The sequence below is a fragment of the Neobacillus sp. K501 genome (assembly GCF_053749995.1).
This window is the reverse complement of record NZ_JBSLYA010000005.1, coordinates 227907-285577: the sequence shown is the minus strand read 5'-3', so window position 1 is coordinate 285577 and position 57671 is coordinate 227907. Positions and strand designations below refer to the sequence as shown.

Below are 57671 nucleotides of genomic sequence, written 5' to 3'. Positions count from 1 at the left end.
ATCTTCCTAATGGGTGTATTCTTTGTTTTAACGGAAGAAATGACGGAAAAAGCATATAAAGGAATAAACGTAACTCATATAAAACGAAAAAATGGAGCGCCGATGTAGGCACTCCATTTTTTTCTTAATGCTTAGGAATTTATAAAAATATGGGTGTAGATAACTTTGTGTAGTTTTCTGAATCCAGCTCCAGCGCCTAGGGGCTCGGGTCATAAGGCAATCCGTCCAGAAGGTTAAAAAGCAACCTTCTCGCCGGCTCGTCTTATGCCTGTCGCCCCTGACCAAGGCGCTTCCGCTTTTTGTTTTTACATATCCCAAACCATTGCAAGTAATGTGCCAAAAACAGTGACCAGGGCAATGATTAAGCCGTAATAGACATTTGTATAAATGGCTCCTTTATCTTCTGTTTCACCAGCATGCATAAACACGACTAATTGAACTCCAGCTTGCACAAAAGCCGTTATCAGAAGAATCGTCATCCCCATTACAAATGACATGTCTAAGAAATACACCGCCAGCGCAATGGTTGTAAGGAGTAAAGAAAATACGAAGCCCAGGATTTGTTTCATTGGGAATAGTTCTTTCATATTTACATCATTCCTTTCAAGTAGATAAAGCTGAAGATGAAAATCCAGACTACATCTAGGAAATGCCAGTAAAGAGAGAAAATGAATGCTTTGTTGGCTGTTTGCGGAGTCAATCCACGTTTTTTCACTTGTAAGACAATGAAGATACCCCAAAAGATCCCGAGTGTTACGTGTGCTCCATGTGTTCCTAATGTCGTTAATAGAATCGATGTAAAGGCACTTATTTGAAGTCCAGCTCCAATGTGAACATAATGAACAAACTCAAATATTTCAAATCCTAAGAATCCCAAACCGAGAACTAAGGTAATCAAAAAGAATGACATCATTGCTTTTTTATTACCTATTCGCATGGCGTGAACACCTAGCCCGATGGTAAAGCTACTTGTTAATAGCAAGATGGTTTCCACTAATACAGGAGTAATTTCAAAAATCTCTGCTCCAGTTGGGCCATTCCCAGTTCGATTATATAAAGTGAAATAGGTTGCGAAAAGTGTGGCAAAAAGCATAATTTCCGCACCTAGGAAAATCCAAAAACCTAATATTTTTAAACGATTTTCTTCTGTACTATATTCAAGTGGCAGCGAGTGATCGATTTTCATTATTTAGCACCTCGCAAATTTGTTTCAGTTTCTTCAATTTCTTTAACAGAGATGTATCGGCCGTGATCTTGTTCAAAGGAACGAAGAGCCAAACAAGCAAATATTCCAATCGTTGTAACAATGACTGGAATCCACAGACTGAAAATAAACGAGAATCCCCATACAAAGAAGATACAACTCATAATGAATGGAACACCACTGTTATTAGGCATATGAATTTTTTCATATTCCCCTTTGAATAAAACATGACCTTTTTTCTTTGAATCCCAAAGCGCTTCACTGGATTTCACTTCTGGTAAAATAGCAAAGTTGTATTCTGGCACTGGAGTATGTGTTGCCCATTCTAGTGTACGTGCATCCCATGGATCCTCACCAATATCTCTAGAAGCATAGCGTGTGCTGTAGTAAATGTTGTACACGATTAAAACAAAGCCAATGGCCATGATGGCAGCTCCAATGAACGACACCATATTCAATGGTCCAAACCCTGTTGATTCAGAGTACGTATACATACGGCGAGCCTGACCATCTAAACCTGTCACATACATCGGCATGAAGGCTAAAAGGAAACCGATGGAAAGTAACCATGCCGTCCATTTTCCAATTCTTTCATTTAACATAAAACCAAACATTTTTGGCCAATAGTAAGTGAGACCAGCAAGCATCGCATAAACGACACCTGGAATAATTACGTTGTGGAAGTGAGCGACTAAGAACATCGTATTATGATATTGATAGTCTGCTGCAGACATCGCAAGCATGACTCCCGTTACACCGCCAAGTGTAAATAATGGAATGAACAGAATTGAATAAAGCATTGGCGTCGTAAATTCGATTTTCCCTTTTCTAAGCGTAAGCAGCCAGTTAAAGATCTTAACCCCTGTCGGGACAGCAATCGCCATGGTAGTTATGGAGAAAATACTGTTAGTTAGCGCCCCTTGACCCATTGTAAAGAAGTGGTGAGCCCATACTAAGAAGGACATAAGGGAAATAAGCACCATGGAACCAACCATAGATTTATAGCCATATAGATTTCGACGCGCAAAGGTTGAAATGATTTCACTGTAAATACCGAATGCTGGCAAAATCAAGATATAAACTTCAGGATGACCCCATACCCAGAAGATATTGGCCCAAAGCATATCCATTCCGCCATTATCCATCGTAAAGAAGTTGGTTCCAAATTGACGGTCCAATGTTCCCATCGCAAGTAATACTGCTAAAACTGGGAAAGCGAAAACGATAATAACGTTGGCAATGAAGGCAGACCAAGTGAACATTGGCATTTTCATTAGCGTCATGCCCGGTGCTCTCATTTTAAGAATAGTTGTGATAAAGTTAATCCCCGTCATTAACGTACCAATACCGGCAATTTGAATCGCAATCATATAATAATTGGTTCCTACAGATTCACTGAATTCATTACCCGCTAGTGGGAAATAAGAAGTCCAGCCTGCATCTGGTGACCCACCGACAACGAATGAAATATTAAATAACATCGCCCCCATGAAGAATAACCAGAAGCTCAATGCGTTTAAACGTGGGAAGGCAACATCCCGTGCACCAATCTGTAATGGTACGACAAAGTTCATGAAAAACATAATAAATGGCATGGCCATAAAGAGGATCATAACAATCCCATGTGTAGTGAAAATTTCATTATAATGCTGGGCATCTAACAGCGTATTATCTGGTGCTGCCAATTGAGCACGCATCATAATCGCATCAGCGCCACCTCTGAATAGCATCAATAAGGCAGATACTAAATACATAATACCAATTCGTTTATGGTCAACCGTCGTAATCCACTCACGCCAGAGATAACCCCATTTTTTAAAATAGGTCAAGCCAGCTATAATGGCGATCACTACTAGACCAATCGCAACCATCGAAGCATAAATAGCTGCACTTGGATGTGGTACGGCAAATCGTTCAAAGAACTCCATACTTTGTAACTCCTTTCGGTAAATACATTCAATTCAATTCAATTCAATTCAATTAAACTAGATAGCTCGTAATCTTAATGATGAGTATGATCGGAAGCTTCTTCAGTATCTGCTGCCTCATGATCATGTTCACTTTGTTTATCATCAGAACCTTGCTCATTTGTGTCAGATCCATGATCATGTCCTTCTGGTGCTGGTGAGAATGTCAAATGAGTTCCTGTATAGGTGGACTGTCCAAGATGACCTGGCTCCAATAACTCATCAAATTTCTTTTCGGTTAATGGTTTTGCTGTTTCTTTTACCTCTTTAACCCAATCATCAAAATCTTTTTGAGACATCGCGGTAACATTAAAGGTGTTTTCGGCAAAGCCTTTACCACTAAAGTTGGCGTTTCGTCCCATAAATTCTCCTGGCTCATCCGCTGCTAGGTGTAAGGTTGTAACCATGTCACCCATCGCATATTTTTGTCCACCAAGCTGTGGAATCCAGAAGCTCGTAATTGGACCGTATGAATACAGTTTAAATTCAAGCGGGCGGTCCGTCGGGATGTACAGGTAATTGACAGTTTCGATATTTTCTTCAGGGTAACTAAAATGCCATTTCCAGTTTGAGGAAGATGCGTAAACAACTAATGGCTCTTTATTTTCGTAACCCTTTGGTGCGGATTCAACGATATAATTACTTCGTACAGAAACAATCGATAGGAAAGCAACAATAATAACGGGAATCCCTACACAAATCGCTTCCACCCAAATATTCCCTTCAATGTGAGGTGGCTCGTAATCTGGTCGCTGTTTGGAAGCACGATATTTGATTAACATATAGACTAAAAGAGCAAAAACGACGATAACAATAACGGCCATTAATCCAATCGATAACATAATGTCATTCGCTTGCCTTTCAGCCTGTGGTCCTTTTGGGTCTAAAACTAATAAAGGTTCACATCCTGTAAGTAACGTGATAATAGTAAAAACCAGGGTTAATAATGCCCCTTTGAATTTCATAGTGGTACCCCTTTCTAATCTTCTATTTCGTCTTTTTTCAATAGGAGAAATTTATTAAGTGATATAAATCACATTCAGTTATTCTTATTTTATAATCATTTTTAATAAAATCCATTCAAATGTGAAATGTGTCACAAAACGTTCAAAATCAAAAATTGGAATTAATTTTTGGGTTCGAATCAATGGCATTTTAAGAGTAAATAGATTATGATAATTAGGTTACCCTCTAACAAAAACTAAAAATTAACATTTTTCTACAAAAATATATTAAAAAAGGAACTTTGCCAATATAATCGGCAAAGTTCCTTTTGGTTTCATTTCGGGGTTATTAGAAAAATAGAAAATGATAACCTATAAGATTGGAGACAGCAGCCTTGAAATCGATTCCTTCAAACGAATTTCCAGTGAGCGCTGCTCATATTCTTTTAATGTTAACAATCTAGATACCTTGATATCCTCTTTAAATATTTTTGTTAATTTTGTCGATATTTCATCATCATATAAAAAAGCATTTACCTCAAAATTCAGCTTGAAACTTCTGTAATCAATATTGGCTGTGCCCACCGAAGCGATTTCTTCATCTACGACCAGCGTTTTGGCATGGATAAAGCCATTATTGTAGATGTAGATCTTTGCCCCAATTTTCAATAATTCATGAACATGAGAAAGTGTCGCCCAATAAACAAACAGATGGTCTGGCTTATTGGGTATCATAATATTGACTTCTACTCCCGATAAACAGGCAATCCGCAGGGCGTCTAATAAGCTTTCATCCGGAATAAAGTAGGGCGTTTGGATAAAGATTGTTTTTTTGGCAGACATGATCATTTTAATGTAACCATTTTTAATTTGTTGAAATTCAGAATCAGGACCACTTGTTACAATTTGGATTCCGATATTCCCATGGGAAACATTTTCTGGATAAAGGTTTGGAACGTAATCAACATCATAATCATCAGAAGCCTGGTTCCAATCGAGAATAAATCGCGTTTGAAGCGCATATACGGCTGTACCTTTAATCCTTAAATGGGTATCTCGCCAATAACCAAATTTTTCGTTTAGTCCAAGATATTCATCCCCAACATTAAATCCACCAACATAACCGATTTTCCCATCAATAATCACAATCTTGCGGTGATTTCTGAAATTCATCCTTAAATTGATAAACCGAAATTTTGAAGGGAAAAAGACCTCAACTTGACCGCCAGCTGCACGAAATTCTTTAAAAATTCGCTTTGGCAGGCTACGTGAACCCAATTCATCGTATAAAACTCTTACTTTTACACCTTGATTCACTTTTTCCGTCAATGCTTGGATTAGTTTTTTCCCCAGATTATCATTTTTTATGATGTAATACTGCAGGTGAATATAGTTCTTTGCCTGTTTGATATCTTTCATTAACTGATCGAATTTATCCTTACCGTCTGTAAAAATCTCAACGGCATTATCCTCTGTTAAAATGGCTTTATTGTTGATCATGTGCATGTAAATTAAATCCCTGCTGTCACTTGTTGCTTTATTGCGAAAAAAGAATTGATCAGAACGGAATTTTGCTAATTGAGATTCAAGTTCTTCCTCAAGACCAGTCTTTTTCAAATCATCCCATTGAAAAAGTCGTTTCCGGCTTAAATTTTGTCCCAATAAAAGATACATGACGAAGCCCAAAATAGGAATAAAAAAGAGTACTAAAAGCCAAGCCCAAGTGGAACCGATGTCCCTTCTTTCTTGAAAGATAACAACCAGGGCCAACATGATATTTACCACTAGAACAATCCCGAGTAAAATGGAAGTAATATGCATGATAAAAACCCTCTCCAATTGTTTACTATTCATTTAGTATAGTACATTTATTCGAACTTCGCCTTTTTTATGTATGTTTATCCATTTAGAATGAAATATGGAGGGGTAGTCCCCCTCCATGTCGGCCTGTTTAATACGGATCCGATGCATGCCCCATTACTTCAGCCTGCTGCACTGCCTCTTCCATGTTTCCTTCGGTTGATTGACCAGCGTTTTTAATTCCTTCCGCAATTCTTTTCCCATAGTCTGGATCACATTGTGTTAACATGTCCACCATTCGATCTTGAATTTCCTTACGGCAGGAGGCAAGGGCCCCAGAAAGATTGGAAATCAACTCTGTCCGTTCCCATTCATTGAATCTTCGATACGTCTCGCCCGCCTGCCCGAAATTGTTATCACGAGGAATTCTTTCTCTTACAAGATTCCCTTCCACATGTGGCTGATGTTCTTTTCCAGGGTTGACCTCTTCTCTTAATCCTCCAATTAAGGAAGGCTCATAATTGACAGAAGGATTTTTCAATTTTCCGTAATCCTGCCTAAAATCCATTTGTCCCCCATCTTGATTGGTAGCCACATGTTTCTTCGGTCGATTAATCGGCAGTTGTAAGTAGTTGGTCCCTACTCGATACCGCTGCGTATCGGAGTAAGAATAGGTTCTACCTTGAAGTAGCTTATCATCAGAAAAATCTAGCCCATCAACAAGAACACCTGTACCAAAAGCCACTTGTTCGGTTTCGGCGAAAAAATTTTCTGGATTTTTGTTTAATACCATCCTGCCTACTTTATGCCAAGGAAAATCCTCTTTATACCATAGTTTCGTTGGATCTAGCGGGTCATAGTCCAATTCTGGATGTTCACCATCCTCCATGATTTGAACATATAATTCCCATTCCGGATAATCTCCACGTTCAATCGCTTCATATAAATCTTGTGTGGCATGGCTATAATTCTTGCTCTGGATTTCCGCAGCCTCTTTTTGTGAAAGATTTTTGATTCCTTGTTTCGGTTCCCAGTGATATTTTACAAGAACTCCCTTTCCCTCTTCATTTACCCATTTGTAGGCGTGAACACCTGAGCCTTGCATTTGACGATAGTTGGACGGAATGCCCCAAGGTGAAAAGACAAAGGTAATCATGTGCATCGATTCAGGGGTTTGACATAGAAAATCAAACATTCTCTCAGGATCTGAAATATTATTCACTGGATCTGGTCTGAATGAATGCACCATGTCAGGAAATTTCAAAGGGTCGCGAATAAAGAAGATTTTTAAATTATTTCCGACTAAATCCCAATTCCCATCTTCTGTATAAAATTTAACCGCAAAACCTCGCGGATCACGTTCAGTTTCAGGTGAATGTCCGCCATGGACGACTGTTGAAAAGCGGACAAATACAGGTGTTTGAACCTCAGTATTGGTAAAGACCTTGGCACGGGTATACTTTGAGATCGGTTCTCCATTAATCGTTCCATACGATTCAAAATACCCGTGTGCCCCAGCTCCACGGGCATGGACAACGCGCTCTGGAATTCTTTCGCGGTCAAAATGGCTTATTTTTTCTAAAAAGTCGTAGTTCTCTAGGGTCATCGGTCCTCGGTTTCCGACTGTTCGCACATTTTGGTTATCTGTAACGGGATGTCCCTGCCGGTTTGTTAAGACGTCTTCAGGATTATGGTTATCATGTTGTTTCTCATCCATTATTCAAACCTCCTTAATTTTACTCTAGTAAGTATTTCCTTTACCTATCAATGTATGTATTAAATAAGAAAAACTCCAAGGTGAACCCTTGGAGTTTGAGGTCTTCTATTAGTAAACCGCTTTCTTTATTTCTGTTAGTTCAGTTATTAATGCTTCCATTAGATCTTTAACAGATTGATTTTTAGCGAGAAAAGCATTTTGCCCCGCCCACAGTGACATATAATCAGGATTACTTTGCTGAGCGGATGCTTTTCGAATTGGATTTGTCAATGCATTTTGGAGTGGAAAAGGAGGCAATTCCTCTTCGAAAGCCTTCAACTCCTGGTAAAATTTATTGTTAATCCCTCTAGCCCATTTACCTGAATAGACACGAGTTAATACGGTCTGGTTATCTGTTAAATTGAAAATGGCTTGTTTGTGAGCTTTGTGCGCTCCACTTTCTAAACAGGTTAGGAAGGCCGTGCCCAATTGTGCCGCTTGAGCCCCTAAGCTAAGGACATCATATACACCTCGGCCGTTCATAATGCCGCCAGCGGCAATAATAGGGATGCTAACTTGTGCCCTTACTAGTGAAATAAGTGGAATTATACAAATCGGATGATCATCATCGCCGGCAAACGTACCACGGTGACCACCCGCTTCACTGCCTTGTAATACAACAGCATCCATTCCGATTTCCTGACAAAGTAATGCTTCGGCTGCGGTTGTTGCCGTTCCGATTAAGAAGATTCCATGATCTTTTAAATTCGTAATGGTTTCTTTAGGAGGAAGCCCGAAGGTAAAGGAACAGATCGGAACTTTTTCATCTATGATTACCTTTAGCTGCTCATAAAATGTTTCCCATTCCCTCTCTACCGTAGGGAGGGCTGAATTTTCCTTTTTAACATGTAGTTGTTCTTTTAACGGCTGGAGAAGTTCTGTAGCTCTATTAATTTCATTCTCTAAAACTTTGAAATCATTCGGAATAAATATGTTGATTCCAAATGGTTTCGTAGTTTCCCGTTTGATCTCTTTTATTTGATTTCGCATCTGCTCAGGAGTCATATAACCTGCTCCGATCATCCCTAATCCTCCAAATTTAGAAACCGAGGACACTAGATTCGTAGTTGTGACCCCGCCAGCCATCGGAGCTTGGATAATGGGATACTCGACACCCATAAGTTTGGTCAACTTGTTTTGCACACACTCTCCCCCTTATTCCACCATTCTTGTATTGACATAACCAAGTAAAATCACATATCCCACTATAATTATAGGAAAAATGATTTCTAAATTAACTCCTCTAATAAAGGATGCAAGAATCATGACAAAACCAACAAAGAGGTTATAGCCACCTGTCATTTTTGCTAATTTATCCTGATCACGTACCCGCTTCTGATTAAAGCCAGATAATAACCATGTTTGTTTTTTTACACCTATTAAATACGCTAAGACGATAAAGACAATACCTAATATAAATTTACTAGTATCCAAAATGGACACCTCCTTCATCAATTCTTTTTAACAATCGATGGAACAATAAAGAATGCTAGAAAATAAGTAATCGTTAAATATAAAATTAAATGATTAGCTTTGATATAGTGTTGGTTAAGAAGCAGCTCCGATATTAGCAAGTAGCAGAATAGCAATAAATTTGAATAAGAAAAGGTTTGCCAAGTCGACTTTTTAATATTACTAATCACCCGCTCATCGTATTCAATTTCATCATTGGACTCATGTTTTTTCACTCTAACCCATTTAGCCCCGCCAACTCCAACGACTAGTCCCGCTAAGATTCCCGATTGCCAATTCCCAGTCACCAAGCTAACCATCCCAAAGCTAATCATCGCTCCCACCAAAATTGAAAAATAATTCAACTGAACCATTTGCTTCACTCCCCTAATCCTCTATCCAAAATAATTCATCTAAGGGTCTTTCTAAATACTTACTAATTAATAGACACACTCTTATAGTAGGATTATATTTTTGCGCCTCGATGAGGTTCATGGTCTGACGAGTTACCCCCACCATTTTTGCCAAATCACCTTGGGTAAGATCCCCTTTTTCTATCCGGGCGATTTTCACTTTATTTTTCACTGTAATTTCATTCACGAATTTTCCCTCGCCTCGTTAATCCTTACATCTACATTGTAATATATATTTTACTTTTTATAAATATATATTACTTTTTCAAACAAAAAAACTGCATCTTAATAAGATGCAGTCTGAAATATTATTCTTTTTTCTCTGGAATAGCACAATTCCCATCCACGCAGCTTGCATCTTCCGCACTAACTGTTGATAGGTCTTGGAAAACAGGGGCTGGATTTTCTTCCTCCCATACCTTTTGAAGAGCGCTAGAAAAAGTTGATGTTGGTTGAGCGCCGGAAATTGCGTATTTTTGATTAATGATGAAAAATGGAACGCCCGTAATCTGATATTGCTGGGCAAGGGCTTCATCAATTCGGACATCATTTCCATAAGCATTTTTATCTTGAAGAACATTGATAGCTTCCTGACGATCGATACCGGAAACCTCAGCAATATCTGCTAATGTATCACGGTCACTGATCAGTTTTGATTCAGTAAAGTAAGCTTGTAGAAGGTTTTCTGTAACTTCCTTTTCTTTCCCCTTCGTAATCGCAAACTTTGCTAAGCGGTGAGCATCAAAGGTATTCGTTGGCTTCATCTCTTCGAAATTAAAGGTTAATCCAACCGTTGCCGCCTGCTGTCCAACACCTTGATTTGCTTGCTTTGCTTGCTCCATACTCATGCCATATTTCTTTGCTAATACTTCATGAATACTTTTCCCATTATAAATAGGAGTATTAGGATCTAATTCAAAGCTTTTGAACTCAACCTCCACTTGGTCTCTTTGTGGAAATTGGGCCAGTGCCTCCTCTAAGCGGCGCTTCCCTATATAACAAAATGGACATACAAAATCTGACCATACTTCAATTTTCACTCTAAACACCTCATTTTTCTACGATTACTCATAATAGTATCATAGGCGATGAAAAAAGATAAAAATCGTGCTCACTGAAATATGAGGTTCATTTTTTTAAATGGCGATAAGGATACAAAATCCTCTTCCCTATATTTTCCTGTTACGCAACTTATTCTTGATGATTAAAGGAGATCATATAATAATGTAGAATAGTTTAATTACCTCATAATTCCGAATTTTTTTACGAAGGGTGAACGAGTTGAAGCAATGGACAAAGGAAATAGAAATCAATGCTCCGATTGAGCATATTTGGGATTTGTTCGATGGTTCCCTTGAAAAAATGCAAAAAATTATGCCTCAGGTGATGGAGAATACTCCGGTGAAAGTAACGGAGAATGGGGTTGGAACCATTTATCGGCAAAAATACAAAGAAGGAAAACGAATAGAAGAATACGATGTTGAAACATTGGAATATTTAAATACTCCTGATCATAAAAAATTGAAAGTTGGATTTAATCTAGCCAATATTTTTGAGATAACCGCTTACTATGAAATGAAGAAAATTAATGACCATAAAACGCTATTTCGGTACACCGTAACGAACCGGCCGCTAAAAGCCATCTTTAAATTATTTCTTTTTTTCGCGAATGATAAAGTAGTTGTTCAATTTTTAAACCGAGTTAAGGAAGTCGCAGAGGCAGAACATGTTTTGACGAAATAGAAAGGGGATGGATATGGAAGATTTTCGCTATTCTCATCGATTAAAGGTAAGGTATTCGGAGATTGATGGCCAAAGGATTGTTTTTAATGCCCATTATTTAACGTATATTGATGTTGCCGTATCAGAGTATTTTCAAGAAGTCCTACCACAGGAAGAAGCCCAAGAATTTGATTTTGTCCTCGCGAAATCAACCTTAGAATACAAACGGTCTGCTTATTTGAATGACTGGCTGACGATCTGGTGTCGAATGGATATGATTGGGAACAAAAGCATGACGATGAAATTTATCATTACGAGAGAAGATGAAGTCGAACCGATTTTGCTTGCAGAAATTATCTATGTCAGTGTCGATCCAAAAACACATTTACCAACTCCCGTCCCCGATTTCGTACGCGAACGGATTGAACAATTTGAATTAGAGTACAATTAATTTTCATTTCCCCATCATAAGATGAGGGATTTTCTTTTTTTAATGATTCTTACATTTTTTAGCAAAATTAACATATTCACCAACATCTTGGAGATAATAACCTCGATTAACTATGAAAGGATGGGATGTAGGGATGTCATTAGAATGGTTTGACAGAGTATGTGGAGAACTGCAGGATCACCTTGAGTCCATTTGTGAAGAGTATGATCAGGTTGGTCAAATGTCGATTGAACGGGCTGCCAAGCATCCAAGAATCGAATTTTTCGTTGAGACAGAGGATATCAACACAGAAGAAGTGGACAGGGATTTTTTCTGTACCCTATTTTTCGATCCACAAAACGAAGAATTTTACATTGATACCTTTGATGTCGATAGCGGGCATACAGCTAAAATCATCCTTTCCGATATTGAAGAAATCATCGACGAGGTACATGCAAGTCTTCATGATTATATGAACGATGATGATTCATACACAGACGATGGAGTTTATCTCATAGCTGGTGAAGTGGATGATGATGAAGATTATGATGTCGAAGTGATTGATGATGATGAAGAGTATTATGAAGCAGAACCGCTTAATAATGACGACATTTTTGAGGAAATTGATGTGGAATGGTCTACTCCTGAAGTGACCGCCTACCAGCATGAAGACGAAGTGGAAGTAACCTATCAATTTGGCGTCGTCCAGGAAACAGGTGACGGAGTTCTAAAACGAATCAACCGAGTATGGACAACGGATGACGAGTTACTCAAAGATGAATCCCATTTTATTTTTAGTAAAGAAGAAGCGAGCACGATTATCGCCATGATTGCTAGCCATATGGATGAGTTAAGCGATTTCGATTTTGATCAAATACCATAAACGAAGGGAGTATACCAGTTTGGTATGCTCCCATTTTAAATTTATTCGACGGCATAATCAATTTCAATTAAATCCCATGCGGTAATGAACCCTAGTGGTGCTTCTTCACTTTTTCCATTTTCAGTAATCAAGACCCCTTCTAGTTTCTTCTTCTCTTTATGCGACTTTTCAAAGATATTCTCGACTTCAAAAATATTACTTTGTTTAGATACAAAATAGATCGGATGTTCTTTCTCGTATTTCATAATATCAAAAACATGAATATCCGCTAAATTCACGAAGCTGCTTTCCATATTTTGCGCCATCCACTTCACAATCGCCCCGGTCGTTAACAGTCCCACACAGTTTTTATTTTTGTAAACTGGAAACTTTGAATAATTGTACTTTTTTATCGCTTCTGTGACTTTTAAAATACTATCTTGATAATCAAAATAAACAACCTGCTTCGTAGCGATTGATAGCGCGTAATTAGGCCGGGTAAAGACGTTCGCAATCTTTTCAATATGCTCGACGACTCTCGCATTTGGCTCCGCAATATAATAACCAATCTCCATCTTTTCGTGGACAATTGCATTGCGCAGCTTGGCATATTGCTCTAAATCCTTTTTAAAGGTCTCGATCATTTGGTATTTTTTTGACCCAACTTTTACTAAAACTACGAATCTCTCATCATTTATATTAACTATATCCTTCATTGCATCGTGAACTTGATTAAAGGCAACTTCAAAACGTTCTGATAATAATGGCCCTTTGTTTTTTACTGTTTTCATAAGCTCCCCTGCCATTTTGCTTAATTTCTTGCTTTAATTATATAATCATTGTGATAATTGCACTATCCTATTTTTCTGCCAAAGGTCATAAAAATTGACCTTCTTAGAGAAAGTCTGTTTTTATATCTCTGGACAAATTTTATTAGTAGAATCTAAGTGAAGGTTATAATAACTTCGCCATACAATACTCATCATAAAATTCCCCTTGTACCATCAACGATTTCCTTTTAATTCCTTCTATTTCTAATCCTCTTCTCTTGTAAAGAGCTATTGCTGCTTCATTTTGAGTAACAACTGTAAGCTCTAATCTTGAAATATTAGTGTCTATTGCCCACTCTTCTAACCGTTGAAACAAACTTGTTCCCACGCCACGACCTCTGTACTCTTCTAAAATACCGATTGCAAGGTATGCAGAGTTCTGGGTTCTTCTTACGCTGCCGCCAATGGCAATCAAATAGCCAACCAACTTTCCTTGTTCTTGTTGCGCGACAAATATGGTTGAATTCCTTTGCTTTTCAATACGTTCTAATTGATTACGTTGTTGGTCGGAACTGGTTTTTCTTTCGCCAGCTTCCATCAACATAAAATTCGACTCAGACTCCACTTTTTTTATTAAACCTATTAAATTTTCAGCATCTTCAGGCTTTACCTCTCTGATTAACATTTATACACCCCATAATCAATTCATATCCATAAATCACTAATAATTTCTTCTTTTCAATTCCCCTATTATTTATTCCTTCTTCACCAAACATCTTTGTAAAACAATATTAATGTCCATACTCTTTAAATTCTTTCACACTACCATTAAATACATTTACATCAATGAATTTTTCTTCTCCTCTATATCCATCAAATTTTTCTCGTTCAGTGTATTGCCAAAATGTCCAGTTTTTCTTATCTGGCAATGAAGGTTCATTGAATACATCTCGGATCCATATATCGCATTGTTCAAAACTATCTTTGATATACAGATCATAAGCCTTTTTTGTGGTGTAAATAATGACACGTTTGCTATATTTCTCTTCAAGCATTTCTACCATCCTTTTAAGCTCTTTCTCAACTTGCTTCCGATCAGGAGGATTTTTTTCTTTATCACTATAAAATTCTACATCTATTACCGGTGGCAATGATTGTTTATGAATTGGCACGGTTTTCATGAAGTTCTGTGCTTGTGTAATACCTTTACTATCAAAGCTAAAAAAGTGATAAGCTCCTATCCTTAAGGTTGTTTTACCTGCATTTTCCCAGTTTTTTTCAAAGTGCCTATCGATAAAACTACTTCCCTCCGTTGCTTTTATAAATGCAAATTTTATGCCCTGTTCCTGAAGTTTTGTCCATTCTATCTCCCCCTGATAGGCTGAAACATCAACACCTTTAACAGGATAGTGTTTTGCACTGGAATTATTAGGAATATAGATACCTTGAAACCATAATAGAACTGACAAAGGTAATCCAATTATTAACAGAATCATCATAAAAAAAACTAATTTTGGTTTTCCCTTTTTTGTACTGTCATTTTTAAACTTCATGGTTCCACATCATTTCAATAGATTCTCCTTACCCTTCAACGATAGCAAGATAGTGCAAGATTTCTCCTTCAAATTCAACGATTAATATGTCTCCTCTTTCTTTTGCTGTGTAAATTTTTGTACCAACAGGAAGCTTATTCGCCATTTCATCTTTGAATTCTGTATTTATATCATTTTTGGTTTTTATTTCACCGATTTGAACGTCTTTTGTTAAAGATAATTCTTCTACCCAATTAATATTAGTCTTGTAGATTACACCCTCAAACTGAAAAATATCAGCATCAGGATCCAACGATAAAACTTCTTCAGCATTAATGCTGTCTATTGTTACTTTCGTTGTTTCTGAATCCATTGCGCAACCTGTAATTGTAATTAGAGATAATAAAATTAAAGTATAAATCGTCTTACGGATAACCATTGCCCCCCTAGTTTTATAGACTTTCATTCTCTCATTAAAGCTACTAAACAACCTAGTTATAACAAAATCCATGATTTTTTTCTAAATTCCTTTAAATAATGCATTAAGCACTAAAATAACAAACCTAATAAAGGCATAAACCCTTACTATAGTAGACTCCATTTTGCTTCTATTTTCACCTTCACGGTACTGTTTTTTTATTTTTCTGTATACTCCGAGCCTTATTTTGCTTTTGTTTTTTATCTTGCTCGTCTATGTACATCGATCTCTCTCATATTTTTTAATCATTGTGATATCGATCCATTTTTTCATTTCCATAAAAAATGCAATAATTCCTCTAATATAGCCATTATAAGCAGTTTTTTAATTACCATCAACTTCCAAGGAAGGGGATGTTAACCAAAATCCCTATTGAAATAGCACTTTCATATTAGCATAAAAAATGCTTTGCCCTTCATAAGGCAAAGCACCACTTAGCTTATTTATATAATTACAGATGTTTCCTTACAAGTATTTCAATCAATGATTCGATTTTTTTAATCACCAACCAGGATATTTTCTGTTCCATTCCTCTGTGTCTGCATATCTTTTATTTAAATCATTTGCTAGTTCAATTATTTCTTCGGATAGCTCAACTTCTTTAATCCATTTTTCAGGTATTGCTTTTATCCCTAGATAGGCTCCTAAAATGTTTCCGGTAATCGCGCCGGTGCTGTCACTATCGCCATTATGGTTCACCGCCACAATAACAGCTTTTTGGAAGTCATTTTGATATTTAATAGCACAATAAATCGAGATGGCCAGCGCTTCTTCGCCTACCCAGCCTTCTCCAATGCTTTCAATTGCCTGTAGGCTTGGAATGTTTGACTGTGCTAACTTCATTGCTTTTTCAATAATCTGGCTGCACTCCTCATGGGATGGATAGTTTCTGAGTTCATCCAATGCACATGTAACAGCAGCTTCCAACTCTACTCCTTCGATGAGTGATGCGATAATATAACTTAACATTCCGGCTGAAAGATACCCACTCGGATGTCCATGGGTAATTGCGGCACATTCACCGCCAATTTTAAAGGCACTAGTTTTTTCATAAAATAAACCGATCGGCGCAGTCCGCATCACACCGCCACAGCCTTTGCTATTATTAATATGTTTTGTCATCGTTCCCATTTTGCGAGATCCAAGGGCTTCCAAACAGGTATTTCCTGGAGCCCTTCTTGTATGTAAACCTTCTATTTGATAGATCCAACCATCTTTCTCAACCTCAGATTCAATCCCTTGCGTATTCAGCCATCGGAGATAACTGTGATGAACAACGGATGGAATATCAACAATCCCCTTATTTCTTCCGCGGTTTTCTCCTCTTAAAAGCCCCTCTGCTGTAAAAATGGTCATTTGCGTATCATCTGTTATTTCAACAAGATTGCTTTTACCTTTTACCAGATCATTAATCCCATTTGGACCAAATTTCTGTTTGATTTCTGCCAGCCTTAAAAATTCCACAGGCCAACCGAGCGCATCTCCAATTGCACCGCCAATCAAACTGCCTCTAAATCGCTCTATTAGCATTCCCCTTCTCCCTCTCCACCTTATTTTACCAAAAATTTTTTATTGGTTTGCTAATGTCATAATTATCCTATCTTCTAGTCTCTTTCCTTTGGTTTCATCCATTAGGTTATTTAACAGGATTGAAAAAATCAAAGTCTGTCCACTTTTCGTTTTAACGTAACCAGAAATCGTGCTCACTGTTGAGATCGAACCTGTTTTCGCCATCACCTTCCCTTTTACCAGAGAATTTTTCATCCGATAGCGGAGAGTTCCACCTACTAAATTTTCGCTCTGGCCTGCCACCGGTAAAGAATGAAGATACGAAGCAAACCACGGTTGACTTTGAATATTAAACAGAAGCTGTGAAAGTTGCGATGCCGGGATTAGATCAATATGAGATATTCCCGAACCATCTCTAAGTACCATTGAGTTTGGATTTAATCCAAGTTTCGTTAATTCTTCCGCCATGACCTCAAGGCCTTTTTCCCAGGTGCCTTCCCCTTTAACCACTTTTCCCATTTCTTTTACCAAGATTTCAGCGTGTCCATTGTTACTAAGTTTCATAAACGGGACAAGTAATTCTGAGAGCGGCATGGAATGATGAGTATGTACTTTTCGAGCTGAATCGGGTGTTATTCCTGTTTTTACTTTTCCCGAGATTCGAATACCCTGTTCCTTTAATGATTGTTTAAAAAGTGCTAACGCATATCGCGTTGGATCCCAAACACCAACCCACTCTTTTACCATCTTAGAATTTTCCGGAATTGTTCCAGTTAAAATGATAGTATTTTTCGCGTGTTCGCGTTCAATCGTGATATCCCTTTTCCCATTAGCTGAAACGGTATCAGTACGATTAATAATTTTTACAAAGTCCGTTTTCGGTGTAAGCTTCACCGTTGCTTTCTCGCCTTCTTTTTCAGGTGTCAATTCAATCATGACAGAACCTGAATCATAGTCCATCGTGGGGGAAGCGGTTAGTGCTGAAACTTGGGCACCATAATAGGTCTGTTCATCACTCCAAGGCAAATCAATGGAATAACGGACATCGTCATACCATGAATCATCACCAATAAGATTTCCAGTGATTTTGTTAATACCCAGTTTCTTAATTTCAGCTGCCATTTCATCAAAATCTTCTTTGAGGAGTGTTGGGTCGCCTTTCCCTTTTATATAAAGATCCCCTTTTAAGATATTCTTTTTCACTTGGCCAGTTGTAAGCACTTCTGTCGGAAACGTATATTTTTCACCTAAGATGGATAAGGCTGCAGCTGCTGTTAATAGCTTCATATTGGATGCTGGGCGCAACCGGACATCGCCTAAATGGTTATACATGATTTCCCCATTGGCAGCAGATCGGATACTGATTCCAGCAATCGCCCCCTGTAAATCTGGGTCCTCGTTTACTATTTGATCCAACTGCTGTGGAAAATTGTTCATTGCAATTACTTGATTGGAGGGTAATATCAATAAACTCATCAGGATTAATAGTGGTACTAATCTTTTATACACACCCAATTCCAACTTTCATTTTAAGATAGATTGCTCCTTATTATTTCCAGATTATGTTGAAAAGTGTATATTATACGATATTTTTCTAATAATAGAATAGAGTTTTTTACTCTCCATTTGGAGGAGTTTTCTTTGGTCATTACATTCATCATTCTTATCATTTTATTTTTAATTGCATTTATTTGGTGGAGGAGCAATCTAAGTCTGCTAGAAATTCTGACCGTGGGAGTATTTATCTCTACGATTAATCAAAATTTCATCGACATCATCTCGGCTAACCTGAAACTTATTCATATCACAGAACAGCTGCAAATGTTCTTTTCTTCACTACTTATTAGTGCATTCCTGACTCCGTTACTCGTTGTTGTGTTCATCGGTTATTATTCTGAAACAAGGACACTGATTCAAAAACTTAGTTTATTGCTCATATGGATATTGTTGTTAACTGGAATCGATTATATGGCCAAGTTTGTTGGCATATTTCATTTTCATAAATGGGTATTTTGGTGGTCCCTCATAGAATGGTTATGTATACTCATTGCGGCACTATTCTGTCGAAGATTTCTCTATTACTTATATGCGAAAGGAAAATCAAAAACGTGGTCTTTGCATCGCCAGTAAAAATCGATGAAAATGAACTGTGGGTTCTACTTGGTCTAGTTGTTTTACTAACCATTTTTGTTAAAATACCAAGGCATTTCCCTCCTGCTTTAACGTTTACCCTACTGACATGTAATGCATTCTTAGCCATAACGGTAGACTATACTCTTGCTGGAAAATACCCCTTTGACTTTTATGATGCATTAGATACCGCAAAGTATGACTTATTTGATTTCATCATGGATATGATTAATTACTCGATAATTGGTTATATCTTTATGTACTATTATGACAAGCTGAAACTAACCACATGGACTCGCATTCTTTACTTTCTTTTTTGGATTGGATTATCCGTTTTACTGGAGTGGTTTTCGGTAAAACTTCATGTATTCAAATTCAACCATTGGAATTTTAAGCTATCCACCTTAGCTTATGTATTCATTTTCCTCTATTATATTGCTGTTTTAAAATTAGGGAAAATAGCGATGCACCGATTTGAAGAGCAACTTAAAAGAACATGAGTTAAACCTCGTCGCAAAATTGACGAGGTTTTATTCTTCTTATACTAGATAATGTAATTCTACAAATTGATTAAATGTTCTAGTCGATTGTAATTTAAGCTCTAATTGATAATTTCCCTCTTTAAATAACGGAATCCCATTTCCTATAATGGTTGGGGCAACTGTTATGATAAATTCATCCACCAATTTGTTCTCGATGAAGTGATGCAGCAGATCTCCTCCACCAACAATCCAAATATTTTTGCCTTCTTCATTTTTTAACTTATCTGCAAAATCTACTATATTTTCATTTATAAATTTTATATCTTTCGTTCCCTCATTCTTCGACCTAGAAAAAATGTAACATTGTTTATTTTGATAGGGGAACTCCCCCGTTAAATTATTCTTAATCCAATCGTAGGTTTTTCTTCCCATAAGAATGGTATCAACCGTTTCGTAAAATTCTGAATACCCGTTGTCTCCTTCCCCTTCCACTTTAAATAACCATTCTAAAGAGTCATCTTTCGTAGCAATATATCCATCTAAGCTTGTAGCAATAAATAATACTAATTTGCGTTTGTTTGTCATTAATTATTTCTCCTTTTTAACAATAAGTTTTATCTGTAGTATAATCCTTAATGATGACATCTATAGTCATATATAAAAATATTAAAGAATGTGGTGAATGTATGCGTGCTGATCGGTTGCTATCCATTTTGCTACTTTTACAAAATAGAGGGAAAATGACCACGAAAGAATTGGCCAATGAATTAGAGGTAACAGAAAGAACCATTCATCGGGATATGGAAGCATTAAGTGGAGCTGGTATCCCGGTTATAGCCGAAAGAGGGAAATCGGGCGGCTGGAAACTACTTGACCATTATCGAACGAATTTAACTGGTTTAAAAGATACTGAAATAAAGTCTTTGTTCATTTCACCTTCCTTCCAATTGCTTTCTGACCTTGGTTTATCGAAAGAGTGGTATGATGCCCGTCAAAAAATGGTTGCTGCCATGCCAAACTCCTTTCAAAAAGACTCCTTAGAAGCTTGGAATCGAATTCATGTGGATACTTCTTCATGGAAACAGCCGGCTGAAAAAATTGAGTCCTTTAAAATTCTACAGCAAGCCATTTGGGATGAAAAAAAACTACAGATAAAATACGAACGGGCAGATGGTGAGGAGATTTTACGTTATATCAATCCTTTAGGCTTAGTGGCGAAAGGTAGTACTTGGTACTTAATCGCATCCTCTGACGAGAAAATACGAAATTATCGAGCATCAAGACTAATTTCCGTTACCCTGATAGATGAATCATTCACGAGGCCGGCTGACTTTGATTTACCAAAATATTGGAGCGAGTCCACACGAAATTTTATAAAAACTCTCCCCAAATACGAGGTTAGTGTTGAAGTATCTCCCTCTATTATTCAAAGGATAAGATTTACCGGACGCTTTGTTCAGGTAGATAAAATAGATCCACCATCTAAGAATGGCTGGATACCAATAAGTTTTTGTTTCGATACAGAACAGGAGGCAATGGATTATATCCTAGGCTTTGGTGATCAAATACGGATTGTCCAACCCGGCTCTTTAAAACAAAAAATTTATCATATGGCTAAGAGAGTTGTTCATTTTTATGAGGAAGAATTCGATGAGTAGATGAAAAATGACATATGCGATTCATGACCTGAAATTTCATCGTAACCAGATTCATGGGTCATGAAAACATCTTTCATGACCCCAAACATTATCAGGTCCGTGTCCACGCGTCATGAAAACCTATTTCATGACCTCAAACTTTATCAGGACCAAGTACTCGCGTCATTAAGACCTATTACATGACCTCAAATTTTATCAGGACCAAGTATTCGCGTCATGAAGACCTATTTCATGACCCCAAACATTATCAGGACCGTGTCCACGCGTCATGAAGACCTATTTCATGACCCCGAACTTTATCAGAACTGGGTTCACGCGTCATGAAGACCTATTTCATGACCTCAGAACCAGTTCTACACGTCATGAAAACATGATTCATGACCTGATACGGAATCAGTGCTGAGATTTCGCTACATGAAAAAGTGAACATGTCTTGAAACCATCTGAACTCTTAATGCAATTCATATCAAAAGCACGATTAAACTAATCGGTTTGTGTCTATTTTTACTTAAGGCTCCCGATAAAATTCAGTGATTCTAACTCCACCGTGTCCATTGTTCCGTCTAAGATTTTTCGAACATCGTTTAAGGTATCTTGGAGATTGACCGTTTCTCCCTGTTGTCCCGTATAAGCTTCGGCAACATAAAATGGTTGAGTCAAGTAAGCTTCTAAGCGCTCTCCTCGTTGATAGGTCTGGATTTCTGTTGCAGGAATCCCCTTCATCCCTTTAACATTGGCTAATGAACGTAGTTCTCTGTATCGTCGTAATAGTTTTTGCGCTCTTTGTTGGATGGAAAGATGGTTTTGGTCTAGGTGGGCCCCCTCAAGGATAGAAGAAGTTGAATAGATTGGGTTCACAGCAGGGTATCGGTGTCTAGCCGCGAGGTCCATGTCAAACTGCCACAAAGTTTCAAGCGGACCATATGGTAAGTCCTCATCAACCGCTGCACCTTTAAAATCAAGAAGAAAGGTTGTTACCGTTTGGATATTTTCATCCTGTAACTTTTCTTGAAGCTCATATATTTCCCCCGTTAATACATGGGCGCGATCTGCCGCAAAGATGATTTCTTTCTCCCTAATAGACGCGATTTCTGCAAACGCCTTTTCAATTGAATCAACGACGATTTCCACATCATTGATTATTTCATTCACATCAGGATAATCTTCCTCAGTTTTTAGCAAAACAGTCACATAGCCATCGTTCTTCAATCGGTGGAATAGCTCGGCTAAGACGACAATTTTCCCCATTCCAGGTCGAGCCACAAAGCCTACGGTTCCTCCCTTTACAATCGGAGCAAATAAATCTAACGTTTTAATTTTAGTTTCGATCATTTCAACCGTCTCCCCTCTTAATATCAACTCATCCAAACTGCATTGTGCCAATGTAGCAAGTGCCACAATCGTACGAACTTCAGCACGGCCAACGGGAATTTTTCCAGTACATAAATTGGAAACCGTTGCTGGTCTTAATCCTACTTCTCTGGCGGAACTGGTAAGATTAGGAACCCTCCTGCGCAATAATGGTACGTTTAGGCTGATATTTTCCATTATTTTCACCCCCTTACTTTATAAGGTAATATATCTTACTCCAAAAAGCAATAATAAATTACTTTCAAAAGTAATTTATTGAATTTACAGAGTAAAAAAAAAAAAAAAAAACGGTATGATTATTAATCATACCGTCAAAAATCGTCATTTCGATATTTTTTATATCTTGCTGCATGGCAGGCATCACAGGTAGGAAAGGAGTGATCCCAAGGAAGATTTTTGCCGCAGTTCCGGCACTTTTTTGCGAATTTGCGGATATCTGTTTTTAACTTTTCCTGCACTCTATCACTCATTTCTTCCCGTAACCTCTCCCAATAGATCGCTTCTGTCCGCTCCCCTAAGCGATATAAAAACAGAAGATGAAGACCAATCGATTTGTAGGCCAACTCCAAATCTTCTAAGCTGCGTTCTTTTAATAATGGTTCCGGAAGAGGATTACCCTGAACAATCGCATACATTGTTTCTTCCCATTGTTTCGTTAAGATGGGTTCATTTTTAGAAAAAGGCAAATGTAAGAACCCGTAAAGGTCCATTAATGGAAGCCGCGCTTCAATTTCAGTACCCGAAACCAACTCATAGAGTTCACGTTCTTCTGCAAGCGTCGCTTTCTTTGTTCCAACTGGGCTTTCAAACTTCCTCCAAAGTTCGAAGAATGTCCCTAGATCGCGGTAATAGCGCTGAAAGCGTTCAAATACGGAATTAGTTGGCGCAATCGCAAACGTATGGACAGGCTCATCTTCTTGTTCCAGGAGGCGCTTCATCAATTTAATATCCTTTGTAAAAGCAACCTTGCCAATATCATAAATCCCTTTACGCCCGGCTCGCCCAGCAATTTGTTTCACTTCCTGTGAAGTTAGCAGCCGCCTTCTCGTCCCGTCAAACTTTTCATTTTCTAAAAAGACAATCCTGCGAATCGGCAGGTTTAAACCCATTCCAATCGCATCTGTTGCCACAATTACTTTTGTTTTACCTTCAATAAATTGCTGAATCTGCTTTTTCCTAGTTTCCGGCGGCATGCTGCCATAAATCATACTGGCCGAGTGTCCATCGTTCTGAAGTCTCGAGGCCGTTTCCAGTACTCGTCTACGAGAAAAACAAATGAGGGCATCCCCTTTTTTAATATGCTTAATATGAAATTCCTTGGACTCAACCTCAAGTGGAGTGTCACGGCTGTATTCGTGAATTTCAATATCCGAGTCTCCTAACAACTGTAACAGCATTGGCTTCGAATTTTTACTGCCAATAATATGTACTTCAAAGGCATTGGCTTTCGTAATTGCTTTGTACCAAGAAAAGCCTCGGTCCTTATCGGTAATCATTTGCGCTTCATCAATCACAACGACATCATATGCTTCTTTTTCATGAAACATCTCCACGGTACAGGAGGTATGATTCGCTCCTGGGACGATTTTTTCTTCTTCCCCTGTTTTTAAGGAGCATGGTGTCCCTTCCACGTTCAATTTATCGTAGACTTCTAGTGCTAACAAACGCAGAGGTGCCAAATATAAACCACTTCTAGCTTCCTTCATCCGTTCCAATGCATGATGTGTTTTTCCTGTATTGGTTTCGCCAATATGAAGAACATATTTTACCTGCCGACCAAGTGATGGATTGTATTCTTGACCAAAAATATCCTCCATCATCCTCACTTCTTCTTCTTTTTTCCGCCGGATTTCTGCCTCTTCCTCAGATTTCCTTCGTTCTCTCTCGGCAAAATCACGCTCAAAAATCGCTTTATGTACTTTCCTATCAAATGGAATCTCAGCTAGTGTTAACAAGTCAGCAAGATATTCCTCTTGGATATCTTCGATAAAATATTCTTCCACCTCATATAGGAGTTGAGCAATACTGCCTTTTACGAAGGCCGGAGTTAGCTTTTCATGAAAACTATCTTGGAATTCTTCGTTTAATTCTAACGGGAGTTGATCAAGAACTTGTTGTGGCAGATAGTCTGAAAGATAATCTGAGATTAATCCTTCATAAACAAAAAAATAAGTTTGATATTCATAAAAACTGCGGCCCCAATGAACTGTTTTATGAATATCACCCGTCAACTCCTCGAAAAATTTCGCTACGGTTGTATACGCTTCTGGATTGAAATGACCCTCGTCTACTAATTTTTCTTCTAAGGCAAACGTATCGACTGATTGGAATTTGATGTTATTTTCTATATCAGCTTTCAACTGTTTTGCGACAAAATACCGAATATATAAGTAGAAAAGGTCATAGTTCTCCTCAATGATTTGGCTAGAAGCATCTTCAATTTTCATTCGAATGGAAGCTTTCAGCTCTTCTAATCTTGTATGTTCCTGCCTTTTAATAAACGATTCCTTTGCTTTTTGATACCGCTCTTCCCATTCCTCTTCCTTACCTTGAAATCTTTCGTTTATCCAATCCATCACATCAAAAGGTAGGAAGGTACGCATTTCATCACGAAAAAGCTTATTGATTAGCTTTCTGTCTACTCCGTGAACCTCAAACCCTTTTTCATTCAGAAACTGCTTTTTTTCATTCCTAGGAACATCGTTAGTTGATTTATTTAACCAAACATTGATCCATATTTGTTCTAGATACTGTCCACGGTCCGCTAGGTACTCACTGAAGGATGGAAGTGTATCTTTCATTTCAAAATAATGATTGATATCTTCATAAACCTTCCCTTTTGTATGTTCAACCGCTTGAGGATAAATCACCGTTAATTTGCTCATACAAATTTACTCCTCTTTTGATTTGTCATTTTATTTTTTTGCAAAGTTAGGTATAATAAATGAATAGTATAACATATAGTAAAAAAGACCGAGCATGCCAAAAATACTCGGTCATGCAATAGTTGGTTCCAGTTAGTGGAATCGGCATTAAAGGGCAATAATCCACCACTTACGCTGGCCGGCTCAAGGGTGGATTATTTTTTTTTGTGAAAAGACAGTACCGTGACAATGAGACTAGCAAACGAAATTGCCAACATCAATGCTTGAAAAACTGTCAAATGGCATCACCCCCTTTCAGACGAGGTGTGCCGGCCACCCTTGAGAACCCTATTCTATTGCAGTTTTCATTATAACATTAAATATTTTATCGAACAAGCGTTCTAATGTATGTTATGCTGTTCACAATATTGCTCAACCAACTTCTCAAGTTGATCAAGCTCCGGAAATTCCCCGGAAAACTGAAATTTAATTTCTTCAATAAATTGATCCCGCTGATAAACATGAATACCTCCATTTTGCTGAATAACACTATATTCCGGTACAAAGCGGTATCCGCTGCGCTCAATCGCTCCCATGGTCTGTCCCCTTTATTGTTTTTAATAGTATTTTCAATTTTATTAAACGTAATTCTGCGGAATTCAGCATTTAATCAGCACTTTTGCGGTCCATCTAAACATTTTAAAATATTTTTATGCAAATCTTCAGATAATAGTTGAATTAATATGTCACGTCGTGATATAGTCGCGGTAAGATATATTATAATGTGACATAATCTGGTAGGTGAGTAATTTGGATCTTAATAAGGCAATAAAAAAATATGTGCCGATGACAGAGACCGCTTTTTATATTCTTTTTTCCCTAAATCATCCAAGACATGGTTATGGGATTGTAAAGCATGTGGAGGAGATATCCCATTCAAGAATTGTTCTAGGATCTGGGACAGTCTATGGTACATTATCAAAAATGCAAAAGGACGGACTAATCACCGTTTATGCAGACGAAGAAAGAAAAACCGTATATGAGATCACAGCCTTGGGAAAAGAAGTATTAATTTCAGAAATGGATCGGATCAAGGAGATTCATCATAACATTTTGGAATTAGGAGGGGGCTTTTACGGTGAAAAGGGTGTTTAGGCTATTTTGGAGCTATCATATTATTGAAACAGAAGAGTGGTTGGAGGAATTATCTGAAAACGGTTGGCAGCTTGAAAAATTCAACCGTTTTACGAGAATATTTTATTTTCAAAGCACTGAACAAAAGAAAAGCACTTATCAAATTGGATATGAAAAAGTGAAGGATTATCCATTACCCAATACGTTACGTGCAGATGGCTGGAAAAAGCTGTATCAAAACCACAATTGGTATGTGATGACAAACGATAAGCCTAAAGAGGAAATTAAGATCAGACCTGTCCGGGAAAACATAATCCAAAAAAACCGAATTCAGTATTATATGTACTGCGTATTTCTATATTATTGTGTATATATGATACTTGCAAATGCGGATAATTTATCTTTGATGTTATTTTTGCCAAAGGCTGCAACTGCTCAAATTATGGAAAGTCCATTTTGGATGATTAACTATGTCGGGGCGGTCTTTACCCTGCTTGCTTTAGTGGTTTCGATCTATTCAGTCTTTAAGATTCGAAGGAACAATCATCAACTGATTAAGACTCATTTTAATAGTCTTGCTTTCGATAAAGATGAGGACCAACAAGGATATTTCCCTTTTGATTTTGAAGAAGAGCAGCTGCTAATTAAATCGGGAGAGCTGAAGAAGGTGCGAAAATTCACTTGGATGAACGACCCGGATAAATTGGAAAGATGGCTTGAGAAGATGGAGGCCAAAGGATTCAATTTATTCTATATGAGCCGCACAGGAACCACATTTTATTTTCTAAAAGGTGAAAAAAGGTTGGTCAGTTATTGTACAGTATATCAAAATATACCAGACGAAACGGCCTTTTTCCTCCATAAAGAAAATGGTTGGGAACATATTTTTTCAACCAGATCCACATGGCAAAAATGGACGATTTGGGCGAAGGTATTTGACGATGGGGCAGAGAAACCAAAAATTTATAGCGAAAAGGAAGGACATTTAAAGGCCGCTCTGACAATTACGATTACAAATATTATGATGTTTCTACCCATCATGGCTCTATTTGCCTGGTTCATGATCAGAGAGATTGTTTGGAGTCTGAATAAAACTGATACTTTTGAATTGCTTTATTATTGTCCACTCATTATGTTTACCCTGTTTTTTTCAATTTTTGGTGTCTTTACTTATCAGTCTTTGGCGTATTTTTATCGACTTAAAAATAAATATGAGATATAAATTATCATTAATCCAAATGGACAATATAAGTGGTGTTCAAGAAGGCCCTTCTCTATCAAGAGAGGGGCTCATAAAGGAGTATCGTTCTTCTATAATAGTTTTGTTAGTAAACTGTTAAATTTGTTGGGACTGACTATTTCGTGTGTAATAAATTCGCCGTTATAAAACAAACCAAAAGTTGTCCAAACTGTGGGTGAATTATGTGCTTCCTCTTTAGTTGTTATCCGATAAGTTTTAAAAGGAACACTGTTGTTTTCTGCAATTTTTTTTAGCTCTTCTAATATACCAACCGCATAAGGACACTGAGCTGTGTAATAAATGGATATGCCAATATCATCAGTTTTCATCTTTGCCTGTTTTTTAAAAGAAGGTATAATAGCTTGTTCATTCCACTTCAATGCTACTAATTGAAAATAAGGTTCTGCATGATCTACTAACTCAAACCCCATATGTTCAAAGAAACGGTTATCACTTAAATACGGGTAGTTTTTCTTTCCTACAAGATGGACAATCCCATCCATACCACGACGAATGGCATCCTCTTTGCACTGATTTAACAAATGTCTGGCATAACCGGAATTTTTGTATCTGCCGGAAACCCACAAACAATTGATATACATAAAATTTGGTGCGTGAATAGGAACCCACGCCATTTCAGCTGGTAAGTATTCTATAAATACTTTTGCACGTTCATCTAAACGATAAAAAACTAATCCTTCATCCATTCGTTCTGTTATCCATTTCTTTTTCTCGATTACAGCATTTTCATATTGTTTTGCCCCCAATGCACAGCATATATGTTCAGTTTCGATATTACTTTTGGTAATTTGAACAAATCCCATTTCTTCCACCGCCTTGAAAAAATTCATAGATTTAATAAATATTCCGAAACGACCTAGTCATCTATTTTTCTTTTAAAATAAAACCAAGCCCACCAAGTTGATATTAAATCCCATCCCTGGTTCCCATATTCATTTAATATTCTAGTAGTTTTTTCTCCACCGCCAAAAATGTAGACACATTTATACTCGTATCTTTTCATATCTTTACCTCCAATACATTCATTTACCACAAAATGTGAAAATCTGAGCATAGTTGTTAGTTATATTTTACATCCACTATTTCCCAATGAGTGTTTGTTAATTTGTCATATTTTTGAATTATTCAACTATTTAACATATTCCTTCACACATCAGCGGACATTCGAACGAAAAAAGCATACCACTGTCTGAAGTGATATGCTTTTCTCTATGCCATTTTTTCAGATTTACAAATTTTATGCAGTAGTATAAACCCCTTGTTTATTCGATTCATGACGAATCGTAGCTTGTGCCGCAGCCAAACGGGCAAGTGGAACGCGGTAAGGCGAACAGCTGACATAGTCCAGACCTGTTTTGTAACAGAAATCAATCGAACTCTTTTCCCCGCCATGTTCCCCACAAATACCAGTTTTCAGTGTTGGTTTTGTTCCGCGACCAAGCTTAACACCTGTTTCTACTAACTTCCCAACTCCGTCTTGATCAAGGACGGCAAACGGATTTTCAGGAAGTACCTTATGTTCAATATACGCTTGCAGGAATTTTCCTTCGGCATCATCACGGCTATAACCAAATGTGGTTTGCGTTAAATCATTTGTTCCAAACGAGAAGAAGTCGGCTTCCTCGGCAATTTGGTCTGCAGTTAAAGCGGCACGTGGAATTTCAATCATCGTTCCAATCGTGTATTCAAATTGTTTGCCTGTTTCTTCCTGTACCTTGACAGCTGCATCAACAACCAACTGTCGCATTTGCTTTAACTCATTGACATGACCGACAAGTGGAATCATAATTTCCGGCTGGACTTCCATTCCCTTTTCAGCAAGCTTTGCCACTGCATAGAAAATCGCTTTTGCTTGCATCTCATAAATTTCCGGATGAATCATCCCTAATCGGCAGCCACGGTGGCCTAACATTGGGTTAAACTCATCTAGTTGACGAACCTTTTTTAGCAATATTTCCTTTTCCTTTAATTCAGAGGATCCCGGGTTAAGAATTTGCAGCTTCGTCACATCGACTAATAGCTCTTCTTTATCTGGTAAAAATTCATGTAACGGCGGATCTAATAAGCGGATCGTTACAGGAAAGCCTTGCATCGCTTCAAAAATCCCTTCAAAATCACCCTGCTGCATAGGCAGCAACTGATCAAGAGCTTCTTTTCGTTCATTGTAATTTTCCGCTAAAATCATTTTTTGAACGGTTGGAATCCGTTTTAAATCCATAAACATGTGCTCCGTACGGCAAAGTCCAATGCCCCCTGCACCAAAATCATAGGCTTTTTTCGCATCTTCTGGGTTATCCGCATTGGCACGAACACCGATTTTGCGCTCCTGATCAGCCCACGCTAATAAAAGCTGGAACTCATCAGAGAGTTCAGGTTCAATCATTGGAATTTCCCCAAGCATAATTTCGCCAGTCGCTCCATCAATCGTGACCAAATCACCATAATTAACGACCGTATCTTCCACCATAAATTGTTTCGCTTTTAAATCAATTTTCAATGCTTCACAGCCACAAATACATGCCTTTCCCATCCCCCGTGCTACTACTGCAGCATGGCTAGTCATCCCGCCGCGGCTTGTTACAATCGCTTGGGATGCGACGATTCCATGGATATCATCTGGCGTTGTTTCAGGTCGAACAAGAATCACTTTTTTGCCATCATTCGCTAGCTGCTCAGCTTCATCGGCATCAAATACTACTTGACCCGTGGCTGCACCAGGTGATGCTGGTAATCCTTTCGCCAATAATGTGCGCTCAAATTTTTCATCGATCCGACGGTGTAACAATTGATTTAATTGATCAGGATCGACACGAAGCAAGGCTGTCTTTTTATCAATAATTCCCTCTTCTACCATTTCAACGGCAATCCGAATCGCTGCTTGAGCCGTCCGCTTGCCATTACGAGTTTGAAGAATAAATAGCTTACCGCGTTCCACCGTGAATTCGATATCCTGCATTTCTTTATAATGCTGTTCAAGACGCTTACATGTATCCGAAAATTGTTGGAAGACCGATGGCATTTCATCCTTTAATGTTTGAATTGGCTGTGGGGTACGAATCCCCGCAACGACGTCTTCCCCTTGAGCATTGATTAAGTATTCCCCATAAAGAACATGCTCACCGGTTGATGGATTACGAGTGAACGCTACACCTGTCCCCGAATCATTCCCCATGTTTCCGAACACCATGCTTTGAATATTTACAGCCGTACCAAGATGATCGGGGATTTTATTTAAGCGGCGATAAACAATGGCTCGTTGATTATTCCAAGAATCGAACACGGCATTGATCGCAAGGAATAACTGCTCTTGTGGATCTTGCGGGAATTCTTTTCTTGTATGTTTTTTAACAATTCCCTTATAACCTTCAATAACCTCTTTCCAATCCTCAGCGGTCATTTCAGGATCCGTACTATATCTCTTTTCCTCACGTGTTTCTTCTAATAATTGTTCAAAATAAAATGTATTGATATCAAGAACAACATTACTAAACATTTGGATAAAACGACGGTAAGAGTCATAAGCAAATCGCGGGTTATTCGTTAATTTTGCCAGCCCGACAACCGTTTTATCATTCATTCCTAGGTTTAAGATTGTATCCATCATTCCCGGCATGGAAAAAACCGATCCTGAACGAACGGAAACGAGTAATGGATTTTCCGGGTCACCGAGTTTTTTTCCCATTTTTTCTTCCAAACGGCTGAGGGCTGTAAGCACTTGGCTTTCAACCATAGATGGAATCGTTTTTCCTGCATCATAATAGGCATTACATGCTTGTGTTGAAATCGTAAAACCATAAGGGACCGGTAAGCCAATCCGAGTCATTTCCGCTAAATTTGCTCCTTTACCCCCAAGGGTTTCCTTCATATCTCCATTTCCTTCATGAAACAAGTAAACGAATTTTTCCATCATTATAAGCTCCTCTCTTTTTTAAGCACTTCTAAAATTAAACCAGCAGTTTCTTCGATTGCTTTATTGGACACATTGATAATTGGACAGCCCACCCGCTTCATGATTTTTTCAGCGTGGTCGAGTTCATCTAGTATTCTCTCAAAACTTGCGTAATTCGCCTTTGACCCCAACCCAAGTGCTCTCAATCTCTCCGTCCGAATTTCGTTTAATTTATCCGGCGAGATAATTAAGCCGATACAATTCTTACGTGGAATTTGAAACAATTCCTCAGGTGCTGGAACTTCAGGAACTAATGGGACGTTTGCTACTTTAAAGCGTTTGTGGGCTAAATACATTGACAATGGGGTCTTTGACGTTCTTGAGACACCGATTAAAACAATATCGGCCTTAAGGATCCCTCGTGGATCTCGTCCATCATCATATTTAACAGCAAATTCAATTGCTTCGATTTTGCGGAAATACTCCTCGTCCAATTTTCTCATCAAGCCAGGTTGATGATGCGGCTGCTTATTAAAACTGGATGTAAAAGCATCCATTAAAGGACTTAGTAAATCGACCGCCTTGATATTCTCTTCTTTTGCCCGACGATCTAAATACTCCTTTAACACGGGAATAACGATCGTATAGGCGATAATGGATTTTCCTTTTTTAGCTAGAATAATAACATCTTCAATATCTTCTAAATCGTCTACATAGGAGTTACGGCGAATCTCCACATTGCCGCCATTAAATTGAGTTGCAACTGCTTTTACAACAAACTCCGCCGTTTCCCCTACTGAGTCTGAAACTACATAAACAACTTCTTTCTGTTCTAAAATCACTGCCACTCTCCCTTAAATTGTTTTTTGCTCCATAATCTCCAAGTAGGCTCTTGTAATGGTGGTTTTCGTAATTCGACCGACAATTAAATATGTATTATTTTCTGGATCGATTGATTTCACTACCGGCAAGGAGTCAATGTGATTATGGATCATTTTCTTAGCTGCCTCGAGCAACGTCTCCTCCGGATGGATGGTGATAATGTTCGGCATTCTCGTCATAATGACACTTACTGGCAATTCATGCAGGTTCTGATTCCCAATTGCTGTTCTTAGCAAATCTTTTCTTGAGATGACCCCAGCTAAATGGCCATGGCTATCAACGGCATAAAGCGTCCCAACGTCTTCTAAAAAGAGTTGCACGATGGAGTCATACACCGATGTGGATTTTTCAACAACAATTGGATGAGCCTTATAATCATTTACCTTTTTATGCAGAAATTTCTCTGCCTGCAGCTTTGTTTCATAATTATGATTAAAATAGTACCCAACACGGGGCCTTGCATCTAAGTTTCCCGCCATCGTTAAAATCGCCAAATCCGGCCTTAACGCAGCTCTAGTTAATGAAAGTCTTTCCGCAATTTGTTTCCCCGTAATCGGACCATTTTCCTTTACAATCTGTAAAATCTCAGCTTGCCGCTTCGTCAGTTTAATCACATTCCCCCCCTTTCTATAATAAATAGGTACTATTCCTTGGATAAAAAACAAATGTGCTATACTTATTTTTATTTAGTATATTACATTTACACAAAATGTGAAACAATTAGTTCAACATATTTTTAAAAAAATTGTAAACTATTTTTACGTTTGTTGATTATCTTGGGTAAATCAATTCTTTCATGGACACTATCGCATTGATGTTTCTTGGTTTTGTCCATGAACTAAGTCTTCATGGACACTTTTCACTTTGAGCAATCTTGTTTTGTCCATGAAACTACCTTTCATGGACTCTTTCGTATTGATTTCTCCCCTCTTTGTCCATGAACACATTCCTCACACAAAAAAAGAAACCCATCTATTCTGAAGACGGGTTTCTTCTACTTTTGGCAATTCACACAATAGAATGTTTTTCGGGAGGAGATCGTATCCTTTACGATGGTTCCCCCACATCTTTGACATTTCTCACCCTCTCGGTCATACACAAAGCAAAGATTATTATATCCACCGGTTAAGGTATCTCCTTTATATAGAGGATTATCCATGTAACCTCCGTGTTTAAGCGCGTTTTGGAGAACAAACTTCATCGACTGGTACAGTTGAGTTCTCCCGATTTCATCAATATCCTCAATACTCTTCTTCGGCAGAATACCAGCATGATAACAAATTTCGTCTGAATAGCAGTTTCCGATACCGGCAATAAACTCCTGATCTAGTAGTTTTGATTTTATTCTTCCTCTTTTTTCAGCAAGAATTATTAAAAATAATTGTAAAGTAAACTCATTCTCCAAAGGTTCCGGACCTAAATGAGAAAGCTCCTGTTGAGCGGCTGCCTCATTATATAGATGCAAATATCCCAGACGCAATCCAATAAAGTAAAGATGATTTTTGCCAAAAGATAACTGTACCTGAATCGTCCGCTTAGGTTTATTTTCCTCAGATCCAAAGTACATCCATCCTCCCAGCATTAAATGCAGCAGCAAAACTTGACCATTTTGCAAATGGAATAGTAAATGCTTTCCCCTCCGGTTGATGGCAACAACTTTCTGTGAGGAAACACTTTGAACAAAGAGATTTGGCTCAACATTAATGGATTTTTCCCGATTAATCATTACATTTGTGATTGTATGACCGACAGTTTTTTGAGTAAGTAAAAGACGATAATTTTCCATCTCAGGAAGCTCAGGCATTATTTCCGCCCTCCATTATCATTATGACCCTAGCATTTCCAAAAATATAAAAGAAAACTCATTTCTCAATTACAATGATTTTCTTAAAAAATTCACAAAGAATATCATAAATATTAAAATTAAATCCTTTTACTAAACCTAGTATTATCAATAGATGGAGCCAACTTTTAATCATTAGTTTATTTTAATATTTCTTATTTAATTAAAATAATTATAAAAAAGTATTGATTTTTCATTGAGAAATGTTATCATTTACTTGTAAGCAAAAATCATTTATGAGGTGAAACACAACAATGACTAAAAATAATCTAACAACAAGCTGGGGTGCACCAGTTGGTGATAACCAAAACTCAATGACAGCTGGCTCTCGCGGCCCATCCCTAATTCAAGATGTACATTTATTAGAAAAACTTGCTCATTTCAACCGTGAACGTGTTCCTGAGCGCGTCGTTCACGCAAAAGGTGCTGGCGCACATGGTTACTTTGAAGTTACCAATGACATGTCTAAATATACGAAGGCAAAAGTATTCAACGGGGTTGGCAAACGTACACCAATGTTTATCCGTTTCTCAACAGTTGCTGGTGAACTAGGTTCAGCGGATACTGTACGTGACCCACGTGGTTTTGCCGTTAAGTTCTACACAGAAGAAGGTAACTATGATTTAGTAGGAAATAATACACCAATTTTCTTTATTCGTGATGCCATCAAGTTCCCTGACTTCATTCATACACAAAAAAGAGATCCAAAAACTCACCTGAAGAATCCGACAGCTGTTTGGGATTTCTGGTCATTATCACCTGAATCTCTTCATCAAGTTACATATTTGATGGGTGATCGCGGTCTACCTGCCACTTTACGCCACATGAACGGTTATGGCAGCCATACCTTCAAATGGGCGAACGCTGAAGGTGAAGCAGTTTGGGTGAAATATCACTTTATCGCCGATCAGGGTGTGAAAAACATGTCAGCGGAAGTAGCAAATAAGCTAGCTGGTGAAAATCCTGATTATCATACAGAAGATTTATTTAATGCGATTGAGAATGGTGATTTCCCATCTTGGACATTACATGTTCAGATTATGCCGTTTGACGATGCTAATACGTATCGTTTCGATCCATTCGATGTAACAAAAACTTGGTCTCATAAAGACTATCCATTAATCGAAGTTGGTCGTATGGTATTAGATCGCAACCCAGAGAACTATTTTGCTGAAGTAGAGCAAGCAACCTTCTCACCAGGAACATTCGTACCAGGTATTGAAGCTTCTCCAGACAAAATGCTTCAAGGTCGTCTTTTTGCATATGCAGATGCACACCGTTACCGTGTAGGGGTAAACCATAATCACCTGCCAATTAACCGTCCACAGTGCCCTGTTCACAACTATCAACGTGATGGACAAATGCGTTTCGATGGAAACGGCGGTGGCTCTGTATACTATGAACCAAACAGCTTTGGCGGCCCAACTGAAGTAACAGAACACAAACAAACTCCGTTTCAAGTAACAGGATTGGCGGAAAGTGTTGCATATGATTCTGATGATCACTACACACAAGCTGGTGACTTATATCGTTTAATGTCTGCTGAAGAGCGTACTCGTTTAGTGGAAACCATTGTTGGTGCAATGAAACCAGTTGAGATTGAAGAAATCAAGCTTCGTCAAATTCAACATTTCTATAAGGCAGATCCAGAATACGGAACTCGAATTGCCGAAGGTCTTGGATTAGCTGTACCACAAGAAGTACGTTAATTTTCTTAGATTCAAAATGTTCAAATTTACTATTCTTATTCTCAAATTTTATTCTCAATTAATAGGTATCCGTTCCAAACGGGTACCTATTATAAAACAAAGTAAAAGAGGATTTATCATGAAGGAGAATGTAGTTTCAGACGAACTAATCCCAATTTTAAAAAAGCACGGTTTACGGATAACCCCTCAAAGAATTCATATTTTAGAAACGATAATCGCCGAGGATCATCCTACCGTTGAAGATATAGCACGTCATTTACCCAATATGAGTGTCGCTACGATCTACAATAATGTTAAACAATTCGTCAGCATGAATATTGTGCACGAATTACCCTATGGGAATGGCATTAGTAGATATGAATTATATAAAACCAATAACTATCATGTCATTTGTCAATCCTGCGGTATGATTGTCGATTTTACTTTTCCTGGTCTAAAAGCGGTGGAAAACATGGCATCAAGTCTAACGAAATATAAAGTTCATCGACACAACATGGAAATTTATGGTGTTTGCGCAGATTGTCAACATGCAACTTCGAGGTGAAAGAAAGATGACTAGAAAGAAAGTTGGATTGCTCGTGATGGCATACGGTACGCCTAATCGGGAAGAAGATCTATTACCCTATTACACGCATATTCGGCACGGTAAAGTTCCAACATCAGAAATGATTTCCGATTTAAAAAACCGCTATCAAGCCATTGGCGGTATCTCCCCTCTAGCCGAAATAACCCTTGATCAAGCGAAGAAACTGGAAGATAGATTGAATTCAATCCAAAATGAAGTGGAATTTATTTCGTACCTTGGTTTAAAGCATATCTCCCCGTTTATTGAAGATGCCGTCACGGCGATGAAGAATGACGAAATGGAAGAGGCTGTTTCGATTGTCCTTGCACCACATTATTCTACTTTTAGTACCGAGGTCTATAACCGTCGGGCGCAAAAAACTTCAAAAGAAATCGGCGGGCCAAACATTATCACCATTAACGAATGGTATCAGGAACAAGGATTCATTCGTTTTTGGGCAACAAATATTGAAGGAATCCTAAAGGAAATCCATGGTGAGGAACTTGAGAGGACCGTCGTGATTTGCTCGGCACATAGCTTACCAGAAAAAATCTTAAAGTTTAATGACCCTTACCCTGAACAACTTCAAGCTACAGCCGAACTCATTTCTAAGGAATTAGGCTTCTCGAATGTAGTGGTTGGCTGGCAAAGTGAAGGAAAAACAGGTGAACCATGGCTTGGGCCAGATGTTCAAGATTTAACCCGGGATTTATCTGATCAAGGCTATCGTACATTTATCTATGCGCCAGTGGGCTTTGTAGCTGATCATTTAGAGGTACTTTATGATAATGACTATGAATGTAAAGTCATTACCGATGAATTAAAGGCTAACTATCACAGACCGCCAATGCCGAATACGGACGCACTTTTTATTGAAACGTTAGCAAAACTAGTCTTAGAAAAATACACAACCAATGTACCTGTATTAAATTGAAAGGAGAATGAGAATGGCTTCGAAAAATGAGGTATGCCCTACTTGTCAAACTCCCATTAAAACCCTGAAGCACAGCATTATATGCGAATGTGGAATCAAATTAAAGCCGATAAAAACGAAATACTTAAAACGCCTTGCTATGTAGAAACAAGGCGTTTTTTGTGTCTTCCACGGGAGTATCCTTGCAGAATCGAGGGCTTGAGGAAAATCCCATTGAAAAATCGATCTTCAATCACTCCAGACCTTGGTGCTGTGACCGAACTTCATTCCTTTTTCGATTCTCAGTCACTCCAGACCCTCTGCTCTGACCCAACTTCATTCCTTTTTCGTTTTTCGGTCACTCCAGACCCTCTGCTCTGACCCAACTTCATTCCTTTTTCGTTTTTCGGTCACTCCAGACCCTCTGCTCTGACCCAACTCCTTTCCTTTTTCGTTTTTCGGTCACTCCAGACCCTCTGCTCTGACCCAACTCCTTTCCTTTTTCGTTTTTCGGTCACTCCACAGACCCTTTGGTGCGATTATAGCCGCCTAATTCATCCCTAATATTAGCTGGGTGCGGGTTTATAAGAACTTCATAAGAAATAATGAATAAAATAATATCAGTCTAATAGAAATGTTAGTAATAACCCATTAGGGGGTAACGATATGAAAAAATTTAAAGTGGGATTCTATACGGTTTCCATCATTGGATTCGTCGCTTTAATGGTCATCTCTTTCTTTCCTAGGTAATGGGGTCTACCCCTTTTTTTAAACTCTATAGGACAAGTTCTTTTTTCTCCCTCATCACCTCAATCCTCTTCCTTTTCTCAAAATCTTGATTACCTGGTTAAAATTGTATATTCCACCAATCTCATATATACTTTTTGTAAATGTATAAATCAACTATATGTATAAAGGTGGTAGAACAATGAAACTAGGAGCATTTTCTGTAAGTTTAACCGTTAAAGACATTCACGCATCAAAAGCATTTTACGAAAACCTAGGGTTTCAAGACTTAGGTGGCGATATTTCACAAAACTGGCTTATTTTAAAGAATGGAGATTGCGTAATCGGACTGTTTCAAGGTATGTTCGAAAAGAATATCCTTACTTTTAATCCAGGCTGGAATCAAAATGCAGAGAACCTCGATTCCTTTACGGACGTCCGAGAAATACAAAAACAGCTGAAAGAAAAGGGGATTAAACTGTTAACTGAAGCTGAAGAATCGAGTGAGGGACCTGCACATTTTATTCTCGAAGATCCAGATGGTAATCAAATACTAGTAGATCAACACCGATAATAATGATCAAACCTCCTATTCATTAACATGAAAAAGAGCTGCCGATTGGCAGCTCTTTTTCATATAAAAATAGTATCACCCAAAGACCAATTCTTTCTCACGCTCTTTAACGAGTTCTGCATCGCTCAGCCCTAGCATCTCGGCTGTTGAAGTGTGAATTTCGCTTAAAAGACCTGGGTTGTCCATTAACGACAAACCATAAGAAGGAATCATTTCTTTGATTTTTAATTCCCACTCTTTCATTTCTTGTGGGAAGCATTTTTTGATGACTTCAAGCATCACGTGAACCGCTGTTGATGCACCAGGAGAGGCCCCTAGCAAGGCTGCGATGGAGCCATCTGCTGCAGTAATGACCTCTGTACCAAATTGAAGGGTTCCTTTGCCGCCTGCTTCTGTATCTTTGATAACCTGCACACGTTGCCCCGCGACTACTAAATCCCAATCCTCGCTTTTAGCGGTCGGGATAAATTCTCGTAACTCTTCCATGCGCTTTTCTTTTGATAGCATGACTTGCTGAATTAGATACTTTGTCAATGGAATCTCTTTTGTTCCTGCCGCTAACATCGTTAAGAGATTATTCGGTTTGACTGAAGTAATCAAATCGAGCATGGAGCCATTTTTTAAGAACTTTGGTGTGAAACCAGCAAATGGTCCAAATAGCAATGACTTCTTATTATCGATATATCTCGTGTCAAGATGCGGAACAGACATTGGCGGTGCTCCGACCTTAGCTTTTCCGTACACTTTAGCATGATGTTGTTCGACAACATCGGGATTATTACACACCATAAACAGTCCGCTGACCGGGAATCCTCCAATATTCTTCCCTTCAGGAATACCGGATTTTTGTAGTAAATGAAGGCTTCCTCCCCCGCCTCCGATAAAGACGAATTTTGCTGTTTGATGTTTGACCGAACCACTAAAGGTATTTCGGACTTTTAATTCCCACAAGCCTTCACTCGTACGCTTAATCCCCTCAACACTTTGATTATATTTAATATGGACATTTTTACTCTCTAAATGTTCAAACAACATCCGCGTTAACGCGCCGAAGTTTACATCCGTTCCGGTGTCGACCTTGGTTGCCGCGATCGGTTCATTCCAGGCACGGCCCTCCATGATAAGTGGAATCCACTCCATCAGCTTTTCTGGATCATCAGAAAATTCCATCCCTTGGAATAACGGATTTTTTGACAGCGCTTTAAAACGATTCTTCAAAAATGTAATATTTTCTTCCCCTTGTACTAGACTCATATGTGGCAATTGTCTAATAAAGTCCTCTGGATTCTTTATTAGCTTGCTCTTTACAAGATAAGACCAGAACTGCATCGAAACCTGGAACTGCTCATTAATATTAATCGCTTTACTAATATCTACAGATCCATCCGTCTTTTCCACTGTGTAGTTAAGTTCACATAATGCAGCATGCCCCGTTCCCGCATTATTCCATTCGTTTGAGCTTTCCTCACCTGCGTTTTCGAGCTTCTCAAATACGGTAATTTCCCACTCCGGTACTAATTCTTTCAAGAGTGTTCCTAAAGTTGCACTCATGATACCGGCACCAATTAGTATGATGTCTGTTTTCGTTATTGTTTCCCCCATGATAACCAACCTTTTCCCCTGAATTTTTCAGAAAAGAAGCAGGCGTCACACCAAGCCTAAACGCAAACTACACCTTTTCTGTCTAAATATACCCCTATCAAATTGTATTAAAATAATTTATAGATTCTAAATATCTTCTATTATATGATAATTATAAATTATTTAAAAGGAAGTAAAAAGTAATATATCTTCCCAAAAGGTAAATTAACCAATTAAAATGAAATAAGAGGCTAAATTACCAAGAATACTCTGCTGAAATTCTTTTTAAGAATAGTGGAAATAATTCCTCTAATATAATTTTATCTCAATATAAAAAGAAATGTAATAGGTTATTTCAGAATAAAGAAAAAGGGGGTAACGCCAAAACTATTATCCCCCTCTTATTACCTATTTATTTTTCCTTCCCACTCGCAAAATGTTTAAGTGTATCTAATAATTCTTGGGAATTGTCCGCAGCGACAAATTGACCATTGATAATGGCATAAGGTGACTGCTTACACTCCTTACATCTACTTTGGCATTCGTATTCCTTGTAAGTAACATTTTTTGAATTTAAAAAGGTTTGATAATCCGAAAAGTCTTCTTCTGATAAAAAACGATCAAGATTGTTCTGGCAAAATTCAATCGTTACCTTGTTTTGTTTGTTTAATAATTTATTGAACAACTTCAAGTTTAAGACATCCTTTTATTAGCTTTACTTTTAACCCATTTGTTCAAATTATATCAAACTAGCAAGCGGTTGTTAAAGCTTGATGATAACTTTTTCACTCGTATTCATTTTTTTCGTTCTTTCATTTTTACGAGTAAGTTTTCTGGAAAAAGCCTTTCGAATTTCCTCAATTGCTATGATAATGGGTGGAATACAGAATAGGAAGAGCCAATTTGTTATTCCTATTGGTCCTGTACCAAATACCTTTTGTAATAATGGTACATGCATAATCATCAATAGAAACAAGATTTCAAGTATGATCCCTAGATTAATCAGGTGATTTTTCAAAAGTCCTTTCTTAAAAATGGACACACCCTCGGTCCGACAGTTCATAACTGCCCCTATTTGACTGAAAACGATGCCTGCTAAAGTCATCGTTGTTGCCTCAATATAAATTTCACTACCTTCCGGAGCTAAACTTGCTGCAGAATAGCCATTGATATAGTTGGTAAAGAAATAGGCAATGATCGAAACAATGGATGCTAAAATGCCATACCAAAGAAATGCTTTAAGAATTAGTTTTTTATTTAATAGAGGTTCAGACAGGTTTCTTGGAGGTTTGGTCATAATTCCTTTCTCTGGTTCTTCAGAGCCTAATCCTAATGCAGGAATTAAATCAGTGCCTAAATCAATAAATAAGATTTGCATAACCGTTAAGGGCAAAGGGATTGCTCCTTTTGAAAATAGGAAAAACGCGGAAGGAACAGCTTCTGGCATATTGCTATTTAAAATATAGAGTAAGAATTTCCGAATATTGTTATAAACCGTTCGTCCCTGTTCAACTGCGTGAATAATGGAAGCAAAATTATCATCGGTTAAAATCATATCAGCTGATTCTTTTGCAACATCCGTCCCTGATATTCCCATTGCCACCCCAATATCTGCCTTTTTTAAAGCAGGAGCATCATTGACACCATCACCGGTAACCGCTACAATTTCTCCCATTTTCTGCAAATTCACAACCACTCGATACTTTTGTTCTGGTGCCACTCGGGCAAAAATGATCTCCTCTTTTAATGCTATCATTAACTCATCATCAGACATATTCTCTAGCTCAATCCCTGATATTAACCGCGGGTGATCGCCGGTAACAATACCAATTCGTTTTGCAATACTTTCTGCGGTCAGACCATAATCACCGGTAATCATTACGATCCGAATACCAGCTTGATGTGCACGGGAAACAGCTTCAGCAACTTCTGGACGTGGTGGATCACTCATGATAACCAAACCGATGAATGTCAGCTTTTGTTCAATAATCTCAGGAAGATATAAACCTGGGTTTGCTGGGATATCATCGTCATTATCTCCTATATAACGGACAGCCACAGCTAATACACGCAATCCTAATCGTGCATACTCGTCATTCGCTGCCAACGCACTTAATTTTATTGCATCCGACATTTGATGAACCGTCCCGTTAATCGATACCGTATCACATAATTCTATTAATTCTTTTGGTGCCCCCTTTGTATAGGCAACTTGATTTTTCTCATTTATCGGATGGCTTAATTGATGGATGGTGGTCATTCTTTTTCTTCGTGAATCAAAGTGAAGCTCCCGAATTCGTGGCTGCTCTTTTTGTAAATTCTCTAAATGAACTCCTGCTTTCTGTGCTGCAACTCCTAGACAAGCCTCCGTCGGGTCACCAAGAACGGTGTACCTTTGATTTTCTTCATTAGGTGCTATAACTCTTGCATTACTGCATAGGCTTACAGCAGTCATTATTAAACTTAAGCCTGAGTTGGAATCGATTGAAATAGCTTGACCATGATCCACTATCTCTCCGTCTGGAGAATATCCCGTACCGGTAACTTCTAATTCTCGGTCTGGTAGCCAAATATGGTTTACAGTCATTTCGTTTTGAGTCAAAGTCCCAGTTTTATCTGTACAAATTACCGAGGTACAGCCAAGTGTTTCGACTGCTGCAAGATTTTTAACAAGCGCATTTTTCTTTGCCATTCTTTGTACACCTTGAGCCAATGCTAAGGTAACCGTTGGAGACAAACCTTCTGGTATAAAAGCAACAATCATTCCCAATGCAAAGATAAACGATTCAGCAATTGGGTTATTTACAAAAAATATAGCTAATAAAAAGAATGATGTACCGAATGCTAGAGCAATGACGGATATTTGTTTCGTTAATCGATTTAGTTCTTTTTGTAAAGGACTTAATTCTTCTACCACATTTTGAGTCAGATTCGCAATTTTTCCTAATTCAGTGGCCATACCTGTTTTATAAACGAGAGCTTTCCCAGAACCACTGGACACTGTACTTCCTGTAAAAATCAGATTAGAAGTTTCTAAATTCGTTAAATCATCACAATGAATAGCATCAGAAAACTTACGAACAGGATTCGATTCTCCTGTAAGTGCCGATTGATTAATCTGTAAATCATTCGATTCTACCAGTCGAGCATCAGCTGAAATTTTATCGCCTTCTTCAATTAACAGAAGATCCCCCGGAACAAGTTCATCCGTTACAATTTTTATCTCTTGTCCTTCCCGAATAACACGAGCATATGAAGAAAGCAATTCCTTTAATGCTTCCGTTGCTTTACCTGCGCGAAACTCTTGAATAAAACTAAATATCCCATTAATAAGATTGACGCACCAAACAGCGATGCCTAATTGTGGCATCTTTGCAATAAAAGCAATAGCCCCGCTTATCCAAAGAAGAATTGCCATCATACTAGTAAAATGGACTAAAAATTGAATGAAGATTGGTTTTCCCTGCTTTTCTTTAATCGTATTTTTACCATATAAAGAAAGCCTTTTTATTACTTCTTCATTTGTTAATCCTTCTTCGCTTGTACTTAAATTCTGATAAACTTGACCTGGAACTAGTTTAGATATGATGTGCTCTAATTCCTCAAACACTATTTTTGTATCCATTTTTAGTTCCCCCATGTTAAAATTTTCTCGCATTTAAAGATGGGTAAAAATAAAAATTCATACATATTTATGAACTTTTCTGTATATGAATTTGTTCAAAAAAATAGAAAAAAACACCTTTAATGCAATTAAAGGTGTTAGATCATATGAGGTATTAGTTAGTGGGCATGTGTTCCATGATGGTGTCTGTTAAACCATTTCCAGTTTTCGTGATTCGTAGCTTCTATGAACACACCTAAAATCACTTCAACAACCCCTACAGTCATGAATACTGGTAATAACCAACTTTCCCAACCAAACCAGTAAACTTCAGCAGAAATCCAAATGACCAACGCAGCTCCTAGAAGAATAGTTGCCATTCCAGCAAAACGATGATTCTTAAAAACTAAGAAAGCAGCACCCATTCCAAGAACCCCAAAAACGGCTAATAACATAATTCCTGGTAGTAAATAATCGCTAAAAGGGCTCTCTGCTAAGAGTTTTAATGAAAGATCCAATGTTTTCCCAGTCGGCTCAACAATAAGCATGATACCGCCAACCACTGCACCTAAGCTAACCAAAGACAATAATAAAGCAGTGCCGTTTGCTAAAGACCTCCGTGTGTTCATAACACCCATCTTCTTTCAAAATAGATTTGAAAAGATCTTGAGTCGAAACAATTGGAGTTGTCTTTTCAACTATTATTATAGCATATTATTCCTTTTTTTTCTATTTAAAGAGTACATTGACACAAATAGTAAAGGTCAATTTTTTAGAATCTAGCTTGACAGGCTCTAAATTGAGAGTGTCAATAAATTGACAGAATTATGAAATATTATAAGCCGTAAATATGATAGATTTTAATTGTAAGCTACTCATTTTTATCCCACTTCATTCATATTTGCTACAAAATCAAATCTGAAAGGAAGGATTATTTATGTCACGATTAGCATTAAGTTTTTCAGAAATCAGTTTGGACGATATTCATGTCGTTGGTGGAAAAAACGCATCTTTAGGTGAGATGTATCGTGAACTAACACCAAAGGGGGTAAAAGTTCCAGATGGTTTTGCCACGACAGCTGATGCCTATGGTTATTTTTTACGGTCTTCCGGGCTAGAATCTTCAATTAATCATATCCTGAAACATTTGGACCCCTATGACACAAAAGATTTAGCAGAGAAAGGGAAACAAATTCGCGAGTTAATTCTCTCGGCCGAATTTCCTTTTGAATTAACAGAAGTGATTAAAGCAAGTTATGAACAACTATGTGGAAAGTATGGAACGGTTATTGATGTGGCTGTACGCTCAAGTGCGACAGCAGAAGATTTGCCTGAAGCCAGTTTTGCCGGAGCTCAAGAAACTTACCTGAATATTTGTGGGATCCACGCGTTAATAGATGCCTGCCGAAAATGTTATGCCTCGCTCTTTAATGACCGGGCAATTTTCTACCGGGAAGTGAATGGGTTCAAACACTCAGAGGTGGCTCTATCCGTCGGTGTACAGAAGATGGTCCGTTCAGACTTGGCTGCTTCTGGCGTTATTTTCACTCTAGATACGGAAACAGGATTCAAAGAAGTTGTGTTTCTGACATCTGCCTATGGGCTTGGTGAAAATGTCGTCAAAGGTTCGGTGAATCCAGATGAATTTTACGTTTTTAAGCCAACCTTGAAAATAGGATTTAAGCCGATCATAGCGAAAACCATCGGTTCCAAAGAAATAAAAATGGTTTATGTAGAAGATAAAGATGTTTATACGGGACAAAGCACAATAAATATCCCGGTTCCTCAAAAGGAACGAAGATTATTTTCGATTAACGATGATGAAATCTTACAGCTCTCGCGTTGGGCAGTGCTAATCGAAGAACATTATAGCAATAAGGCAGGATATAATAAGCCGATGGATATCGAATGGGGTAAGGATGGCCTAACAGGTGAGTTGTTTATTTTACAAGCCCGGCCTGAAACTGTACAGGCGAAGAACCTCGGTACGCATATGACACAATATACCCTGCTCGAAGAAGGCAAGGTATTAGCTGTAGGAAGAGCAGTTGGAGCTAAAGTTGGATATGGTACTATCCGGGTAATAAAGTCTGTTGAGGATATTAATCTTTTCCAAGAAGGCGAAATCCTGGTTACCAGCATGACAGACCCTGATTGGGTACCCATAATGAAAAAAGCAGCTGGTATTATTACTGAGCGTGGCGGACGTACATGTCATGCCGCCATCGTCAGTCGTGAACTAGGCATACCTGCTATTGTAGGGGTAGAAAATGCAATGGATTTGTTAAAAGATGGAATGGAAGTCACCCTTTCCTGCACAGGTAAAGATGAAGGTAAAATTTATGAAGGCATTCTTAAGTTTCATAAAGAACTCATTGAGCTTAAACAAACCGTCAGACCAAAAACAAAGATTATGATGAATATTGGCAATCCTGAAGAAGCATTTAAGCTGTCTGCGATTCCTAATGATGGAGTAGGATTAGCACGAATGGAATTTATTATAAATAGCCACATTCAAATCCATCCTCTCGCTCTTGTCAATTATCCAGAAATGCTTACTGAATCAGTCAAACAGCAGATTGATGAACTAACGGCTGGATATAAGAGTAAAGAGGATTACTTCATCGAAAAACTGGCCCAAGGTATCGGAAAAATAGCCGCCGCTTTTTACCCAAAAGATGTAATTGTACGAATGTCTGATTTTAAAACCAATGAATACGCTAATCTTCTTGGCGGCAGTTCCTTCGAGCCGAAGGAAGATAATCCAATGTTAGGATTCAGAGGGGCTTCCCGCTACTATAATCCTCGTTATCGCTGGGGATTTGCGTTAGAATGTGCAGCCATTAAAAAGGTGCGCGAGGAAATGGGGCTGTTCAATGTCAAGATCATGATCCCCTTCTGCCGAACCGTTGAGGAAGGTAAAAAGGTGCTCGAAGAACTTCGGTTGCACCACCTTGTTCAAGGAGTAAAGGGTCTAGAGGTCTATTTAATGTGTGAGCTCCCTTCCAATGTAATCCTTGCTGATGAATTCCTAAAAGATTTTGACGGTTTTTCGATTGGTTCCAACGATTTAACCCAATTAGTTCTTGGTCTCGATCGGGATTCTGAAATCGTAGCCCCGTTATTCGATGAACGAAATGAAGCAGTAAAAGAAATGCTCAGAATCGCGATTAGATCGGCCAAAAAAAATCATAAAAAGATTGGAATTTGCGGCCAAGCACCATCCGATTATCCTGAAATTGCCCAGTTGCTTGTGGAATGCGGCATTGACTCAATGTCTCTTAACCCGGATGTCGTCATCTCCACTTCTCTAAAGGTTTCCGAATGGGAAAAAAGCATGGAAAAACATGGAGTGTTACAATAAAATCGTCTATTAATAGAGATAAACCACCAAACCTTTGATCCGACTTTGGATTGAAGGTTCTTTTTTAGTAAGATTAATCTTTTTTAGGAGGGTCTTAATTACTAGGAGGTTTAAAGCATACTTCCATATTTTACGGAAAGTTTAGAAATAAAAAGCTCCTATCTTCCTTGTGTTGAGATAGCAGCTTTCATATATATCTTTTATATAACGAAGTGTGAGGTGCTCCCCATTTCTTCTGTTCTTCTTATCGATTTAACTGTTTCACTCTACTTAGCTTATTTTCCCTGCTTAATTTGATAATTTCTGCAATAATGCTGATGGCTATTTCATCAGTTGTTTCTGCGCCAATTTCCAAGCCGATGGGGGAATGAACCTGCGCTAATTGTTCTTGGGTGACTCCTTCATTTTTTAATTTTTCTAAAATAGTGATTGCCTTGCGTTTGCTGGCCACCATACCAACATAGGCAATTGGAAACTGCAGTGCTGTTTTTAATACAATATCGTCCCCATCCTTTGTCACAATGACCACATATGACTTTTCATTTAGGTTAGCTTCAAGCATGGCTATTCTGATATCCTCGTTCACAAACAGATTTGTCGCATTCGGAAAGCGTTCTTTTGTACAATAACCAACACGGTCATCGACAATGCAATAGGGATATTCAAGGGAATCAGCGAGCCTTGCCAAGGCAAAGGCTAAATGACCGGCCCCGGCAAGAACAAGTTCTGGTCTGCTTTTATAGACTTCAATAAAGACCCGCAGCGTCCCGCCGCAATTCATTTGAATTCCGTCTTTTGCGTGTTTATTCAATTTATATTCCACCATTTTCGATTGACCATCTTCGATCGCCTTAACACTCTCTGCGATGATATAGTATTCCGCCAATCCCCCTCCGACAGTGCCTTCAATCGTACCGTCACGAAAGACAATCATTTTTCCAACATGGCTGGGAGTTGAGCCTCTTGATTCGATGATCATAGCTAAAGCAAAGGTTTCGTTTTGACGGTTCAGTATGGCGACTTTTTCCATTATTAACATGAATAGCTCCCCCCTTTTTGAGACTGGAGTGACCGTAAATTCAATTTGTCATGAAGTTCGGGCACTGTAGATGGTCTGGAGTGACCGTAAATTCAATTTAATTGAACGTTCGGGCACTGCAAGTGGTCTGGAGTGACAAAACAAACACTGACTAAAACATTAATCCAGTGGATATTGCTTCATACTAAGAAAATAACGTAATAGATTTAAGGCGACGGTTTTTCTGTATCTAGCAGTGGAACGCTGGTCGTCGATTGGGTTGATGATCTTCTTGAAGGCGGACACAACCTTAGCGATGTCTACATCCGCTAATGGTACTTTTTTTCCAAGCAGTTTCTTCTCAATATCTATGGAGCGAACCATCGTAGGTCCCACCGCCCCAAATGCAAATCGGACATCCGCGATTCCAGCATCCTTAATCCGGACATAGCCTGCAAACCCCACTTTGGCAATGGCATCTGCATTTCGGTTGCCGACTTTCTCAAAAACGACATAAGCCCCTTCTTCAAGTACGGACGGCAAGATAATTTCAGCCAAAACTTCATTGTGATGACGCCCGACCCTTCGTACACCTTGAATAAAATCGCTTATCGCTACGACACGATCACCTTGAACGGATCGCAACAATAGCTTAGCGTTATATACATATAACAAAGGCAGTGTGTCACCAGCAGGAGAGGCGTTGCAAATATTCCCCCCCAATGTCCCTCTGTTTCGTATCGCTGGGGCGGCAATCGTTTTGATTGCCTGCTTTAACGGCACAGGTATGAGAGGGTTTTCAAGTAATTCGCTATAGGAACAGCATGCACCGATGTGGAGGTCGTTCTGATTTTGATACACCCGCTTTAGTTCAGCAAGGTGATCAATAAACACAATCGGTTTCGGGATTTTCGGGGGAACTCCCCTCCGGCTTTTGTGCATGACCATGACATCAGTGCCGCCAGCCATGATCAAACAGTCTTCTTTATTCAATTGGCTTAACGTTTGGTCCAAACGATCGAAGCGATAGGAGATTATTTTTTCTGCCATAAGCCATCCCCTTTTTTCGCTGCAAGATTGATTGCATCGACAATCATATTGTAGCCCGTACATCGGCATAGATTTCCGGAAATCCCTTCACGAATTTCAGCCTTTGAAGGATGAGGATTTTTGGATAATAAGGCGGCACTTGCCATGACCATCCCAGGAATGCAGTACCCGCATTGCACTCCACCGGCAAGCGAATAGCTCTCATCTAAAATCTTAAATTGTTCCGTTTCCATGATTCCTTCTATTGTGACAATTTCTGCTCCATCAATCGAACCAATCGGAATTAGGCAGCTGTTTTGCAGGAGGCCATTGACAAAAATGCTGCAGGCGCCGCACTCCCCTTCTCCGCAGCCTTCCTTCGTTCCGATCAGCCCGAACTCATCTCTTATAAAATCTAGTAATCTAATAGTGGCGGAGGCGTCCGTTTCAACCGATTTTCCATTAAGGGTAAATTTAATCATCCTTCGTCACCTTCTTTCATCCAAAGACTTTCAATAATGACTTCAGGTGTAATCGGTATTTGCTGAAAGGAGGTTTGTAGTGCATCTTCAATCGCTGCTTGGACGCCAGGAGCACCACCGATCAACGTCAACTCCCCTGCCCCCTTCGCCCCGTACGGTCCATCTGCATAGGGATTATCAAATACCTTGCTTTCAATAGGTACAACGTCCAATGAAGTGGGCGGTCCATAGTCGGAAATGCTTTTTTGCTGGATTCTGCCTTGCTTTGTCGTCATCTTTTCTAGATAACCATAGGCCAATCCTTGCGCTAAACCACCATCAATTTGGCCTTTCATAATCAGATCGTCAATGACCTTCCCCACTTCATAATTGCCGTATACTTTTTCCAGCCTTACATTTCCTGTCAGCGTATCCACTTCTACTTCTACGATATTCACTCCCCATGAATAAGCCGGGTAGGCATCTCCCGTGAAGGTTTTCTCGTCCCAAGGAATCATTTCACGATGAACATAGTTCTCGATCACTTCTTGTTCCACCCCTGTTTGCCACTGGTCCTTCAATCTTTTCGCAGCACGTTCCAATAATTTTCCTACAATCATCGTCGTCCTCGAGGCTACGGTCGGACCTGAGTCAGGAACCTCTTTTGTATCTGGAGTAGGGTACAGAACTTTTTCATATGGGATGTCGAGTGCTTTGGCGACAATTTTACTCAGCGTCGTATAAATTCCTTGTCCCATATCAGAATTCGAGATTTTCAGCATAACCTTGTCATCCTTTGATTTAACCAGCTTCACCGTTGCTTTAATATGATCTCGTTCGCCGCTGCCAGTAAATCCACAGCCGTGGAGGAACAACGAAGTTCCGATGCCTTTTTTATAACGCTGATTTTGTTGATTGGAACGCTGGAATTCGGCTTTTTTCTTTTTGTAATCGGATGCGTTAAGCAGGTCCTTAATCATTTCTTCCATTAATATAGGGTCGCGGAATTTTCCTTTGGTGATCGTGGGGTCTCCTTGTTTGACGAGGTATTTTCGTTTATATTCAAGCGGATCGATGTTTGCTAGTTTACTAAGATGTCCGATATGACTTTCGATTCCCGCAAAACTTTGTGGAGCGCCGAAACCCCTGAAGGCACCGTTTGGAACGGTATGAGTTTTTAGAACATAACCTTTTGCATGAAAATGGGGAATTTTATAAACTCCGGCACTGTTTATTAAGGCGCGCTGCAGCACAACAGAGCTCAATCCCACATTCGCTCCGCCATCAAGAAAAATGTCCACACACATACTCAAGATATTCCCTTGTTTATCAACTGCCGTACGGTATTTAAGTTTCGCCGGATGTCTTTTCGTGGTCACCACCATATCCTCCGAACGGTCGAACACGAGCATTACCGATTTTTTGACCGCTTTTGCCGCAACCGCTACGTGACAGGCCATCATCGAAGGAAATTCTTCTTTTCCGCCAAAACCTCCGCCGGTAGGGCTTTGAACCACTCTGACTTCATCTTCCTCACAAGCTAGAGCGCACAGTAAGGCATTTTTTATATAATAAAGACATTGCATCGAGCCCTGAACAATAATTTCATCTTCCTTATAAATAGCGAGCATTCCTTGAGGTTCAAGGTAAACATGCTCCTGATAACCCGTATCATATTCTTCTTCAATGATTTGGTGTGCTCCCTGCTCGATCGCTGAAATGCTTTCTAAACTTTCGCCAAATTCATAGCTGGCCATTGTTACCCCGGCTACTGATTTGTTTTGAATGGCTTCGTCTAATGTATAAATAGCCTGATGCTCTTCAAAGTTAACCTTCACTTCATTTAGTAAACGATACAGAGTCTCGAGGTCATTTCCTACAAGCATGAGAATCGGCTCACCAATATATTGCACCCACTCATTGGCAAAAATAGGCTGGTCCTCTTGTATTATTTTGACATAATTCGGTCCGGGAATCTGTTCAGCTCCAACTACTTCATAGCCCTGTGGAAGATGCGGCAATTGAATCGATTTAATTTTTCCAAAAGCAATCGGCGACCGATACAAAACACCATAATCCATATTTTCTACTTTCAAGTCACTAATATAGGCCAGCTGGCCAGATACTTTACCACTATGGTCCTTTTTGGGCACGGAGATGCTTATGTCTTTTAGTTTCATTACAACAACACCCTTCGACTCATTTTTAAAGGGGACAAATCAATATATGGAAACTCTTCCTATAATTATATTAATAGAGTAGTATTTTATTATTCATTATGGAACAATTTCAAAAACAGTACCTTGATTCAAATCCGTCACTTTCGACGAACCATAAACCCCTAAATATAGTCTGGTTTGGTTTAGATTCGTTCCCAAACTAACATAATAAGCAGCTTGAGACCCAAAATCATAATCCGTTTGAATGACGCTATAATCATTTTGGATTCCATCGGACCTTACTCTGGTATATGCTAATGCCCCTCTAACCTGAGGTGGAGATTCTTTCCGGGCAAAATCGGTAAACACCACGCTTCCTGTTAATCCGGGGATTTCAGTTCCCATATAGGCTTGCACTCCTGTCAGGGCTGTTCCTCCGAACTTATTAGGTCGGGGGTCTTGATGAAAATAGGTAGTTAATGGATGAAGACGTTTCATTGAAGTGTTTATTGCTTCATTGTAAAAGGAAACCACTTTCTCATCCAACGTCGAATTATCGGAGCAGTCCCTCTTAAACGAAGTAGGAAAATCCCCTTCCCACCCCCTCCAGCCAAGGTTAATAAATCCATTCTGGTCAGATATTGAATTCATTTGAGAAGCTTGAACAAGCTGAGTAACCGGTATTGGTTTATATTTTATAAATGAAAAAATCGACTCTTCCAAATCCTGTCCGACATTTCCAACATATTTGATATATTGATTATAAAGTCTTTGAAAGGAAATACCTGGAATATTACGAACCCCTTTTGCGACTACCGTAAGTGACTCTTGAATTAGAGCGGGAAGTTCATTAAAACGTGTAACTACGGGTGGGTTATTGAAAAATGTATTCTTAGCAACATCCAATTCTATAATCTTACCTGCTATTTCCATATCGTCCTGACTTATATTAAATGGATCATATCCTGATCCACCATCTCCAGTGGTTATAACAAGTTTTCCTGTTTCAGGAGAAAAGTTTAAGCTATTGACACCATTATGATTCATAAATGGTCTTCTTAAATTAAGTAATGTCCGTCGTTTTTGAGGTTGAGCATTCAATTGTATAACCCATTCTTCCACCCGATCAATATGATCATATTGAGTCTCTCTATTTTCCCACCTTAGGTTTAAGGTACTTGGCTCACATGGATTAGGCATAAAAGCTTCCGTAAGGGCACCTGGACCTTGTGTTCCAGCTACTGAATAATGGAGATAGAATAAACCGTTAAAATAAAATTCAGGATGAAATGCGAGCCCAAGTAGTCCCCGTTCATCATATCCACCAAAACTTCCTAGTTTTATGATTCGCGACCTAATATCTAAAAAAGTCCTTAAACCACTGTTTCCTATGTAAAAGATCTCTCCTACCTGGGTTGCAATAAATAGACTTTCCCTTGTGTCACCTGGTAATATGGCTGTTTTTATAACAGTAGGTAAATTGATCTTACTTACAATCGGCCGTAAACCAACCTTTACTTTTATCACCTAACTTTCCACCCCTTATAATGGTTTTTTTCCTATATGAATATGATTATAAGTGACCTATTAGTACCAAATTAGGGCTACTGTAACTACTAAGGCATTGCACCTTGTTGAAGCGGTTTTAGGGGGTATCATCTTGAGCAATTTTTTGCATAAACCTCTTTCTCCCTGCATTTACCTATTATGGGGGTGTCATATGAGATCATTATTCAAAAAAGGAACTTCTAGTGTTTGGGGAGATAAGGTAATCTCAAATGTAGACAGTTATTCTAAGACAATGCGGCTTGTAGTTGGGGCGTTATTAGGTTCCATAGCGGTTATTTTTCAATCTGCGGGAATTTTCACGGGTATTGGTTATGTACTGAGCATGATGAGTACTGGTCCTCTGGTGCTTGCCAGCCTAATGTCACTCAGAATTGGTGTAATGACCTATTTCGTAACTCTAATTCTATTGGCTATGTTCCAGCCAAGTGAGCTATTGGTGTTCCTTTTTACCACCGGATTATTAGGACTTAGTTTAGGAATTGGTCTGAAGTATTTTAAGCGAGGCATCATTATTATCCCTTTTGCAGCCTTATGTTTGACTCTAGGTATAAGTATCCTATTATATGGGTTTAAATTTCCGATCCTAGGTCCGTCGGTTACAGCTCATTTTAGTAGTGTGGTTATGCTAGTGACATTTGCCTTTTCCTTATTGTATAGTTGGATTTGGAAGGAAATAAGTATCGCTGCTTTTAAACTCGTAAATAATGTTCTTTCTCGAAGATGATCTTAAGGTTAATAGGGAATCAGTTTTGAAATAGTTTAAAAACAAGGAAAATAGGAGGATTTACTTTTCTCCTCCATTTCTAAACAATAAAGAGACGAAGACATCCAATACTTTTAAACGAAAATTTTTAGAAGAGAAGTGATAGATTAGATGCTTTATATATGGGATATTGAGGAGATTATTACAAATACATTGGATGAGCTCCAATTGGATATTAATTATGAAATAAATAACAAACTACCTGCACCTATGAGTTATAACGTTTCGACAAATACCATTAAGTTTAACTACCTAAAGATAAATGGATATATAGCAAATATTAACTTTAAAATTAAAGAGACGGATGAAGACTGCGTAAGGCTGATCCTGTATCATCAACTCGGCTATTATTTTGATTTTAAGAAAAACAAACATGATTTACGAACGATTTTGTATGGTGGGGATGATGAAAAAGAACAGCTACTAGCTGAAATTGAAAGAAATTCGTGGGTATATGGAAGAACTGTGGTGCCTGAAAGACTGTTAAATTCTTATGATAAAGTATGTTTAATCGATAAAATGCTAATAAAAAACTATTAAGAAAAAAAAGGCAGAACCAAAGCAGCTTGATTCGATCTTATCGGCAGATGGAATCAAGCTGCTTTACTATTGCCGAAAATTTCTATCGTAATAATCAATGGCTTCCTGATAATCCTCATGGGTATCCACATCCATAATCACTCCCGGATCCTTTACATTCACATATACCTTTTTGAAACTGCTCAGGACCACACGCAAATTACTATCGCGATTCGTTTCGAGAATTCTCTGTTTCACTTCTCTTGAAAATTTGATTGGATGGCCGCCTTTATATTGAAAGCTAGGAATCACTACACTTCCTTTGTGTTCTCTTATTCGCTGGACTGTCGCTTTTTTCACAAGCGGACAATCACCAGGTGTTAAAAAGAAGGATGTGGCTGATACTTCACTCACAGCCTTTTGAATGGAAGAAAACATTCCCTCGTTAAAATCTTCATTGTAAACCAACTTCATCTGAAAAGAATAAACATTTTTTTCAGTGATTCTTGCCATTTCCTCTTCGATAAGTTCTGCTTGAAACCCCGCTACGAGAATCATTCTGCTACACAATCCTTCAAATTTCGAGATTGTATGCTCCAAGACGGTCATTTCCCCCAGTGGCAAAGTCATTTTAAAGGCATTGGCTCGGCTCGAAAATCCAGCAGCAAGAACAATGGCTTCCACTTCTAATCACCCTCAATTGATCTTGTAATCTACATTATCTATTATTCAATTATGTTTATTCAAACAACGTCTACCTTATCCATCTAACAATGATTAAGATCTTTCTTTCATAATCCCCCAACTCAGCAAGAGCTTTTTCAACCATTTTATTGTGATTGGTGACAGGCACAAGTAAAGAACCCGACAGTTCTGCCGGGTTCTAGTAGGATAATTTATTATTTTTCATTTGGTCCATTATGCATTTTTACTTTTCTTATTTTTATTCGAAATATCCATCCATACCGCTAATACTAAGATACTTCCCTTAACAATGTATTGCCAAAAGGACTCTAAGCCCATCAATGACATACCGTTATCTAAAGAGGTCATCACAAGCGCTCCAATAATAGCACCAAATATAGTACCGACCCCGCCTATTAATGAAGTTCCACCAATAACACACGCTGCAATAGCATCTAATTCGTACATTTCTCCAGCCGTAATAGTAGCAGAGGTTAAACGAGAGGTTAGGACTATGGCTGCTATAGCTGATAATAACCCTGTAAACATAAATATCATCATCGTTTTGGCCTTTATATTAATACCTGATAATCTGGCTGCATCTGCATTTCCACCAATAGCATAAACATGACGTCCAAATGTTGTTTTGTTTGCTATATAAGAGAATACAAAAGCTAATATTAATACAAAAATAATCGGAACTGGCATTCCTTTATAACTGTTCATCGTCAAAACAAACCCAAAAGTTACAACTGCATAGAGGGCTAACTTTGATATATCTACACCGATATTGGCAACTTCAAAACCATATTTTTTTCTAGATTTTCTTTTCTTAATTACGGACATCGTCATAAAGACTAAAACAATCAATGCCAGAATCACACCAAAACCTCTAGAGAAGTATGCATTTCCAAGAGCAACAAAAACTGGATCTGAGATTGAAATAGTAGTTGAATTCGTAACACCTAACAAAATGCCTCTAAATACCATCATTCCACCCAATGTAACAATAAACGCCGGAACAGCCCGATAAGCAACAAACCAACCTTGAAGAAGTCCTAGTAATGCTCCAACAGCAAGTGTGCCTGCCAAAACTACTCCAACCGGCATTCCTAGCCAGCTACTTAATATCGCGGCAACTCCCCCCGTTAAACCAACAATGGATCCAACGGATAAGTCAATATGTCCTGCAACTATGACCAATACCATCCCAATCGCTAAAATGGATGTTACAGACATTTGTGTAAATAAATTCGATAGATTTCTTGCCGTAAAAAACGTTTCATTTAGAAAACCAAATAATACCCAAATAAGGACAACTGCTCCAATCATCGTATAGGCACGGACATCCATCTTTCCAAAAAGACTTCTAAAGGAAAGATCCTTTTTAACCTCAATCTCTTCTCTTTGAATATTTACCGACATGTTATTTCCCTCCTGTCGCAGCGAACATTATATTTTCTTGAGTTGCTTCTTGATAAGGAAATTCTTTCGCAAATGATCCTTCATGCATGACCAAAATTCGATCGCTCATCCCTAATACCTCAGGTAAATCCGAAGAAATCATGATAATCGCAACACCATTTTCAACAAGTTTATTCATAAGATTATAGATTTCATATTTAGCACCTACATCGATTCCACGTGTTGGTTCATCTAGAATTAAAACGGTTGGATTCGACATGAGCCATTTAGCCAGAACAACCTTTTGCTGGTTTCCACCTGATAATGTACCGACCTTTGTTTCAATCGACGCTGTTTTGGTTCTAAGCTCTTTAACATATGCTTCACTTGCTTTTGATTCTTCATTATCATTGAGAATTCCAAATTTACTCACTCTATCTAAGTTCGGTAGTGTGGTGTTTTTCATCACGCTCATATCAAGCACTAAACCTAACCGCTTTCTATCTTCAGTAACTAGTGCGATTCCTTCGTTTATTGCATGCTTAATCGATTTGATTTGAATGTTGTTTCCATTAATAAAAACTGCTCCTTCACTTCTGCCTTCATAAGCACCAAATAAACTCATTACTAGTTCAGAGCGGCCTGCCCCCATTAATCCAGCTATTCCAAGTATTTC

General features: G+C 38.4%; 56 protein-coding genes (2 of these 56 cut by a window edge). 16 read left to right on the top strand and 40 right to left on the bottom strand.

Translation table 11 applies throughout. The annotated features are described in order from the left end of the window. Positions 1-108, top strand: partial view of a hypothetical protein gene (locus ACWM35_RS14235; protein WP_454819438.1) — the 3' end only. 153 nt of this gene lie to the left of the window's left edge; 108 of the gene's 261 nt are visible here — the last part of the coding sequence; the start codon falls outside the window, past its left edge; its stop codon occupies positions 106-108. A 197-nt stretch (positions 109-305) separates the two neighbouring features. Here the strand turns inward: ACWM35_RS14235 and qoxD are convergent, their stop codons facing one another. The 11 genes from qoxD to ACWM35_RS14180 all read right to left on the bottom strand — a co-directional run bounded on the left by qoxD (position 306) and on the right by ACWM35_RS14180 (position 10576). Beyond that, on the bottom strand, positions 306-587 hold the full coding sequence (gene qoxD / locus ACWM35_RS14230; protein WP_454819437.1) for a cytochrome aa3 quinol oxidase subunit IV: 282 nt from the start codon (positions 585-587) through the stop codon (positions 306-308). A gap of 2 nt (positions 588-589) precedes the next feature. Further along, entirely contained in the window at positions 590-1186 is a 597-nt protein-coding gene (qoxC, locus tag ACWM35_RS14225; protein WP_454819436.1) for a cytochrome aa3 quinol oxidase subunit III, read from the bottom strand. Continuing rightward, positions 1186-3132 carry a cytochrome aa3 quinol oxidase subunit I gene (qoxB, locus tag ACWM35_RS14220; RefSeq protein ID WP_454819435.1) on the bottom strand — a complete coding sequence of 649 codons (1947 nt, stop codon included), beginning with the start codon at positions 3130-3132 and terminating at the stop codon, positions 1186-1188. Before qoxB ends, qoxC begins: the two co-directional genes overlap by 1 nt. 74 nt (positions 3133-3206) lie before the next feature. Beyond that, positions 3207-4136, bottom strand: coding sequence for a cytochrome aa3 quinol oxidase subunit II (gene qoxA / locus ACWM35_RS14215; protein WP_454819434.1), 930 nt, complete (start codon positions 4134-4136; stop codon positions 3207-3209). A gap of 351 nt (positions 4137-4487) precedes the next feature. Next, positions 4488-5936, bottom strand: coding sequence for a cardiolipin synthase (gene cls, locus ACWM35_RS14210; RefSeq protein ID WP_454819433.1), 1449 nt, complete (start codon positions 5934-5936; stop codon positions 4488-4490). 130 nt (positions 5937-6066) lie between these two features. Further along, positions 6067-7632 (bottom strand): catalase, encoded by a 1566-nt coding sequence (locus ACWM35_RS14205; RefSeq protein ID WP_454819432.1) that lies wholly within the window; start codon positions 7630-7632, stop codon positions 6067-6069. 108 nt (positions 7633-7740) lie between these two features. Beyond that, positions 7741-8814 carry an NAD(P)H-dependent flavin oxidoreductase gene (locus ACWM35_RS14200; protein WP_454819431.1) on the bottom strand — a complete coding sequence of 358 codons (1074 nt, stop codon included), beginning with the start codon at positions 8812-8814 and terminating at the stop codon, positions 7741-7743. Positions 8815-8826: 12 nt separating this feature from the next. Then, positions 8827-9123, bottom strand: coding sequence for a DUF3784 domain-containing protein (locus ACWM35_RS14195; RefSeq protein WP_454819430.1), 297 nt, complete (start codon positions 9121-9123; stop codon positions 8827-8829). After that, positions 9123-9497 (bottom strand): hypothetical protein, encoded by a 375-nt coding sequence (locus ACWM35_RS14190; protein WP_454819429.1) that lies wholly within the window; start codon positions 9495-9497, stop codon positions 9123-9125. Before ACWM35_RS14190 ends, ACWM35_RS14195 begins: the two co-directional genes overlap by 1 nt. A 13-nt stretch (positions 9498-9510) precedes the next feature. Beyond that, positions 9511-9723 (bottom strand): helix-turn-helix transcriptional regulator, encoded by a 213-nt coding sequence (locus tag ACWM35_RS14185; protein WP_454819428.1) that lies wholly within the window; start codon positions 9721-9723, stop codon positions 9511-9513. 121 nt (positions 9724-9844) lie between these two features. Beyond that, positions 9845-10576: a DsbA family oxidoreductase gene (locus ACWM35_RS14180; RefSeq protein ID WP_454819427.1), complete on the bottom strand. Its 732-nt coding sequence runs from the start codon at positions 10574-10576 to the stop codon at positions 9845-9847. A 241-nt stretch (positions 10577-10817) separates the two neighbouring features. On the opposite strand from ACWM35_RS14180, the gene ACWM35_RS14175 reads away from it, so the two are divergent. The 3 genes from ACWM35_RS14175 to ACWM35_RS14165 all read left to right on the top strand — a co-directional run bounded on the left by ACWM35_RS14175 (position 10818) and on the right by ACWM35_RS14165 (position 12571). Further along, positions 10818-11279, top strand: a complete 462-nt coding sequence (locus tag ACWM35_RS14175) for an SRPBCC family protein (RefSeq protein WP_454819426.1) — start codon at positions 10818-10820, stop codon at positions 11277-11279. Positions 11280-11292: 13 nt separating this feature from the next. Further along, positions 11293-11709 carry an acyl-CoA thioesterase gene (locus ACWM35_RS14170; protein ID WP_454819425.1) on the top strand — a complete coding sequence of 139 codons (417 nt, stop codon included), beginning with the start codon at positions 11293-11295 and terminating at the stop codon, positions 11707-11709. Positions 11710-11842: 133 nt separating this feature from the next. Next, positions 11843-12571 carry a hypothetical protein gene (locus tag ACWM35_RS14165; protein WP_454819424.1) on the top strand — a complete coding sequence of 243 codons (729 nt, stop codon included), beginning with the start codon at positions 11843-11845 and terminating at the stop codon, positions 12569-12571. A gap of 41 nt (positions 12572-12612) precedes the next feature. Here the strand turns inward: ACWM35_RS14165 and ACWM35_RS14160 are convergent, their stop codons facing one another. From ACWM35_RS14160 to dacB, 6 genes are all read right to left on the bottom strand, one after another. Next, entirely contained in the window at positions 12613-13341 is a 729-nt protein-coding gene (locus tag ACWM35_RS14160; RefSeq protein WP_454819423.1) for a CBS domain-containing protein, read from the bottom strand. A gap of 163 nt (positions 13342-13504) precedes the next feature. Then, positions 13505-14005 (bottom strand): N-acetyltransferase family protein, encoded by a 501-nt coding sequence (locus ACWM35_RS14155; protein ID WP_454819422.1) that lies wholly within the window; start codon positions 14003-14005, stop codon positions 13505-13507. Positions 14006-14111: 106 nt separating this feature from the next. Then, positions 14112-14873 carry a glycoside hydrolase family 25 protein gene (locus tag ACWM35_RS14150; RefSeq protein WP_454819421.1) on the bottom strand — a complete coding sequence of 254 codons (762 nt, stop codon included), beginning with the start codon at positions 14871-14873 and terminating at the stop codon, positions 14112-14114. 28 nt (positions 14874-14901) lie between these two features. Continuing rightward, on the bottom strand, positions 14902-15291 hold the full coding sequence (locus ACWM35_RS14145) for a hypothetical protein (protein ID WP_454819420.1): 390 nt from the start codon (positions 15289-15291) through the stop codon (positions 14902-14904). Between the two features lie 540 nt (positions 15292-15831). Continuing rightward, complete coding sequence (locus ACWM35_RS14140) at positions 15832-16860, bottom strand: ADP-ribosylglycohydrolase family protein (RefSeq protein ID WP_454819419.1); 1029 nt, start codon at positions 16858-16860, stop codon at positions 15832-15834. A 39-nt stretch (positions 16861-16899) separates the two neighbouring features. After that, positions 16900-18315, bottom strand: a complete 1416-nt coding sequence (gene dacB / locus ACWM35_RS14135) for a D-alanyl-D-alanine carboxypeptidase/D-alanyl-D-alanine endopeptidase (RefSeq protein ID WP_454819492.1) — start codon at positions 18313-18315, stop codon at positions 16900-16902. A 165-nt stretch (positions 18316-18480) separates the two neighbouring features. Here dacB and ACWM35_RS14130 point away from each other — a divergent pair, with 165 nt between their 5' ends. Then, positions 18481-18969 carry a CBO0543 family protein gene (locus tag ACWM35_RS14130; RefSeq protein WP_454819418.1) on the top strand — a complete coding sequence of 163 codons (489 nt, stop codon included), beginning with the start codon at positions 18481-18483 and terminating at the stop codon, positions 18967-18969. Continuing rightward, on the top strand, positions 18948-19469 hold the full coding sequence (locus tag ACWM35_RS14125; RefSeq protein ID WP_454819417.1) for a hypothetical protein: 522 nt from the start codon (positions 18948-18950) through the stop codon (positions 19467-19469). The genes ACWM35_RS14130 and ACWM35_RS14125 overlap by 22 nt, the downstream gene beginning before the upstream one ends. A 39-nt stretch (positions 19470-19508) precedes the next feature. On the opposite strand, the gene ACWM35_RS14120 is transcribed toward ACWM35_RS14125, so the two are convergent. Then, positions 19509-20036, bottom strand: a complete 528-nt coding sequence (locus ACWM35_RS14120) for a dihydrofolate reductase family protein (RefSeq protein WP_454819416.1) — start codon at positions 20034-20036, stop codon at positions 19509-19511. A gap of 101 nt (positions 20037-20137) precedes the next feature. Between ACWM35_RS14120 and ACWM35_RS14115 the strand changes: the two genes are divergently transcribed. Then, on the top strand, positions 20138-21109 hold the full coding sequence (locus ACWM35_RS14115) for a helix-turn-helix transcriptional regulator (RefSeq protein ID WP_454819415.1): 972 nt from the start codon (positions 20138-20140) through the stop codon (positions 21107-21109). 504 nt (positions 21110-21613) lie between these two features. On the opposite strand, the gene ACWM35_RS14110 is transcribed toward ACWM35_RS14115, so the two are convergent. From ACWM35_RS14110 to ACWM35_RS14095, 4 genes are all read right to left on the bottom strand, one after another. Continuing rightward, a complete protein-coding gene (locus ACWM35_RS14110; protein WP_454819414.1) occupies positions 21614-22657 on the bottom strand; it encodes an ATP synthase beta subunit C-terminal domain-containing protein in 1044 nt (347 codons plus the stop codon). A 134-nt stretch (positions 22658-22791) separates the two neighbouring features. Next, the gene (locus ACWM35_RS14105) at positions 22792-25365 is read right to left on the bottom strand and encodes a helicase-related protein (protein ID WP_454819413.1); all 2574 of its coding nucleotides are present in this window, start codon (positions 25363-25365) and stop codon (positions 22792-22794) included. Between the two features lie 194 nt (positions 25366-25559). Further along, positions 25560-25643: a putative holin-like toxin gene (locus ACWM35_RS14100; protein ID WP_402959266.1), complete on the bottom strand. Its 84-nt coding sequence runs from the start codon at positions 25641-25643 to the stop codon at positions 25560-25562. 102 nt (positions 25644-25745) lie between these two features. Further along, positions 25746-25940: a YbxH family protein gene (locus tag ACWM35_RS14095; protein WP_454819412.1), complete on the bottom strand. Its 195-nt coding sequence runs from the start codon at positions 25938-25940 to the stop codon at positions 25746-25748. Positions 25941-26154: 214 nt separating this feature from the next. On the opposite strand from ACWM35_RS14095, the gene ACWM35_RS14090 reads away from it, so the two are divergent. Beyond that, the gene (locus tag ACWM35_RS14090) at positions 26155-26499 is read left to right on the top strand and encodes a PadR family transcriptional regulator (protein ID WP_454819411.1); all 345 of its coding nucleotides are present in this window, start codon (positions 26155-26157) and stop codon (positions 26497-26499) included. Continuing rightward, positions 26483-27700: a DUF2812 domain-containing protein gene (locus ACWM35_RS14085; RefSeq protein ID WP_454819410.1), complete on the top strand. Its 1218-nt coding sequence runs from the start codon at positions 26483-26485 to the stop codon at positions 27698-27700. The genes ACWM35_RS14090 and ACWM35_RS14085 overlap by 17 nt, the downstream gene beginning before the upstream one ends. An 89-nt stretch (positions 27701-27789) precedes the next feature. On the opposite strand, the gene ACWM35_RS14080 is transcribed toward ACWM35_RS14085, so the two are convergent. The 6 genes from ACWM35_RS14080 to ACWM35_RS14055 form a co-directional block, all read right to left on the bottom strand. Beyond that, positions 27790-28542 (bottom strand): GNAT family N-acetyltransferase, encoded by a 753-nt coding sequence (locus tag ACWM35_RS14080; RefSeq protein ID WP_454819409.1) that lies wholly within the window; start codon positions 28540-28542, stop codon positions 27790-27792. A 53-nt stretch (positions 28543-28595) separates the two neighbouring features. Beyond that, positions 28596-28742 carry a hypothetical protein gene (locus ACWM35_RS14075; protein ID WP_454819408.1) on the bottom strand — a complete coding sequence of 49 codons (147 nt, stop codon included), beginning with the start codon at positions 28740-28742 and terminating at the stop codon, positions 28596-28598. A gap of 234 nt (positions 28743-28976) precedes the next feature. After that, complete coding sequence (ppdK, locus tag ACWM35_RS14070; protein WP_454819407.1) at positions 28977-31646, bottom strand: pyruvate, phosphate dikinase; 2670 nt, start codon at positions 31644-31646, stop codon at positions 28977-28979. Between the two features lie 2 nt (positions 31647-31648). Further along, entirely contained in the window at positions 31649-32470 is an 822-nt protein-coding gene (locus ACWM35_RS14065; RefSeq protein ID WP_454819406.1) for a pyruvate, water dikinase regulatory protein, read from the bottom strand. 12 nt (positions 32471-32482) lie between these two features. Then, positions 32483-33124: a helix-turn-helix transcriptional regulator gene (locus ACWM35_RS14060; protein WP_454819405.1), complete on the bottom strand. Its 642-nt coding sequence runs from the start codon at positions 33122-33124 to the stop codon at positions 32483-32485. 380 nt (positions 33125-33504) lie between these two features. Continuing rightward, on the bottom strand, positions 33505-34314 hold the full coding sequence (locus ACWM35_RS14055; RefSeq protein WP_454819404.1) for an Fpg/Nei family DNA glycosylase: 810 nt from the start codon (positions 34312-34314) through the stop codon (positions 33505-33507). A 293-nt stretch (positions 34315-34607) separates the two neighbouring features. Between ACWM35_RS14055 and katA the strand changes: the two genes are divergently transcribed. The 4 genes from katA (at position 34608) to ACWM35_RS14035 (ending at position 38840) form a co-directional block, all read left to right on the top strand. Continuing rightward, complete coding sequence (katA, locus tag ACWM35_RS14050) at positions 34608-36062, top strand: catalase KatA (RefSeq protein ID WP_454819403.1); 1455 nt, start codon at positions 34608-34610, stop codon at positions 36060-36062. A gap of 118 nt (positions 36063-36180) precedes the next feature. Beyond that, a complete protein-coding gene (locus tag ACWM35_RS14045; RefSeq protein WP_454819402.1) occupies positions 36181-36606 on the top strand; it encodes a Fur family transcriptional regulator in 426 nt (141 codons plus the stop codon). A gap of 7 nt (positions 36607-36613) precedes the next feature. After that, positions 36614-37561 carry a ferrochelatase gene (gene hemH, locus ACWM35_RS14040; RefSeq protein ID WP_454819401.1) on the top strand — a complete coding sequence of 316 codons (948 nt, stop codon included), beginning with the start codon at positions 36614-36616 and terminating at the stop codon, positions 37559-37561. Between the two features lie 907 nt (positions 37562-38468). Next, a complete protein-coding gene (locus ACWM35_RS14035; protein WP_454819400.1) occupies positions 38469-38840 on the top strand; it encodes a VOC family protein in 372 nt (123 codons plus the stop codon). Between the two features lie 75 nt (positions 38841-38915). Here the strand turns inward: ACWM35_RS14035 and ACWM35_RS14030 are convergent, their stop codons facing one another. The 4 genes from ACWM35_RS14030 to ACWM35_RS14015 form a co-directional block, all read right to left on the bottom strand. After that, positions 38916-40442: a malate:quinone oxidoreductase gene (locus ACWM35_RS14030; protein ID WP_454819399.1), complete on the bottom strand. Its 1527-nt coding sequence runs from the start codon at positions 40440-40442 to the stop codon at positions 38916-38918. Between the two features lie 391 nt (positions 40443-40833). Further along, entirely contained in the window at positions 40834-41112 is a 279-nt protein-coding gene (locus tag ACWM35_RS14025; protein ID WP_454819398.1) for a DUF1450 domain-containing protein, read from the bottom strand. Between the two features lie 72 nt (positions 41113-41184). Continuing rightward, entirely contained in the window at positions 41185-44046 is a 2862-nt protein-coding gene (locus ACWM35_RS14020; RefSeq protein ID WP_454819397.1) for a cation-translocating P-type ATPase, read from the bottom strand. Between the two features lie 158 nt (positions 44047-44204). Continuing rightward, positions 44205-44654, bottom strand: coding sequence for a hypothetical protein (locus ACWM35_RS14015; RefSeq protein ID WP_454819396.1), 450 nt, complete (start codon positions 44652-44654; stop codon positions 44205-44207). Positions 44655-44962: 308 nt separating this feature from the next. Between ACWM35_RS14015 and ppsA the strand changes: the two genes are divergently transcribed. Then, positions 44963-47389 (top strand): phosphoenolpyruvate synthase, encoded by a 2427-nt coding sequence (gene ppsA, locus ACWM35_RS14010; protein WP_454819395.1) that lies wholly within the window; start codon positions 44963-44965, stop codon positions 47387-47389. A 244-nt stretch (positions 47390-47633) separates the two neighbouring features. On the opposite strand, the gene ACWM35_RS14005 is transcribed toward ppsA, so the two are convergent. From ACWM35_RS14005 to ACWM35_RS13985, 5 genes are all read right to left on the bottom strand, one after another. Then, positions 47634-48428, bottom strand: a complete 795-nt coding sequence (locus ACWM35_RS14005; RefSeq protein ID WP_454819394.1) for an XdhC family protein — start codon at positions 48426-48428, stop codon at positions 47634-47636. Positions 48429-48587: 159 nt separating this feature from the next. Next, positions 48588-49457: an FAD binding domain-containing protein gene (locus tag ACWM35_RS14000; RefSeq protein ID WP_454819393.1), complete on the bottom strand. Its 870-nt coding sequence runs from the start codon at positions 49455-49457 to the stop codon at positions 48588-48590. Next, on the bottom strand, positions 49442-49918 hold the full coding sequence (locus ACWM35_RS13995) for a (2Fe-2S)-binding protein (RefSeq protein WP_454819392.1): 477 nt from the start codon (positions 49916-49918) through the stop codon (positions 49442-49444). Before ACWM35_RS13995 ends, ACWM35_RS14000 begins: the two co-directional genes overlap by 16 nt. Further along, on the bottom strand, positions 49915-52077 hold the full coding sequence (locus tag ACWM35_RS13990) for a xanthine dehydrogenase family protein molybdopterin-binding subunit (RefSeq protein ID WP_454819391.1): 2163 nt from the start codon (positions 52075-52077) through the stop codon (positions 49915-49917). Before ACWM35_RS13990 ends, ACWM35_RS13995 begins: the two co-directional genes overlap by 4 nt. Positions 52078-52173: 96 nt before the next feature. Continuing rightward, positions 52174-53583 carry a PQQ-dependent sugar dehydrogenase gene (locus ACWM35_RS13985; protein WP_454819390.1) on the bottom strand — a complete coding sequence of 470 codons (1410 nt, stop codon included), beginning with the start codon at positions 53581-53583 and terminating at the stop codon, positions 52174-52176. Between the two features lie 193 nt (positions 53584-53776). Between ACWM35_RS13985 and ACWM35_RS13980 the strand changes: the two genes are divergently transcribed. Both ACWM35_RS13980 and ACWM35_RS13975 read left to right on the top strand, forming a co-directional pair. Beyond that, a complete protein-coding gene (locus ACWM35_RS13980) occupies positions 53777-54349 on the top strand; it encodes a hypothetical protein (RefSeq protein WP_454819389.1) in 573 nt (190 codons plus the stop codon). Positions 54350-54499: 150 nt separating this feature from the next. Continuing rightward, positions 54500-54928, top strand: a complete 429-nt coding sequence (locus ACWM35_RS13975) for a hypothetical protein (RefSeq protein ID WP_454819388.1) — start codon at positions 54500-54502, stop codon at positions 54926-54928. 66 nt (positions 54929-54994) lie between these two features. Here ACWM35_RS13975 and ACWM35_RS13970 read toward each other — a convergent pair whose 3' ends face one another. The 3 genes from ACWM35_RS13970 to ACWM35_RS13960 form a co-directional block, all read right to left on the bottom strand. After that, on the bottom strand, positions 54995-55591 hold the full coding sequence (locus ACWM35_RS13970) for a nucleotidyltransferase family protein (protein WP_454819387.1): 597 nt from the start codon (positions 55589-55591) through the stop codon (positions 54995-54997). Between the two features lie 234 nt (positions 55592-55825). Then, positions 55826-57016 carry a sugar ABC transporter permease gene (locus ACWM35_RS13965; protein WP_454819386.1) on the bottom strand — a complete coding sequence of 397 codons (1191 nt, stop codon included), beginning with the start codon at positions 57014-57016 and terminating at the stop codon, positions 55826-55828. Position 57017: 1 nt separating this feature from the next. Next, a protein-coding gene (locus ACWM35_RS13960) for a xylose ABC transporter ATP-binding protein (protein ID WP_454819385.1) crosses the window boundary here: on the bottom strand, positions 57018-57671 show its 3' end. 861 nt of this gene lie beyond the right edge of the window; 654 of the gene's 1515 nt are visible here — the last part of the coding sequence; the start codon falls outside the window, past its right edge; its stop codon occupies positions 57018-57020.

Excerpts from the sequence above, each read along its gene's own strand:
- qoxD (WP_454819437.1), bottom strand. The coding sequence starts at position 587 with ATGAAAGAACTATTCCCAATGAAACAAATCCTGGGCTTCGTATTTTCT.
- qoxC (WP_454819436.1), bottom strand. The coding sequence starts at position 1,186 with ATGAAAATCGATCACTCGCTGCCACTTGAATATAGTACAGAAGAAAAT.
- qoxB (WP_454819435.1), bottom strand. The coding sequence starts at position 3,132 with ATGGAGTTCTTTGAACGATTTGCCGTACCACATCCAAGTGCAGCTATT.
- qoxA (WP_454819434.1), bottom strand. The coding sequence starts at position 4,136 with ATGAAATTCAAAGGGGCATTATTAACCCTGGTTTTTACTATTATCACG.
- cls (WP_454819433.1), bottom strand. The coding sequence starts at position 5,936 with ATGCATATTACTTCCATTTTACTCGGGATTGTTCTAGTGGTAAATATC.
- ACWM35_RS14205 (WP_454819432.1), bottom strand. The coding sequence starts at position 7,632 with ATGGATGAGAAACAACATGATAACCATAATCCTGAAGACGTCTTAACA.
- ACWM35_RS14195 (WP_454819430.1), bottom strand. The coding sequence starts at position 9,123 with ATGAAGGAGGTGTCCATTTTGGATACTAGTAAATTTATATTAGGTATT.
- ACWM35_RS14190 (WP_454819429.1), bottom strand. The coding sequence starts at position 9,497 with ATGGTTCAGTTGAATTATTTTTCAATTTTGGTGGGAGCGATGATTAGC.
- ACWM35_RS14170 (WP_454819425.1), top strand. The coding sequence starts at position 11,293 with ATGGAAGATTTTCGCTATTCTCATCGATTAAAGGTAAGGTATTCGGAG.
- ACWM35_RS14165 (WP_454819424.1), top strand. The coding sequence starts at position 11,843 with ATGTCATTAGAATGGTTTGACAGAGTATGTGGAGAACTGCAGGATCAC.
- ACWM35_RS14160 (WP_454819423.1), bottom strand. The coding sequence starts at position 13,341 with ATGAAAACAGTAAAAAACAAAGGGCCATTATTATCAGAACGTTTTGAA.
- ACWM35_RS14155 (WP_454819422.1), bottom strand. The coding sequence starts at position 14,005 with ATGTTAATCAGAGAGGTAAAGCCTGAAGATGCTGAAAATTTAATAGGT.
- ACWM35_RS14150 (WP_454819421.1), bottom strand. The coding sequence starts at position 14,873 with ATGAAGTTTAAAAATGACAGTACAAAAAAGGGAAAACCAAAATTAGTT.
- ACWM35_RS14145 (WP_454819420.1), bottom strand. The coding sequence starts at position 15,291 with ATGGTTATCCGTAAGACGATTTATACTTTAATTTTATTATCTCTAATT.
- ACWM35_RS14140 (WP_454819419.1), bottom strand. The coding sequence starts at position 16,860 with ATGCTAATAGAGCGATTTAGAGGCAGTTTGATTGGCGGTGCAATTGGA.
- dacB (WP_454819492.1), bottom strand. The coding sequence starts at position 18,315 with ATGAGTTTATTGATATTACCCTCCAATCAAGTAATTGCAATGAACAAT.
- ACWM35_RS14120 (WP_454819416.1), bottom strand. The coding sequence starts at position 20,036 with ATGACAAACAAACGCAAATTAGTATTATTTATTGCTACAAGCTTAGAT.
- ACWM35_RS14115 (WP_454819415.1), top strand. The coding sequence starts at position 20,138 with ATGCGTGCTGATCGGTTGCTATCCATTTTGCTACTTTTACAAAATAGA.
- ACWM35_RS14110 (WP_454819414.1), bottom strand. The coding sequence starts at position 22,657 with ATGGAAAATATCAGCCTAAACGTACCATTATTGCGCAGGAGGGTTCCT.
- ACWM35_RS14105 (WP_454819413.1), bottom strand. The coding sequence starts at position 25,365 with ATGAGCAAATTAACGGTGATTTATCCTCAAGCGGTTGAACATACAAAA.
- ACWM35_RS14095 (WP_454819412.1), bottom strand. The coding sequence starts at position 25,940 with ATGGGAGCGATTGAGCGCAGCGGATACCGCTTTGTACCGGAATATAGT.
- ACWM35_RS14080 (WP_454819409.1), bottom strand. The coding sequence starts at position 28,542 with ATGGGATTTGTTCAAATTACCAAAAGTAATATCGAAACTGAACATATA.
- ACWM35_RS14075 (WP_454819408.1), bottom strand. The coding sequence starts at position 28,742 with ATGAAAAGATACGAGTATAAATGTGTCTACATTTTTGGCGGTGGAGAA.
- ppdK (WP_454819407.1), bottom strand. The coding sequence starts at position 31,646 with ATGGAAAAATTCGTTTACTTGTTTCATGAAGGAAATGGAGATATGAAG.
- ACWM35_RS14055 (WP_454819404.1), bottom strand. The coding sequence starts at position 34,314 with ATGCCTGAGCTTCCTGAGATGGAAAATTATCGTCTTTTACTTACTCAA.
- katA (WP_454819403.1), top strand. The coding sequence starts at position 34,608 with ATGACTAAAAATAATCTAACAACAAGCTGGGGTGCACCAGTTGGTGAT.
- ACWM35_RS14045 (WP_454819402.1), top strand. The coding sequence starts at position 36,181 with ATGAAGGAGAATGTAGTTTCAGACGAACTAATCCCAATTTTAAAAAAG.
- hemH (WP_454819401.1), top strand. The coding sequence starts at position 36,614 with ATGACTAGAAAGAAAGTTGGATTGCTCGTGATGGCATACGGTACGCCT.
- ACWM35_RS14035 (WP_454819400.1), top strand. The coding sequence starts at position 38,469 with ATGAAACTAGGAGCATTTTCTGTAAGTTTAACCGTTAAAGACATTCAC.
- ACWM35_RS14030 (WP_454819399.1), bottom strand. The coding sequence starts at position 40,442 with ATGGGGGAAACAATAACGAAAACAGACATCATACTAATTGGTGCCGGT.
- ACWM35_RS14020 (WP_454819397.1), bottom strand. The coding sequence starts at position 44,046 with ATGGATACAAAAATAGTGTTTGAGGAATTAGAGCACATCATATCTAAA.
- ACWM35_RS14015 (WP_454819396.1), bottom strand. The coding sequence starts at position 44,654 with ATGAACACACGGAGGTCTTTAGCAAACGGCACTGCTTTATTATTGTCT.
- ppsA (WP_454819395.1), top strand. The coding sequence starts at position 44,963 with ATGTCACGATTAGCATTAAGTTTTTCAGAAATCAGTTTGGACGATATT.
- ACWM35_RS14005 (WP_454819394.1), bottom strand. The coding sequence starts at position 48,428 with ATGTTAATAATGGAAAAAGTCGCCATACTGAACCGTCAAAACGAAACC.
- ACWM35_RS14000 (WP_454819393.1), bottom strand. The coding sequence starts at position 49,457 with ATGGCAGAAAAAATAATCTCCTATCGCTTCGATCGTTTGGACCAAACG.
- ACWM35_RS13995 (WP_454819392.1), bottom strand. The coding sequence starts at position 49,918 with ATGATTAAATTTACCCTTAATGGAAAATCGGTTGAAACGGACGCCTCC.
- ACWM35_RS13990 (WP_454819391.1), bottom strand. The coding sequence starts at position 52,077 with ATGAAACTAAAAGACATAAGCATCTCCGTGCCCAAAAAGGACCATAGT.
- ACWM35_RS13980 (WP_454819389.1), top strand. The coding sequence starts at position 53,777 with ATGAGATCATTATTCAAAAAAGGAACTTCTAGTGTTTGGGGAGATAAG.
- ACWM35_RS13975 (WP_454819388.1), top strand. The coding sequence starts at position 54,500 with ATGCTTTATATATGGGATATTGAGGAGATTATTACAAATACATTGGAT.
- ACWM35_RS13965 (WP_454819386.1), bottom strand. The coding sequence starts at position 57,016 with ATGTCGGTAAATATTCAAAGAGAAGAGATTGAGGTTAAAAAGGATCTT.